Annotated in this window: 44 protein-coding genes and 1 pseudogene (2 of these 45 cut by a window edge); 32 read left to right on the plus strand and 13 right to left on the minus strand. The window is 72.1% G+C overall.

The window, feature by feature from the left end; genetic code table 11:
* Nucleotides 1-553: the 3' portion of a calcium:proton antiporter gene (locus tag OG276_RS34275; protein WP_266911430.1), read on the plus strand. It extends 587 nt beyond the left edge of the window; only the last 553 of its 1,140 coding nucleotides appear in the window; its start codon lies beyond the left edge, outside the window; its stop codon occupies nt 551-553.
* A gap of 48 nt (nt 554-601) precedes the next feature.
* Here OG276_RS34275 and OG276_RS34280 read toward each other — a convergent pair.
* Nucleotides 602-856, minus strand: a pseudogene (locus OG276_RS34280) (penicillin acylase family protein); the annotation flags it as partial.
* A gap of 119 nt (nt 857-975) precedes the next feature.
* On the opposite strand from OG276_RS34280, the gene OG276_RS34285 reads away from it, so the two are divergent.
* The 6 genes from OG276_RS34285 (at nt 976) to OG276_RS34310 (ending at nt 18,431) form a co-directional block, all read left to right on the plus strand.
* Nucleotides 976-1,488 (plus strand): hypothetical protein, encoded by a 513-nt coding sequence (locus tag OG276_RS34285; RefSeq protein ID WP_266911432.1) that lies wholly within the window; start codon nt 976-978, stop codon nt 1,486-1,488.
* Nucleotides 1,485-6,695 carry a tetratricopeptide repeat protein gene (locus OG276_RS34290; RefSeq protein ID WP_266911434.1) on the plus strand — a complete coding sequence of 1,737 codons (5,211 nt, stop codon included), beginning with the start codon at nt 1,485-1,487 and terminating at the stop codon, nt 6,693-6,695. The genes OG276_RS34285 and OG276_RS34290 overlap by 4 nt, the downstream gene beginning before the upstream one ends.
* Nucleotides 6,696-6,982: 287 nt before the next feature.
* Complete coding sequence (locus OG276_RS34295; RefSeq protein ID WP_266911436.1) at nt 6,983-15,811, plus strand: SpvB/TcaC N-terminal domain-containing protein; 8,829 nt, start codon at nt 6,983-6,985, stop codon at nt 15,809-15,811.
* Complete coding sequence (locus tag OG276_RS34300) at nt 15,808-16,215, plus strand: hypothetical protein (protein ID WP_266911438.1); 408 nt, start codon at nt 15,808-15,810, stop codon at nt 16,213-16,215. The genes OG276_RS34295 and OG276_RS34300 overlap by 4 nt, the downstream gene beginning before the upstream one ends.
* Before the next feature lie 161 nt (nt 16,216-16,376).
* Complete coding sequence (locus tag OG276_RS34305) at nt 16,377-17,906, plus strand: fatty acyl-CoA synthetase (RefSeq protein WP_266911440.1); 1,530 nt, start codon at nt 16,377-16,379, stop codon at nt 17,904-17,906.
* A gap of 108 nt (nt 17,907-18,014) precedes the next feature.
* Nucleotides 18,015-18,431 (plus strand): ankyrin repeat domain-containing protein, encoded by a 417-nt coding sequence (locus tag OG276_RS34310; RefSeq protein ID WP_266911442.1) that lies wholly within the window; start codon nt 18,015-18,017, stop codon nt 18,429-18,431.
* A gap of 7 nt (nt 18,432-18,438) precedes the next feature.
* On the opposite strand, the gene OG276_RS34315 is transcribed toward OG276_RS34310, so the two are convergent.
* On the minus strand, nt 18,439-19,269 hold the full coding sequence (locus tag OG276_RS34315; RefSeq protein ID WP_266911444.1) for a YhjD/YihY/BrkB family envelope integrity protein: 831 nt from the start codon (nt 19,267-19,269) through the stop codon (nt 18,439-18,441).
* Nucleotides 19,270-19,530: 261 nt separating this feature from the next.
* Entirely contained in the window at nt 19,531-20,847 is a 1,317-nt protein-coding gene (gene paaK / locus OG276_RS34320) for a phenylacetate--CoA ligase PaaK (protein WP_266911446.1), read from the minus strand.
* A gap of 108 nt (nt 20,848-20,955) precedes the next feature.
* Here paaK and OG276_RS34325 point away from each other — a divergent pair, with 108 nt between their 5' ends.
* Nucleotides 20,956-21,846 (plus strand): alpha/beta fold hydrolase, encoded by an 891-nt coding sequence (locus OG276_RS34325; RefSeq protein ID WP_266911448.1) that lies wholly within the window; start codon nt 20,956-20,958, stop codon nt 21,844-21,846.
* A 105-nt stretch (nt 21,847-21,951) separates the two neighbouring features.
* Here the strand turns inward: OG276_RS34325 and OG276_RS34330 are convergent, their stop codons facing one another.
* Complete coding sequence (locus OG276_RS34330; protein WP_266911450.1) at nt 21,952-23,637, minus strand: acyl-CoA synthetase; 1,686 nt, start codon at nt 23,635-23,637, stop codon at nt 21,952-21,954.
* Nucleotides 23,638-23,811: 174 nt separating this feature from the next.
* Between OG276_RS34330 and OG276_RS34335 the strand changes: the two genes are divergently transcribed.
* The 9 genes from OG276_RS34335 (at nt 23,812) to OG276_RS34375 (ending at nt 33,285) form a co-directional block, all read left to right on the plus strand.
* On the plus strand, nt 23,812-24,612 hold the full coding sequence (locus OG276_RS34335; RefSeq protein WP_266911452.1) for a crotonase/enoyl-CoA hydratase family protein: 801 nt from the start codon (nt 23,812-23,814) through the stop codon (nt 24,610-24,612).
* Nucleotides 24,613-24,897: 285 nt separating this feature from the next.
* A complete protein-coding gene (locus tag OG276_RS34340; RefSeq protein ID WP_266911454.1) occupies nt 24,898-25,860 on the plus strand; it encodes an OB-fold nucleic acid binding domain-containing protein in 963 nt (320 codons plus the stop codon).
* A complete protein-coding gene (locus OG276_RS34345) occupies nt 25,860-26,918 on the plus strand; it encodes a thiolase domain-containing protein (protein WP_266911456.1) in 1,059 nt (352 codons plus the stop codon). Before OG276_RS34340 ends, OG276_RS34345 begins: the two co-directional genes overlap by 1 nt.
* A complete protein-coding gene (locus OG276_RS34350) occupies nt 26,915-28,090 on the plus strand; it encodes a thiolase domain-containing protein (RefSeq protein ID WP_266911458.1) in 1,176 nt (391 codons plus the stop codon). The genes OG276_RS34345 and OG276_RS34350 overlap by 4 nt, the downstream gene beginning before the upstream one ends.
* A gap of 130 nt (nt 28,091-28,220) precedes the next feature.
* Nucleotides 28,221-28,460 (plus strand): DUF397 domain-containing protein, encoded by a 240-nt coding sequence (locus tag OG276_RS34355; RefSeq protein WP_266911460.1) that lies wholly within the window; start codon nt 28,221-28,223, stop codon nt 28,458-28,460.
* A 167-nt stretch (nt 28,461-28,627) separates the two neighbouring features.
* Nucleotides 28,628-29,098, plus strand: coding sequence for a hypothetical protein (locus OG276_RS34360; protein WP_266911462.1), 471 nt, complete (start codon nt 28,628-28,630; stop codon nt 29,096-29,098).
* 71 nt (nt 29,099-29,169) lie between these two features.
* A complete protein-coding gene (locus tag OG276_RS34365; RefSeq protein WP_266911464.1) occupies nt 29,170-29,586 on the plus strand; it encodes an ACT domain-containing protein in 417 nt (138 codons plus the stop codon).
* A 125-nt stretch (nt 29,587-29,711) separates the two neighbouring features.
* Nucleotides 29,712-32,426: an AAA family ATPase gene (locus OG276_RS34370; protein WP_266911466.1), complete on the plus strand. Its 2,715-nt coding sequence runs from the start codon at nt 29,712-29,714 to the stop codon at nt 32,424-32,426.
* Between the two features lie 358 nt (nt 32,427-32,784).
* Nucleotides 32,785-33,285, plus strand: coding sequence for a hypothetical protein (locus OG276_RS34375; RefSeq protein WP_266911468.1), 501 nt, complete (start codon nt 32,785-32,787; stop codon nt 33,283-33,285).
* Between the two features lie 40 nt (nt 33,286-33,325).
* On the opposite strand, the gene kstD is transcribed toward OG276_RS34375, so the two are convergent.
* The 3 genes from kstD to OG276_RS34390 all read right to left on the minus strand — a co-directional run bounded on the left by kstD (nt 33,326) and on the right by OG276_RS34390 (nt 36,829).
* Nucleotides 33,326-35,122 (minus strand): 3-oxosteroid 1-dehydrogenase, encoded by a 1,797-nt coding sequence (kstD, locus tag OG276_RS34380; protein ID WP_323182389.1) that lies wholly within the window; start codon nt 35,120-35,122, stop codon nt 33,326-33,328.
* Between the two features lie 202 nt (nt 35,123-35,324).
* Complete coding sequence (locus OG276_RS34385) at nt 35,325-35,519, minus strand: hypothetical protein (protein ID WP_266911470.1); 195 nt, start codon at nt 35,517-35,519, stop codon at nt 35,325-35,327.
* 185 nt (nt 35,520-35,704) lie between these two features.
* Entirely contained in the window at nt 35,705-36,829 is a 1,125-nt protein-coding gene (locus OG276_RS34390) for an aminoglycoside phosphotransferase family protein (RefSeq protein ID WP_266911472.1), read from the minus strand.
* A 230-nt stretch (nt 36,830-37,059) separates the two neighbouring features.
* Between OG276_RS34390 and OG276_RS34395 the strand changes: the two genes are divergently transcribed.
* Entirely contained in the window at nt 37,060-38,541 is a 1,482-nt protein-coding gene (locus OG276_RS34395) for a hypothetical protein (protein WP_266911474.1), read from the plus strand.
* Between the two features lie 127 nt (nt 38,542-38,668).
* On the opposite strand, the gene OG276_RS34400 is transcribed toward OG276_RS34395, so the two are convergent.
* Nucleotides 38,669-40,096, minus strand: coding sequence for a PP2C family protein-serine/threonine phosphatase (locus OG276_RS34400; protein ID WP_266911476.1), 1,428 nt, complete (start codon nt 40,094-40,096; stop codon nt 38,669-38,671).
* A 256-nt stretch (nt 40,097-40,352) separates the two neighbouring features.
* Entirely contained in the window at nt 40,353-40,601 is a 249-nt protein-coding gene (locus tag OG276_RS34405) for an SCO4226 family nickel-binding protein (protein ID WP_266911478.1), read from the minus strand.
* 385 nt (nt 40,602-40,986) lie between these two features.
* On the opposite strand from OG276_RS34405, the gene OG276_RS34410 reads away from it, so the two are divergent.
* The 3 genes from OG276_RS34410 to OG276_RS34420 all read left to right on the plus strand — a co-directional run bounded on the left by OG276_RS34410 (nt 40,987) and on the right by OG276_RS34420 (nt 45,757).
* A complete protein-coding gene (locus OG276_RS34410; protein ID WP_266911480.1) occupies nt 40,987-43,245 on the plus strand; it encodes a xanthine dehydrogenase family protein molybdopterin-binding subunit in 2,259 nt (752 codons plus the stop codon).
* Between the two features lie 21 nt (nt 43,246-43,266).
* Nucleotides 43,267-43,722, plus strand: a complete 456-nt coding sequence (locus tag OG276_RS34415) for a (2Fe-2S)-binding protein (protein WP_266875757.1) — start codon at nt 43,267-43,269, stop codon at nt 43,720-43,722.
* A gap of 67 nt (nt 43,723-43,789) precedes the next feature.
* Nucleotides 43,790-45,757, plus strand: a complete 1,968-nt coding sequence (locus OG276_RS34420) for an APC family permease (protein ID WP_266911483.1) — start codon at nt 43,790-43,792, stop codon at nt 45,755-45,757.
* Here OG276_RS34420 and OG276_RS34425 read toward each other — a convergent pair.
* Nucleotides 45,648-46,898, minus strand: coding sequence for a CdaR family transcriptional regulator (locus OG276_RS34425; protein ID WP_266911485.1), 1,251 nt, complete (start codon nt 46,896-46,898; stop codon nt 45,648-45,650). The genes OG276_RS34420 and OG276_RS34425 overlap by 110 nt on opposite strands.
* Nucleotides 46,899-47,041: 143 nt before the next feature.
* Between OG276_RS34425 and OG276_RS34430 the strand changes: the two genes are divergently transcribed.
* Entirely contained in the window at nt 47,042-47,614 is a 573-nt protein-coding gene (locus tag OG276_RS34430; protein WP_266911487.1) for a TetR/AcrR family transcriptional regulator, read from the plus strand.
* Nucleotides 47,615-47,762: 148 nt separating this feature from the next.
* Nucleotides 47,763-48,407, plus strand: a complete 645-nt coding sequence (locus OG276_RS34435) for a DUF6461 domain-containing protein (protein WP_266911489.1) — start codon at nt 47,763-47,765, stop codon at nt 48,405-48,407.
* Nucleotides 48,408-48,418: 11 nt separating this feature from the next.
* On the opposite strand, the gene OG276_RS34440 is transcribed toward OG276_RS34435, so the two are convergent.
* On the minus strand, nt 48,419-49,738 hold the full coding sequence (locus tag OG276_RS34440) for a M48 family metallopeptidase (RefSeq protein WP_266911490.1): 1,320 nt from the start codon (nt 49,736-49,738) through the stop codon (nt 48,419-48,421).
* 135 nt (nt 49,739-49,873) lie between these two features.
* On the opposite strand from OG276_RS34440, the gene OG276_RS34445 reads away from it, so the two are divergent.
* From OG276_RS34445 to OG276_RS34475, 7 genes are all read left to right on the plus strand, one after another.
* Nucleotides 49,874-50,827, plus strand: coding sequence for a DUF4304 domain-containing protein (locus tag OG276_RS34445; RefSeq protein WP_266911491.1), 954 nt, complete (start codon nt 49,874-49,876; stop codon nt 50,825-50,827).
* A gap of 146 nt (nt 50,828-50,973) precedes the next feature.
* A complete protein-coding gene (locus tag OG276_RS34450; protein WP_323182390.1) occupies nt 50,974-51,243 on the plus strand; it encodes a helix-turn-helix domain-containing protein in 270 nt (89 codons plus the stop codon).
* 207 nt (nt 51,244-51,450) lie between these two features.
* Complete coding sequence (locus OG276_RS34455) at nt 51,451-51,849, plus strand: hypothetical protein (protein WP_266911493.1); 399 nt, start codon at nt 51,451-51,453, stop codon at nt 51,847-51,849.
* Nucleotides 51,846-52,625: a transcriptional regulator gene (locus OG276_RS34460; protein WP_266911495.1), complete on the plus strand. Its 780-nt coding sequence runs from the start codon at nt 51,846-51,848 to the stop codon at nt 52,623-52,625. Before OG276_RS34455 ends, OG276_RS34460 begins: the two co-directional genes overlap by 4 nt.
* A gap of 71 nt (nt 52,626-52,696) precedes the next feature.
* Nucleotides 52,697-53,137, plus strand: a complete 441-nt coding sequence (locus tag OG276_RS34465; protein WP_266911497.1) for a roadblock/LC7 domain-containing protein — start codon at nt 52,697-52,699, stop codon at nt 53,135-53,137.
* A 109-nt stretch (nt 53,138-53,246) separates the two neighbouring features.
* Nucleotides 53,247-53,621, plus strand: a complete 375-nt coding sequence (locus tag OG276_RS34470; RefSeq protein ID WP_266911499.1) for a hypothetical protein — start codon at nt 53,247-53,249, stop codon at nt 53,619-53,621.
* A 291-nt stretch (nt 53,622-53,912) separates the two neighbouring features.
* Nucleotides 53,913-54,395: a VOC family protein gene (locus OG276_RS34475; RefSeq protein ID WP_266911501.1), complete on the plus strand. Its 483-nt coding sequence runs from the start codon at nt 53,913-53,915 to the stop codon at nt 54,393-54,395.
* A gap of 69 nt (nt 54,396-54,464) precedes the next feature.
* Here OG276_RS34475 and OG276_RS34480 read toward each other — a convergent pair whose 3' ends face one another.
* Nucleotides 54,465-55,205, minus strand: a complete 741-nt coding sequence (locus tag OG276_RS34480) for a Sir2 family NAD-dependent protein deacetylase (protein ID WP_266911503.1) — start codon at nt 55,203-55,205, stop codon at nt 54,465-54,467.
* A 29-nt stretch (nt 55,206-55,234) separates the two neighbouring features.
* The gene (locus tag OG276_RS34485; RefSeq protein WP_266913358.1) at nt 55,235-56,062 is read right to left on the minus strand and encodes an aminoglycoside N(3)-acetyltransferase; all 828 of its coding nucleotides are present in this window, start codon (nt 56,060-56,062) and stop codon (nt 55,235-55,237) included.
* Nucleotides 56,063-56,230: 168 nt separating this feature from the next.
* Here OG276_RS34485 and OG276_RS34490 point away from each other — a divergent pair, with 168 nt between their 5' ends.
* Together OG276_RS34490 and OG276_RS34495 are read left to right on the plus strand one after the other, a co-directional pair.
* Nucleotides 56,231-57,109, plus strand: a complete 879-nt coding sequence (locus tag OG276_RS34490; protein WP_266911505.1) for an ATP-grasp domain-containing protein — start codon at nt 56,231-56,233, stop codon at nt 57,107-57,109.
* Between the two features lie 97 nt (nt 57,110-57,206).
* Nucleotides 57,207-57,671: the 5' portion of a GNAT family N-acetyltransferase gene (locus OG276_RS34495; protein ID WP_266911507.1), read on the plus strand. Its footprint extends 405 nt past the window's final position; the window shows 465 of its 870 coding nt (coding positions 1-465); its start codon is at nt 57,207-57,209; the stop codon falls past the right edge of the window.

Here is a 57,671-nt window from a genome sequence, read left to right on the forward strand (position 1 = left end):
CCTGCCCGTCGACACCAAGCGGATCCGCAAGGAGGCAGCGCAGGCGGCCGCCGCCGCGGCCGCCGGCGAAGACGACGAGCACGCCGAACCGCCCACCGCCCGAGCCGCCCTGATCAGCCTCGGGCTGCTCCTCGTCGCGCTCGTCGCCGTCGTCGGAAACGCCAAGGCGGTCTCCCCGACCATCGAACGCGGAGTCGCGGACCTCGGCCTGCCCTACGCCGTGGTCGGTGTGATCATCGCCCTGCTCGTGCTGGCGCCCGAGACCCTGGCCGCCGTCCGCGCGGCCCGCCGCGACCGGGTGCAGACCAGCCTCAACCTCGCCTACGGCTCCGCCATCGCCAGCATCGGCCTGACCATCCCGGCCATCGCCCTCGCCTCCGTCTGGCTCTCCGGACCGCTGCTGCTCGGGCTCGAACCGCTCCACATGGTGCTGCTCGCGCTGACCATCGTCGTCAGCGCCCTCACCATCGTCCCCGGCCGCGCCACCCTGCTCCAGGGCGGCGTCCACCTCGTGCTGCTGGCCGCGTACCTCTTCCTCGCCGTCAGCCCCTGAGCGCGCCGTGACCCCGTACGGCCGGCCCCAGGGGCCTGTCGTACGGGGTCACGCGCACGTCAGCGCCGCTCGCGCGGCCAGACCACCTTGAGCCGGGGCGAGGATGTCCCGCTCGCAGAACCGTGCCTTCACCCAGCGCTCCTGGGAGAAGAGCCGCGTCTGGTCGGCGGAGTGCGGGGCCTTCGGGTTCGAGGACTGGCCGTACGTCAGCAGCGTGCGCGCCACGGGACAGCGGCCGCCGTCCCAGCCGACGGCCTGGATACGGCCGGAGCCGTGCAGGACCTCCGGGTAGCCCCCACCCGCCGCTCCTTGCCCTGCGACAAGAACGGCTTGAAGTGATCCAGGCCGACAGGGTGATCCGGTGCAGACTTGCCACTGAAGATGGAGAAGTGTTTCGACTGCCTTTCGAGAGGGACAGTGTCGTGGACCCTGCTGTCGCAGCTGTCGCGGCCACCGCCGCGACCACGCTCGTCACCGCGATGACGACAGACGCGTGGGACCACACCCGGCGTGGTTTCGGCCGGCTGCTCAGGCTCGGCGGGCGGGCCGGGGAAGGTGGCGGCGCCGGGGCGGAGGCGGAGCTGGAGCACGCGCGCGAGACCGTGCTCGCCGCGTACGAGCGGGGCGACGCGGCGGCCCTGGGCGAGGCCCATGAGAACTGGGCGGCGAGGCTCGGGGCGGCGCTGGAGGCGAATGCCCACCGCTCGGCCGAGTGCGAGCGGCTGCTGCGCGAACTGATCGCCGGGCAGCCCGGCGCCGACGGCGAGATCCGCGCCCTCGGGGCGGCCCTGCGCGGGGCAGGGGCCCGCGAGGTCTACAGCCAGGTGATCCAGAGCGGCGGCGCGGGCGCCCAGGGCCCGGGGGCCAGCGTGACCGTGAACCACCACCACGGGCCCGGCGCCGCCCAGGCCGGGATTCCCCGCGGAGAGTCTTGACCGAGCCGCGCTACGAGCAGTACCTCACCCCCGGCTCGGCCGCCGCGCAGGGCCCGGGCGCAAGCGTCACCGTCAACCACTACCAAGGGCCTCCCGGGCCCGGCATCGAGGCGCTGCCCGCGCCGTCGGCCCCGGCGACCGACTGGCTGATGGCGCAACCCAGCCGGCTTCTCGACGCGCGCAGCCGTGTAGTGCCCTTCATCGGCCGGGAGGCCGAACTGGAGCGGCTGCGGCGCTGGCGTGACACCCGCAATGCCCGCCTGTCGGTACTGCTGCTCCACGCTCCCGGTGGGGAGGGCAAGACCCGCCTCGCCATGGAGTTCGCCGAGCGGTCCCGAGACCCCGGCCGACCGGCGGCGGAACGCTGGCAGGTGCTGCACGCAGTGGTCCGCGAAGGCGGCCCCGCCCGGGGCACCGGCACCCAACCGGCCGAGGACGGCGCCGGCGTGCTGCTCGTCGTGGACTACGCGGACCGCTGGGCGTACAGCCAGCTGGAGCGGCTGCTGTCCGATCCGGTCCTGCACCGGCAGCGGCCCACCCGTGTCCTCCTGATCGGCCGTACGGTCCGCTGGTTCGCGGCCCTGCGCGGTGAACTCCACGACCGGCGCGCCGAGATCGACGACATGCTGCTGCCCTCCTTGGACGCGGACCGGCTGCGCATGTTCACCGCCGCCCGCGACCGCTACGGCGCGAGCGACCTCTACGACCTGCCGAACACCTCCGCGGTCGAACCGCCCGCCCTCATGGACCGGCCCGACTTCGGACTGACGCTGACCCTGCAGATGGCGGCGCTGGTCGCCGTCGATGCCCACGCGCGCGGGCGCCGGCCGTCCCTGACCGAACCGCACGAGCTGTCGGCCTACCTTCTGGACCGTGAATACCGGGCGTGGCAAAGGCTGTTCGAGGCCGGCGGGTCCGGACTGGACTACAAGACCCGGCCCGCCGTCATGGCCAGGACGGTGTTCACCGCCGCCCTGACCGGGGCGGTCAGCCACGGCACCGGCGCCCGGGCGCTGCGCGCCCTCGACATGCCGGGCCATCCGCAGGACCTCCTCCTCGACCACCGGTTCTGCTATCCGCCCGTCGACCGCGACCTGTTCTTGGAGCCCCTGTACCCCGACCGGCTCACCGAGGACTTCCTCGGGCTGTTCACCCCGGGACACGACATCACCGCGTACGACCCGGACCCCTGGGCGGGCGATGTCCCGGCGGCCCTGATGGGCGGGGACCTGGGGCCGGCGGTGGCCCCGCGGGCCGTGACGTTCCTGGCGTCCGCGGCCGCCCGCTGGGCGCACGTCGGCCGTCGGGTGCTGTACCCGCTGCTGCGGTCCTCGCCCCACCTCGCGATCACCGCGGGCAGCCCCGCCCTGACCACGCTCGCCGCCCTCGCCGGGCTGGGCGACGCCGGCGGCGAGGGCGATGCGGGCGGCGCGGGCACCGGCGACGAAGCCGCGCTGCCACTCGACGCCGATCTGGTGGCGGTGCTGGAGGCCGTGGAAGCCGTGCTGCCCTCGGGCCGCCATGTGGAACTGGACAACGGAATCCTCGCCGTCGCCGAGGCGCTGACCGCGCATCGGCTGGCCACCACCGAGGACCCCGCCCGGCGGGCGGTGCTGTACGGGACGCTGGCGTGGCGCCGGGCCAACGCGGGCCGCCGCGAGCAGGCCGTCTTCCCCGCAGAGGAGGCCGTACGGCTGCACCGGGAGCTCGCCGCCGAGGACCCCGCGCACCTCCCCTTCCTCGCGAACTCCCTCGGTGTGCTCGGCGAGCGGCTCTCCGCCGCCGGCCGCTGGGAGGAGGCGCTGTTCACCGCCGAGGAGTCCGTCGCGATCGGCCGGCGCCTGACCGCCGTTGACCCCGCCGCCCACCAGGACCGACTGGCGGGCGCGCTGACCGGCCTCGGCAGCAGTCTGTCGCGGCACGGCAGGCGGGCGGAGGCCCTGGCCGTCACCGAGGAGGCCGCCGAGCTGTATCGGCGGCTGTCCGAGAGCGACCCCGTGTACCGTCCCGACCGGGCCGCGCTCCTCACCCACCTGGGCCTGCGGCTCCTCGACGCCGGTCGCACCGAGGAGGGCCTGGCCGCCAGTGAAGAGGCTGCCGGGCTGTACCGGAGGCTGTCCGCCGCCGACCCCGGCAGCGAGCGGCACCACTTCGCGCGCTCCCTCATCAACCTGGGGGCCGCGCTGCGCGCCGTCGGCAGGCTGGAGGAGGGCCTGGAGGTCACGGAGGTGGCCGGCGATCTGTACCGTCGGCTCGCGGAGGCCAATCCCGCCGCCCACCAGCCCGATCTGACGGCGGCGCTGGTCAGCCTCGGGGCGTTCCTCGCGGAGATGGGCCGGGGCGCGGAGGGCCTGGCCCCGGTCGAGGAGGCCGTGGAGATCCAGCGCCGGCTCGCCGAGTCCGACCCCGCCGCCCACAGCCTCGATCTGGCCCGGGTGTTGAACGACCTCGGGACCCGGCTGCTCGCCCTGGGGCACGAGGAGCGGGCCCTGGCGGTGACGAGGGAGGCCGACGACCTGTACCGGCGGCTGGCTCGCGCGCATCCCACCGTCGACCTTCCCGAACACGCCGCCGTACAGGACCGGTTGGCCCGGGAGCCGGATCGGGTCCGGGAGGAGGCGCTGGCGGTCACGCGCGAGGCGACCGAGTTGTACCGGCTGCTGGCCAACCCGCCGACCGGCGCCGACCTCACTGACCTCAGCACGCTGGCGGGCGCGTTGGGCAGGGTCGGTGAGACGCTGATCGGGCTCGGGCGTTTCGAGGAGGCCCTCACGGCCGTGGAGCGGGCAGCGGCCGTCCACCTCGACATCGGCGACCGGCGCCGAGCGGCCGAGCTGCTCCTCCAGTCGGGCAGCGCCCTGGCAGGCATACGGCGGCAGAAGGAGGCGATCGGCCTGTTCGAACAGGCCGTTCAGCACTTCGACCGGCTGGGTGAACGGGCTCTGCTGGGGGCCACGCTCACCAACCTCGGCACCTCCCTGGCAGCCGACGGCCGCACCGACGAAGCCGTCACCGCCTGCGAACGGGCGGCGGCCATCTTCCGGAGCGGCGGTCCGGGCGGCGGTAGCGCCGGAGGTGACGCGGCCAGTGACCCGGGCCCTTTGGAGATCGCCGCGCTCACCAACCTGAGCAATGCCCTGACAGCCGCCAAACGGTACGCCGAAGCCGCCGAAGTCAGCCGGCGGGCCGCAGCCCTGAGCGCCGGCGGCGGCCGTGACCGCTTCGGCAGCGCGCCGCTCCACAACCTGGGCAACGCCCTGATCAACGACGGCCGGTTCGAGGAAGCCATCGCGCCCGTCCGGCAGGCCGCCGCCCTCTACCGCCAGGACGGCGATCGAGGCCGTGAGGCCGATTCCCTCGCCAACCTCGCCGTCGCCCTGCACCGTACGGGTCGACTCGACGAGGCGATCACCACCTACCAGCGCTCGGCCGCGCTCTTCGAAGAAACCGGCGAACGCGGCAAGGAGTGCTGGGTGCTCGGCGGTCTCATCCCGGCCCTGATCGAAGCGCAACGCTACGAAGCGGCCGTCGACGCCGCGCAGCGGTCCGCCACCCTCTACCGTGACCTGGGCGACCGTACGGGTGAGGCGTCCGCACTCATCAACCTCGGCAACGCCGCCGGTCAGGGGGGCCGTTACGCGGAGGCGGCCACCGCCTGCGGGAAGGCGGCCGCCCTGCTGCGGGAGACCGGCGACCACGAGCGCGAGGGCAATGCGCTGTCCAACCGCAGCGAGGCACTGGCCCGGGCGGAACGCCACGACGAGGCTGCCACCGCCTGCGAAGAGGCCGTGGCCGCGTACCGCCGGTCCGGCAATCGGGCGCGGGAGGCCGTGATGCTGCACAACCTCGCCATCCGCCTCTTCCAGGCCCACCGCTCCGACGAAGCCCTCGACGCCTACCGGCAGGAGCTCGCGGTCCACCGGGAGACCGGCGACCCCCGGGGCGAGCTGACCACCCTGCGCAGCCTCTCCCTCGTCCTGGTCTACGAGGAACGGTACGAGGAGGCGGTGCCCGCCTGTGAGCAGGCACTCGTCTGCTGCCGCGCGGCCGGCGACCGCGAGCACGAGGGGGAACTCCTGGACCGGCTCGGCGAAGCACTGGGAGCGCTGGGCCGCGTGGAGGAGTCGGCCGCCGCCCGGGAAGGGGCCGTCGCCGCGCACCGGGCCGTCGGTGACAGGGCGGGCGAGGCCGCGGCCTCCGCCGAACTCGGGTACGCCCTCGACCGATTGGGAAGGTTCGAGCAGGCCGCCGACGCGGGCCGGCACGCCGCCGAGCTGCACCGGCGGGCCGGCGACCGCGCCCGCGAGGCCCATGCCCTCATCGTCGTCGGCAATGGCCTGGAGCATCAGGGGAAACCGAAGAAGGCCATCCCTGCCTACACCCGGGCGGCGGACCTGTCCCGCGAGATCGGCGACGCCCCCGCCGAGGCCACGGCTCTGCGCCGGCTCGGCGGCGCCCTCGATGCGGCGGGCCGGCACGCGCAGGCCATGACCGTCCTGCAACAGGCCGCGACGGTCTCCCGGGGCGCCGGCGACCAGGAGGGCGAGGCCATGGCCCTTTACCACATGGGTGAGAAACTCACCAACGCCGGCCGGCTCGAAGAGGCCGTCGTCGTCCATCGGCGCGTCGCCACCGTGTTCCGTGAACTGGACCGCCCGGACACCGAAGGGTCCGCACTCCTCAACCTGGCCCGCGACCTGCGGGAGTTGGGCCGAGACGAGGAGGCCGTCGCCGTCTACCGGCGGGCCGTGGTCGTCTACCCCCGGACCGAGGACCGGGCGCGGGAGAACCAGCTCCACCTCCACCTCGGCATGACGCTGGAGAAGCTGGGCCGGCGCGCCGACGCGCTCCTCTCGTACGGACGTGCCGCGGACCTGTTCCGTGCCGCACAGGACCGCACCAACGAGAGCCGGACCCTGTACCGCTACAGCGTCCTGGCCGTGGAGCTCAGGCAGTACGGGGACGCCATCCCCGCCCTCGAGCGGTACCTGGCGCTCTGCCGGGCCACCGCCGACGGGCAGGGCGAGGGCACCGCCCTGCTCATCCTCGGCGGCCTCCTCGTGGACGTGGGACGGTACGAGCAAGCCGTGACCGTCAACGACCAGGCAGCCAGTCACTTCCGTGCCGAGGGCAGGACCCGGGCGATGGACCTGGCCCTGACCCACCGCAGCAAGGCCCTCCACGCACTGGGCCGCCGCGACGCCTGACCCGGGGCCGCGACCGACCGACACGGTGGGCCCGGGGTCAAGTCCGGGGTGACGGCGAAGTGCAAGGCTGACGCACCCACCACGGCTCAAGGGGCGAGAACGGCCTGGACGAGTGCCTCTCACACCGGCGGGAAACCCCGTTGCCGGATCGTTACCACGCGGGCGGACCTTGGCCGGAAAACCTATCCGAACGCCCCGGCTCGCGAACTACCGTCCGGTAGCACAGGGGGTGGAGGTCGTCGGATGACCCGTGCTCCGGGGACGTCCGGCGGCATGGGGGCTCTTTGATGACTGTCCAGCGCGTGGTCCGCGGCCGGACGGGCGTGACCGTCATCCTGGCCATGGTGCTCACCATGTCGGGGCTGACCTCGACCCAGCTGCTCAGCAGCGCTGCCTCGACGGGGCCGGACGCCGGGTCGGCGGTCACCGGGCCGGAGGGGCCGGAGGGCACGTCGTTCAACCCGAACCAGATCAAGGACATCAAGGCGGCCGACCCCGGCTCCGGGGTGAACCTAGTCGGGGCGCCCTCGGCGAACAACATCGGTGACGCGCGGTTGTCGTACCCCCTGGAGGTGCCGAAGGGCCGCGCGGGCCTGGAGCCGAGTCTGGCCGTCGCCTACAACTCGTCGGGGACGAACGGGTGGCTCGGCGTCGGGTGGGACCTCGCCACCCCGATGGTCACGGTCGACACGCGGTGGGGTGTGCCGCGCTACGACGCCGGGCTGGAGACCGAGACCTACCTGCTCGACGGTGAGCAGCTGACCCCGGTGGCGCACCGGAGCGAGTTGCAGGCGCGCTCTGCGGAGAAGGTGTTCCACTCCCGGGTGGAGGGCCGGTTCGACCGGATCGTGCGCCACGGCGACGGTCCCACGAACTACTGGTGGGAGGTCACCGACAAGCAGGGCGTCCGCACGCTCTTCGGCGGCACGGCCGACAGCACGCTGGCCGACGGCAAGGGGCGCGTCGCCACCTGGGCGGCGCGGGAGATCCGCGACGGCAACGACAACGTCATGCGCTACCGGTACGCCAAGGTGGCCGACGGCGGCACGGCGGGCTCCACGGTGCCGGGCAGCGACCTGTACCCGCAGAAGATCACCTACACCGGCCGCGGTGACACCGACGGCAGGTACTCGGTGACGTTCATCCGGGACCGTGAGCGCGGCGAGCCCCGCCGGGCGGACGTACGGGTCGACGCCAAGTACGGGTTCAAGAAGGTCACCGCCGACCTGCTACGGCGCGTCGAGGTCAAGCTGGACGGCCAGCTGATCCGCGCCTACGAGCTGAACTACCGGACCGGCGCGTTCGCCAAGACGCTGCTCACCTCGGTGTCGCAGTTCAGCGAGACCAATCAGCTGTTCAACACCCACACGTTCGACTACTTCGACGACGTGCGCGACCAGTCGGGGAACTACAACGCCTTCGCCGAGAAGGCGCGTTGGTCGGTGCCGGATGACGACCTCGGGGTGAACATCCGCGAAGGCGAGGCCAGCGCGATCTCGGCGAACACGTCGGCCGGCTTCGGCGCGCACCTGTTCGCGGGCTACAACGTGCAGGGGCTGCCGGCCAAGGAGGGTTCCGTCGGGTTGAAGGTCGGATTCAGCGCGGGCCAGTCCGACGGCCTGTCGACGCTGACCGATGTGAACGGCGACAACCTGCCGGACAAGGTGTTCCGCAAGAACAACGACGTGTTCTACCGGCCCAATCTGGCCACACCAGGTGGTGAGCCGAAGTTCGGCGACACACCGATCAAGCTCACCAACCTTCCGGGAATCTCGACCGAACGCACGCTGTCCGGCACCATCGGCGTCGAGTCCTACGTCCTCACCACCTCGGCCCAGCTGGACTTCGTGGGCACCACGACCACCTCGGACCGGTTCTTCAGCGACGTCAACGGCGACGGCATCACCGACCTGGTGAACAACGGCGGCGTACTGTTCGGCTACCTGGACGCCCAAGGGCAGCCCGCCTACAGCGCGGACTCCACCCGCACCCCGGTGCCGATCGGGGGCGGCGCGGTGACCGGCGAGATCGTCGGCGATCAGACCGCGCAGTTCAACCAGCAGGTGGACAACTCGCCGCTGCTGGACTCGGTACGCCGCTGGGTCGCGCCGTTCGACGGCAATGTCCGCGTGGACGGCCGCGTGCAGCTGACCCAGGATCCCTCCCCGACGCGGGCGGCTTACACCAAGGCCGACGGAGTGCGGGTCACCATCCAGCACAAGGACACCGAACTCTGGGCGCAGCGGATCGGCCCCGATGACCACACCGAGTTCGCCCCGGGCAACGTGGCGTCGATTCCGGTGAAGAAGGGTGACGCGCTCTACTTCCGCACACAGTCCGTGCTGGACGGCAAGTACGACACCGTGGCCTGGGATCCGGCCATCACCTACACCAACCTGCCGGCCGGCACGGACGCCAACGGCTTGGCGAACACCGTGTTCCGCGCGTCGGCCGACTTCACCTTCGGCGGCAGGCCGTCCCTGGTGACCGTACCGGTGAACGGCACGCTGCGGCTGACCGGTGACGTGGTCAAGAACAAGGCGACCTCGGACGACGTGACCGTAGTGATCGAGAAGGGCAACGGCGTCCACGCCGCCACGGAGGTGTTCCGCAAGGTCCTGCCCGCCGCGTCGACCGGCACCTCCGCGATCGACATCAGCATTCCGGTCAGCACGTTCGAGAAGATGTCGTGGAAGCTGAAGAGTGATTCCCCGATCGACGCCTCGGCGGTGAGCTGGGCACCGAAGGCGCACTACACGGCCGCGCAGGGGGTCGAGTCGGTCGTCGACGCCGCGGGCAACCCCACGCTGGTGATCACCCCGCCGTACGACATGACCATGTACCCGGCGGACACCCTCACCGCGCCGCAGCAGTCCTACAAGGCGACCAAGACCGGCCAGTTGAAGGTGCGGCCGAAGCTGTCCTTCAACTTCAACCTCCTCGGTGAGGCCAAGATCGCGTTCACGGTGAAGAAGCGCGGCGGGCAGCTGGTCGGCAAGCGGGTCTTCCAGGCCAAGGACACCTCTCCCTTCGGTGGCCCGAACCTGGACCTGACCGTGCCGGTCACCGCCGGCGACGAGCTCTACGTCGACTACTCCACGACGGAGACCGGGCTGCTCGGCCTGCTCGTCGAGCAGTCCGCGTCGGTCACCTACGACGTGACGTCCAGCTGGCCCACCTTCACCCCGGCGCCCAGCGCCCTGCACAGTTCCGTCGGGCAGGGCGCCTTCGCCCAGCCCTACCGCGGCTGGGGAGTGATCGGCTACCAGGGCAACCGCGACCGCGCCACCCAGCCGCTCAAGCAGGCCGAACTCACGCTGGACCAGAGCTTCAAGGACGCACTTCCCAAGGAGCCCAAGGAAGCGGACGTCCCGGGGTTCACCGCGAATCCGCGGCTCACCATGCCGCGGCTGGCGGTCTTCGCCCCCGTTCCCGCCAAGGGCGGCTGGGCGGCCCAGGACGAGTCCTCGTGGATCACCTCCGCGATGGCGACCAGTTCCCGTCTCGGCGCGGACACCATCGACATCGTCACCGACGCCGACGTGGCGGGCGACCGGGCAGTGATGCGCCGCGGTGTCACCGGCCAGGTGTCGGCCACCCTCGCGGCGGGCCCGTTCGGCGGCACCGTGGTCGGCGGGATCACTGCGGGCTCCGTCGACTACCTCGACCTCAACGGCGACGGCTACCCCGACGTCGTGGGCGCCAAGGAGATCCAGTTCTCCGACATGACCGGCGCGCTCGGCACCACACGCGGCACCCTCGGCGGCAACGTCCGCGAGGCGGACAACGTCTCCGGCAACGTGTCGCTCTCCGCCGGCAGCGAGACCGCCACCATCGCCAGCGCCCTGGGCATGGCCGCGCCCGACGCGGGCACCAGCGCCAACACCGCCACCACCGGCGCGGTACAGCCGTCGCTCGGCATCGGCGGAAGCCTCGGCGGCGGCGAGTCCGACGTCCGCGTCGACCTGATCGACATCAACGGGGACGGGTTGCCGGACAAGGTGTTCGGCAATGGTGACGCCCAGTTGAACCTCGGCTACTCCTTCGCCGCCCGCGAACCGTGGTCGGCCGGACCGATCAACGACGCGTCCACCCGCAACGTCGGCGTCAACCTCGGGTTCAACGTCGACCGCTACGGCTTCGCGGGCGGGGTCTCCGCCGAGCTGGGAACCTCGTTCACCAACGCGAGCATGATGGACGTCAACGGCGACGGTCTCACCGACCGGGTGTTCACCGACGGGGCCAACCCGATCAAGGTCGCGGTCAACACCGGCACCGGCTTCACCGCGCCCGCCCCCTTCCGCGGCAGCTTCCCCGACATCGCCGTCGACAAGAACGCCAGTCTCGGCGGGGGCGTCTACTTCACCGTCGGCCTGCCCACTCCCGTCGGCGTCTTCGTCTTCAACCCCGGCGCCAACGCGTCCACCGGCATCAGCCGGGCCGAAACCAGCCTGCGGGACGTCAACGGCGACGGCCTGGCCGACCACGTCAAGTCCACCCGGGACGACGAACTCCTTGTCGCGGTCAACAAGACCGGTCGCACCAACCTGCTGCGCTCCGTCAGCCGGCCGATGGGCGCCCGTATCGACCTGGACTACACCCGTTCGGGCAACACCGCCGCCATGCAGGAGAGCCGCTGGGTGCTGTCCCGCACCTCGGTGTTCGACGGGCTCACGGGTGATGGTGCCGACACGCATCTGACCACCTTCCGCTACGAGCAGGGCCGCCACGACCGGCTGGAGCGCGAGTTCCTCGGCTTCGGCCGCGTGGTGACCGAGAACCGCGACACCGGTGCGGACGACGCCGTCCGCCGCACGGTGACCGACGAGTACCGCACCGATGGATACGTGAGCCGCGGCCTGCTCACCCGCACGCTGACCGAGGACGGCGCCGGCCACCCGTACCGCGAGACACTCAACACCTACCGGTTGCTCGACACCTCCACGGACCAGGAAGCCGACCCGAAGAGCCGGACCGCCACCGTCTTCCCGCAGCTCACCCGCGTCGAGGAAAAGCACTACGAAGGCGCGGCCGCCGCAGGGACGTCCACCGTCACCGACCTCGCCTACGACCAGTACGGCAACGTCACCCGCACCTTCGCCACCGGTGACGAGGGCACCGCGGACGACCTGGAGACCGTCTACGCGTACAGCGGCTCCGACACGCAGTGCCGCGACCGGAACCTCGTCGGCACCGCCCATGAGATACGGCAGAAGGCCGCGGCCACCGGCACGCTCCTGCGACACCGCGAATCCACCGTCGACTGCGCGACCGGCGCCGTGCGCCAGATACGCGAGTACCTCGACGACGACACCGCGGCCGTCTCCGACCTGACGTACCACCCGGACGGGAACCTGAAATCGGTGACCGGTCCAGCCAACGCGAAGGGGCAGCGCTACAAGCTGGAGTACGGCTACGACACCACCGTCGGCGTACACGTGGAGTCCGTCGAGGACAGCTTCGGCTACCGCTCGTCCACGGTGTACAACCTCAAATACGGCCAGCCCGAGCGGAACACGGACCACAACGGCCAGCCGCTCCGGATGTCCTACGACAGTGTCGGCCGGCTCGACAAGGTGACCGGGCCCTACGAGAAGGACGGCGACCAGGCCACGATCACCTTCGGCTACCACCCCGAGGCGACCGTCCCGTACGCCACGACCAAGCACCTCGACCGTGCCGCCTCGGCCGTGCGCGACGACACCATCGACACCGTCACCTTCAGCGACGGCCTGGGGCGCGTCCTGCAGACCAAGAAGGACGCTTCGGTGTCCGCCTCGCCCGGGGCCGCGTCCACCCAGGTGATGACGGTATCCGGCCGGCTGAAGTTCGACTACCTGGGCCGCGCCGTGGAGAAGTACTACCCGGTGACCGAAGACAAGGGAGCAGCGAACACCGCGTTCAACGCCTCCTTCGACTCCGTGGCACCCACGAAGGACACCTTCGACGTCCTGGACCGCTCGGTCAGGACCGTGCAACCGGACGGCGTCACCACCAGCACCGGATACGGCTTCGGCGAGGATCGGGCGGGCACGACCCGCTTCGAGCGGACGGCGACAGACGGCAACGGCAAGGAGCGCCGCACCTACACCGACGTCCGGGGTGCCACCACCTCGGTGAAGGAGTTCAACGGTTCCTCGGAGATCTGGACCAGCTACGCGTACGACCCCACAGGCCAGGTCACGACGATCACCGACGACAAGAACAACGTCACGCGCGCCGGCTACGACGCACTGGGACGCCGCATTTCGTTCGACAGCCCGGACGCCGGGCGCTCCGAGACCCGCTACGACCTCGCCGGGAACGTCACGTCGAAGATCACCGCGAACCTGCGGGCGGTGGACAAGGCCGTCGAGTACGACTACGAGTACTCGCGGCTGAAGGCCATCCGCTACCCGACGTTCCCGCAGAACAACGTCTCCTACGAGTACGGAGCCCCCGGCGCGCCGGACAACGCGGCCTCGCGCGTCACCGAGGTCCACGACGCGGCGGGAACGGTGAAGCGCGCCTACGGGGCGCTGGGCGAGGTGATCGAGGAGACCCGCACGATCACCGCGGTCCGCGACGCCCCGCGCACCTACACCACCGCCTGGCGCTACGACGCCTTCAACCGTGTGCTGCAGATGACCTATCCCGACGGCGAGGTCCTGACCTACGACTACGACTCGGGCGGCCAGGTCGGCCGGGCCACCGGATCCAAGAACGGCACCGGCTACACGTACCTGGACCGGGTCGACTACGACAAATTCGGGCAGAAGATCCTCCAGCAGACCGGCAACGGGGTCCGCACCACCTACACCTACGACGCCGAAGACCGCAGACTCGGAGCACTGAAGTCCGTGGCGCCGGGCGGAACGGCGTTCCAGAACCTGGGCTACACGTACGACAAGATCGGCAACATCACCTCGCTGGCGAACAACGCGCCGCAGGGCGGGGACATCGGCGGTCCGAGCAGCCAGACCTACGGATACGACGACCAGTACCGGCTCACGTCCGCGTCGGGCCGGTACACGGACAAGAACAACGCGGTCAACACGTACACGCTGAGCCTGGGTTACGACTCGATCCACAACACCACGAGCAAGTCGCAGACCCACGAGGTCACCGGCGGCACCCCGGCCTTCCCAGTCGGAGGCGGCGGAGCCGGGCCGATCGAACCGGTCGAGGACCCGTCCAACCCGACCCACGTCCAGGACCGGACGACCTACGCCTACACGTACGCCTACGGCGGCGCCACACCGCATGCCCCGACGAAGGTCGGTCCGATCAGCCATGCCTACGACGCCAACGGCAATCTGACGAGCACGGTCAACACAGCTGCCGCGGACAAGCGCCGTCAGTACGTGTGGGACGAGGAGAACCGCCTCGTCTGCAACCAGGACACAGCGACCGGCACCCTCACACAGGACCCGAGCGGCTGCGCCGGCGCCACCGTCTCCTACGTCTACGACGACAAGGGCGACCGCCTCGTCAAGCGGAGCGAGGACGGGCTCTCGCTGTACCCGAACCGGTACTACAGCGAACGCGACACCACCGGCTACAAGCACGTCTTCGTCGGCGACAGCCGCGTGACGACCAAGGCCGTCGAGACCACCGGTGCCGAGGACGCCCAGCAGTTCTTCCACGCCGACCACATCGGCTCCTCCGGCTACGTCACCGACAAGCTGGGCAAGGTCACCGAGCACCTGGAGTACTTCCCGTACGGGGAAACCTGGGTGGAGGAACGGACCGGACAGGCGGACACGCCCTACCAGTTCACCGGCAAGGAACTCGACGTGGAGACCGGGCTCTACTACTACGGAGCCCGCTACTACAACCCTCGGACCCAGCTCTGGGCGAGCACCGACCCGGCGCTGCCCGACTACCTCGACGGGGGCATGGCGGGCGGCATCGCCGAGCCGCGCAACCTCGCCGCCTACACCTACACCCACAACAACCCGGTCAAGCTCACCGACCCGACCGGCAAGTGGCCGAAGATGCCGTCGTGGAAGACGATCGGCCACACCACCCTCGACGTCGTCGGCATGGTCCCGGTCGTCGGCGAGGTCGCCGACCTGGGCAATGCGGGCTGGTACGCCGCGGAAGGCGACTACGTCAACGCCGGCCTCTCCGCCGCCTCGGCCATCCCGGGCGCGGGCTACGCGGCGAACGCCGCCAAGTACGGCAACAAGGCACTCGACGCCGCACAGGCCGCCAAGACCGCCAACAACGCCGGCGATGCGGCAGCGACGGCGAAAGCGGCCGACACCGCACCCGTACCGAAGGCGGCAGACAGCCCTCCCGCACCAAAACCGGCCGACAGCGGATCCGCCCCCAAGGCCGCCGAGAACGGGGCAGGGAGCTGCAGCACCGGCAACAGCTTCACCCCGGACACCATGGTCGTGATGGCCGACGGCAACGACAAGGCCATAGGCCAGGTGCGCGTCGGCGACAAGGTCACCGCCACCGACCCGGTGACCGGCGAAGCCGGCCCGCGCACGGTCACCGCGCTCATCACCGGTGAGGGCGACAAGAACCTGGTCGAGATCACCGTCACCGAACCCGGCGGACATCCGGGCAAGGTCGTGGCGACGGACAATCACCCGTTCTGGGCGCCCGAACCGGGCAAGTGGGTCTACGCCAAGGAAATCGTCCCCGGAATGCTGCTGCAGACCGGCAACGGCTCCTACACCCAGGTGAGCGCCGTGCGCGCGTGGATCCAGCACAAGCGGGTCCACAACCTCACGGTCGATGACCTGCACACGTACTATGTGCTCGCGGGAACCACGCCGGTCCTGGTACACAATTGCGACTTCATTGTGGGCTCGAATGGAACCGTCGTACCTACCAGCGCATCGAGATTGGAATCCGGTTTGCAGTCCGCCGTAAATTCCGGAGAGCCTGGATTCAGCACGTTCCCGACTCGTTCGGCAGGTGTCGGGTATGAACTGCCGGATGGTAGCAAGGTGCGAATTATGCAGCCCTCCGCCAATGGAAATGCAGGATCTCGCGCGTCATTCACGAACAGTGCGGATGCGCCTGTGAGTCCATTCACTGGGAAGCCTGTCCAGCCGCCCCGCGGCGCCAATTCAAAGCAGTACGTCCGCGAGCGTACGCACGTCGAATTGGGGCCGTGATGGAGGCAGTATTGGAAGAGATCAGACGGTTTCTTCCGTTCAGTGTCACCGCAGTTGAAGCGGATGCCGACGGCATTTGCCTTCAAGGGGATCGTTGGCGACTGCGCATCAATTCCAGCTGGCGTGTATCCGAAGGCGGTCAGATCACTATTTCACCCAGTCTGACGAGAGAGGGCTCGCAGTCCTACGGCCTGGAAGATCTTGTGGGCGATGAAGTGGTCGACGTCGGTATCCAAGGCGTTCAATTCAGGCAGGACTTGTACGTGGTAACCCGCGAAGGGCGAATCCTGGAAATCTTCAGTGATTTTCCTTATGGTGAATGGCTGTTGTCGATTTCAGATGTGGGCGATGAGCGGAGAATCCCGATCTTCGATCTCGAAGGCCCGGCCTCCGACGTAACCTAACGGCGGCTCGAGTGCCGATCCCGGATCGGGGGAGGCGGTCTCTGCGCAACGTGGATGCCGGCGCGGCAATGCCGCAGGCGTATCCCCGGATGTTCCGGCCGGGTATCCGCGTACGGCCCGGGTCATTGACCCCGGCCTGACGCGCAGACGAGGATCCCGGCATGACCCCGGTGCGGAAGAACACGGTCGACGGACTGCTCCACGACAGCGCGCGACGCGTCCCGGACCGGGTCGCGGTCCGCTACCGCGCGCGGACCTGGACCTACGCGGAACTCGACGCGGCCGTCTCCACGGGCGCGGCCGTGCTGCGCGGGAGCTACGGGCTGGCCGAGGGGGACCGGGTCGCGACCTTCGGGCACAACTCCGACGCCTACCTCCTCGCCTTCCTCGCCTGCGCCCGCGCCGGGCTCACGCACGTGCCGGTCAACCAGAACCTGACCGGGGAGGACCTCTCGTACATCCTGGAGAACTCCGGGAGCTCCCTCGTCCTCGCGGACCCGGAACTGGCCGGGCGGGTCCCCGAGGGGTTCGCCGTACGCCCGCTGCGCGACGCGCGCGGCTCCTTCCTGTCCGACCTGGCCGAACCGGCCGGGCCCGCCGGGCCCGAGGCCTTCGCCCGCTCCGGGGACCCGTCCCGGCTGGCGCAGCTGCTGTACACCTCCGGGACCACCGCCCTGCCGAAGGGGGCGATGATGACGCACGAGGCGCTCTGCCACGAGTACGAGAGCGCGATCGCGGCCCTGGACCTGGCGGAGGGCGATCTGCCGGTGCACTCCCTGCCGCTGTACCACTCGGCGCAGATGCACGTGTTCCTGCTGCCGTACCTGGCGGTGGGCGCGCGGAACACGATCGTGGACGCGCCGGTCGCGGAGGAGATCTTCGACCTGGTAGAGACGGGGGAGGCGGACAGCCTGTTCGCACCGCCGACGGTGTGGATCGGGCTGGCCAACCACCCCGATTTCGCGGACTTCGCCGTCCGCGACCTGTCCGCCCTGCGCAAGGCGTACTACGGGGCCTCGATCATGCCGGTGCCGGTCCTGGAACGGCTGCGCGCACGGCTTCCCGGCCTCGGCTTCTACAACTGCTTTGGGCAGAGCGAGATCGGCCCGCTGGCCACGGTGCTGCGGCCGGAGGAGCACGAGGGGCGGATGGACTCGTGCGGGCGGCCGGTCCACCACGTTCAGGCGCGGGTGGTCGACGAGGACGGGGCCGAGGTCCCCGACGGCACGGCAGGCGAGGTGGTCTACCGCTCCCCGCAGCTCTGCCTGGGCTACTGGAACGACGCCGAGGCGACGAAGAAGGCCTTCCGGGACGGCTGGTTCCGCTCCGGCGACCTGGCGGTCCGGGACCCGGAGGGGTACTTCACGGTCGTGGACCGGGTAAAGGACGTCATCAACTCGGGCGGGGTACTGGTCGCCTCACGGCAGGTCGAGGACGTGCTGTACACCCACCCGGGCGTGGCCGAGGCGGCGGTGATCGGCCTGCCGGACGAACGGTGGATCGAGGCCGTCACGGCGGTGGTGGTCCCGCGCGACGGGGTGACGGAGGCGGAACTCCTGGACTACGCCCGCGAGAAGCTGGCCCACTTCAAGGCCCCGAAGCGGATCCTCTTCGTGGACGCCCTGCCCCGCAACGCGAGCGGCAAGATCCTCAAGCGCACCCTGCGCGACCGCTTCTCGACCCCGTCCTGACCCTCCGGCTCCGACTCGCCCGTGGCCTGACGCGCCCTGCCGACCAGGCCACAGCACGAGCGGACCTGACCGACAAGATCCGAAAGAGAGGGCCTAGTCTCGGCCGTCATGAACCGAAGACGACAGAAGAAGCTCGCGCGGCAGCTCGTCGACGCCGCGATGTTCGGACGCACCGCCCGGGTCCGCGCCCTCCTGCGCGCGGGCGCGCACCCGGAGACGGCCGACCCGGAGGGCACCACCCCGCTGTACGCGGCATCCGTCCAGGGAGCTCTCGACACGGTCCGCTCCCTCCTGGAGGCCGGCGCCTCCCCGAACACCGAGAGCGGACGCGGTACGGAGGGCACGCCGCTGTGCGCGGCCGCCTGCTGGGGTTACGCCGACACGGTGCGCGAACTCCTCGCCCACGGCGCGGACCCGAACCTACGGGAGGACCGGGGCGCGGGCCGTACGCCCCTCGACTGGGCGCTGGCGGGACCGCACCCGGAGACGGCCGACGCACTCCGAGCGGCGGGAGCCCGCCCCTAATCAGGCTCTAGAACTCCGGATCCTCCCGGAGGGCGACGGCTTGGAGGCGGCGCAGGACGAGGTGTTCGTGGAAGAGCCGGCCGACCAGAGCGCCGCCGTAGACCACGAACCCGACGCCGACCAGCCAGGACTGGACGACCAGGAGGGTGCCGAAGGGGCCGTACGTGACGGCGTTGGAGGCGATCAGCGGGGAGAACACCAGCTGCGAGAAGACCCGCAGGCCGAGGAGGCCCAGGCTGGTGCAGGCGGCTCCCGGCAGCAGGGCGCGCCAGCGGACCCGCCCGCCGAGGAGGATCCACTGGGAGGTCCAGAAGAACAGGCAGGTGCCGATGACATCGCCCGTGGTGCCGAGGATCGTGCCGGGCACGTCGTCCGACGGGGCGGGGATGAGGACGAGCAGCCCGAGGTAGCAGACCAGCAGGGCGAGCCAGACGACGTGTCGCCACATGGTGTGCCAGCGGGCTGTCGGAAGGTCCCAGACCTTCTCGTACCCGGTCTGCACGGCGGAGCCGAAGGTCAGGCCGAAGACGGCGAGCGCGGCCAGACCGAAGGCGGTCGTCCGCTCCAGAGCGAGGTCCGCGGCGCCGAACAGCATCTCCACCCGCTCCCGGGAGAACTCCGTCACCCCGAGGGCCTGACCGAGCCAGCGGCCGAAGCCCGAGCCGCTGCCCGGCGCGGCGGCCGCGACGACGACGAGCAGCGGCACCAGGGTGAGGAAGCCGAGGGCGGCGAAGCCCATGGCCCGGTGCATCAGCTCCATCTCCCGCCCACGGCTCCATGCCAGCCCGGCATGGGAGGCCTGGAGCCGGTCGTGGAGCCGCCGGAAGGTCGAGGTCACGCCTCTGTCCCTACCCGGCTGGGCCCGCAGCTTCCCGGGAGGCCCCCCGAGTGGGCCCGAAGGGGTGGATCCGACGGCGGTCCGGCCCTCCGGCGGGGGCGCCCGCCCGTCCCGTGTGCGGCGCGGACCAAGCCTCGGACTCCGGCTCAGCCCTCGGGCTCCGATTCAGCCGCGGACCCAGCCTCGGCCTCGGACCCCGGCTCCGGCTCGGCCTCTGACTCCGGCTCCGGCTCCGGCTCAGCCTCTGACTCCGGCTTGGGCTCAGGCTCCGCCCTCCCGGAGGTCCACCAGTCGCTTGATCTTGCCGACCGACCGCTCCAGGGTCTCCGGATCCACCACCTCCACCGCGACCGAGACTCCGACGCCCTCCTTGACGGCCCGCACCACCGAGGCCGCCGCGGCCTCCCGCTGGGCGGCGTCGCTCTCTCGGCGTGCCTCCACCCGTACTGTCAGGGCGTCCAGCCGGCCCTGCCTGGTCAGCCGGAGCTGGAAGTGCGGGGCCAGGGCCGGGGTCCGCAGGAGCACCTCCTCGATCTGGGTGGGGTAGAGGTTCACCCCGCGCAGGATGATCATGTCGTCGCTGCGGCCGGTGATCTTCTCCATACGGCGGAAGGCCGGCCGGACCGTGCCGGGGAGCAGCCGGGTCAGGTCCCGGGTGCGGTAGCGGACGATGGGCATCGCCTCCTTGGTCAGCGAGGTGAAGACCAGCTCCCCGGGCTCGCCCTCCGGCAGCACGGCGCCCGTCAGCGGGTCGACCACCTCCGGGTAGAAGTGGTCCTCCCATATGTGGAGACCGTCTTTTGTCTCGGCGAACTCCTGTGCGACACCAGGGCCCATCACCTCCGAGAGCCCGTATATGTCCACCGCGTCGATGTTCAGGCGTTCCTCGATCTCGCGGCGCATCTCCTCCGTCCAGGGCTCGGCACCGAAGATCCCCGTACGGAGGGAGGTGGCGCGGGGATCGATGCCCTGGCGCTCCATCTCGTCCAGCAGGGTCAGCATGTAGGAGGGGGTCACCATGATGACCTCCGGCCGGAAGTCCTCGATCAGCCGGACCTGGCGGTCCGTCATCCCGCCCGAGGCGGGCACGACCGTACAGCCCAGGCGCTCCGCGCCGTAGTGCGCGCCCAGGCCTCCGGTGAACAGGCCGTACCCGTAGGCGATGTGGACGATCTGGCCGGGCCTGCCGCCCGCCGCGCGGATCGAGCGGGCGACGACGTCCGCCCAGGTGGACAGGTCCCCGTCCGTGTATCCGACGACGGTCGGGCGGCCCGTCGTCCCGCTGGACGCGTGGATGCGGCGGACCTCGGAGCGCGGTACGGCGAACATGCCGAAGGGGTACTGGTCGCGCAGATCGGACTTGGTGGTGAAGGGGAACAAGGAGAGGTCGGAGAGGGAGCGGCAGTCGTCGGGATGCAGACCGGCCTTGTCGAAGGCCTGCCGGTAGAAGGGAACCCGGTCGTAGGCCCGGCGCAAGGTCGCCCGCAGGCGGGTCAGCTGGAGCGCCGCCAGCTCGTCCCGGCCCATCCGCTCGCCCTCGTCCGCGCCGCCGTCGTGGCCCTGTGCGTACGTACCCATGCAGCCCACCCCTTGTCCGAGTCAACCGACCGATCATTCGGTAGATTGCCGGACTGTCGCGGCCAAATCAATTACTCGAACGAGTGATCGTCTGCTGAGATTGCGTCCATGTCGACCTCCACTCCTCCCACCTGCAGCTTCACCTTCACCGCCCATGACGGAACCGAACTCGCGTACCACGTCCAGGGTGAAGGCGAGCCGCTCCTGTGCCTCCCCGGCGGCGCCATGCGGGCCTCCGCCTACCTGGGTGACCTCGGTGGACTGGCCGCGGGCCGCCGGCTGATCCTGCTCGACCTGCGAGGCACCGGGGACTCCGCGCTCCCGGCCGATCCGGCGACGTACCGGGTCGACCACCAGGTCGCCGACGTCGATGCGCTGCGCGGTCACCTCGGCCTGGAGAGCGCCGACCTGCTCGCCCACTCCGCAGCGGGCAACCTGGCCCTGCTCTACGCGGCCGCGCACCCGCGACGGGTACGCCGACTGGCCCTGATCACGCCGACCTCCTGGGCCGTGGACCTCGCGGACTCCCCGGAAACCCGCCTCGCGGACGTCCGCGGGCGGGCCGGGAGAGAGCCCTACGACAAGGCCATCGCGGCCTACGAGCGGACGCTGGCCGCCTTGGCCGCCGGAGGGGTTCCCGAAGAGGCCGACCGGGTGGCGGTGATGCCGCTCGCCTACGGGCGCTGGGACGAGACGGCGCGTGCCCACGCGGCACTGAGCCCGGTCCAGGTGAACGCCGAGGCCTCCGCCGCCTTCGCCGGCCCGGGCGCCTTCGACCCGCCCGCCACCCGGGCCGCGCTGGGCCGCTTCACCGGAGAGGCGCTGGTCCTCGCCGGGGAGCTGGACTTCAACCCCTCCCCGGCCCTCGCGGCCCGGCTCGCGCAGCTCTTCGAGCGGGGCGTCGTCGACGTGCAGCAGGGCGGTGGGCACTTCCCGTGGCTGGACGACGCGCCGTGGTTCGCGGCCCGGATCGAGCAGTTCTTGAGCACCGGGGCCTGAGCGGCGACGGGAGGGCCGCGTGCCTGCGGCCGAGGTGCGCGTGCGGACACGCCCGCGGGCCGGGACCCATCAGGGTCCCGGCCCGCGGGCGTGCGCAGCGCAGGGTCAGTTCGCGGTGCCCGTGCCCGTGCCCGCGTCGGTGCCCGTGCCCGCGTCGGCGTCCGTGCCCGCGTCGGCGTCCGTGGCCACCGACTTCGCCCACCGGTAGTCCGCCTTGCCGCTCGGGGAGCGCTGGATGGCGGGCGCGATGACGAGCTGGCGCGGGATCTTGTAGCCGGCCAGCTTGGTGCGGCAGTGGGCCTGGATCTCGTCCAGCGTCGGCTCGGCCGACCCCGCCCGGATCTCGACCACCGCGGCGACGTGGCTGCCCCATTTCGGGTCCGGGACCCCGGCGACCAGGGCGTCGTAGACGTCCGGGTGGGACTTCAGCGCCTGCTCGACCTCCTCCGGGTACACCTTCTCGCCGCCCGTGTTGATGCACTGGGAGCCGCGGCCGAGGACGGTGACGATGCCCTGCTCGTCCACGGTCGCCATGTCGCCGAGCAGCACCCACCGCTCGGATCCCTTCTGGAAGAAGGTTTCGGCGGTCTTGACGGGGTCGTTGTAGTAGCCCAGCGGTACGTACCCGCGCTGCGCGAGCCGTCCCGGTTCGCCGACCGGAACCGGTTCGTGGGTGACCGGGTCGACCACCTGCGTCCGCTCGTTGACCTCCAGCCGGAACCCCTTCTCCGGGCTGGAGTCGTTCGTCGCGCGGCCGTTCGAGCCGGACTCGGACGAGCCGAAGTTGTTCAGGAGCATCACGTTCGGCACGAGCGCCTGGAACTCGGCGCGCACCGTCTCCGACATGATCGCGCCGGAGGAGGAGACGCTGAAGAGGGAGGACAGGTCGGTGCCCTTCAGGGGCCCGTTGAGGGCGTCGATGAGCGGCCGCAGCATGGCGTCGCCCACCAGCGAGACGCTGGAGACCTTCTCCTTCTCGATCGTGCGCAGCACCTCCTCGGGCGCGTACTTGCGGTGGATGACCACCCGCTGCCCGTAGTTGAAGGCGATGAAGGACGTCAGCGTGGACGTGCCGTGCATCAGTGGCGGCGCGGGGAAGAAGGTCAGCCCGGCGCCCTTCGACGCGACCCGCTCGGCCAGTTCCTCGGGTCGCTTCACCGGCTCGCCGGTCGGCTCGCCCCCGAAGAGGCCCGCGAAGAAGAGGTCCTCCGCGCGCCACATGACGCCCTTGGGCATGCCGGTCGTGCCGCCGGTGTAGATGATGAACAGGTCGTCGGGGGAGCGGGGCGGGAAGCCGCGGTCCGGCGAGCCGGCCGCTTCCGCGTCGGCGTACGCGACCGGAGCGATCGCGGGCTCCGGAGCGCCCTCGGGGGTCGGTCCGACGCGGACCAGGTGACGGAGCTTGGTCGTCTGTGGGAGGGCCGCCGCGACCCGTTCGGTGAACTCGCCCTCGAAGACGAGCGCGGCGAGGTCGGCGTCGTTGTAGAGGTAGACGAGCTCTTCCTCCACGTACCGGTAGTTCACGTTCACCGGTACCAGGCGGGCCTTCAGGCAGGCGAGGACGGTCTGGAGGTACTCGATGCCGTTGTAGAGGTGCAGGCCCAGGTGCTCACCGGCCTTCAGGCCGCTGTCCAGCAGATGGTGCGCGATGCGGTTCGCCGCCGCGTCCAGCTCCGCGTACGTGAGGCGGCGCTCGGCGCCGGTCCCGGGGTGGTCCACGTACACGAGGGCCTCGCGGTCCGGGACCACGTCCACGACCGACTCGAACAGGTCGGCAATGTTGTACTCCACCGGTCCTCCTGACCCAGAAAATCCCATGGCTGGTCTGCTCGGCGGTCATTAGAGCGTCGCCAACCCCAACAAGGAAGGGGACCGTCCAAGAAATCTGACTGGGTGTCAGAAAACTATTGAACTGCACCCGCCCCTACTGCAACCTGTTCTAGGTCTTGAGACGGGAGGACGGCAATGGGTGGGACAGAACACCTGACCGTGGAACGCCACGGAGCCACGCTGGTGCTCACCATGAACAGGCCCGAGGCGAAGAACGCGCTCTCGCTGCCGCTGCTGGTGGGGCTGTACGACGGCTGGCTGGAGGCCGACGCGGACGACACGATCCGCTCGGTGGTGCTGACGGGGGCCGGCGGGGACTTCTGCGCCGGCATGGACCTGAAGGCGCTGGCCGGCAAGGGCATGGCGGGCGACCAGTACCGGGACCGGCTGAAGGCCGACCCGGACCTGCACTGGAAGGCGATGCTGCGCCACCACCGGCCGCGCAAGCCGATCATCGCGGCGGTCGAGGGCTACTGCGTGGCGGGCGGCACGGAGATCCTCCAGGGGACCGACATCCGGGTCGCGGGGGAGGGGGCCACCTTCGGACTGTTCGAGGTCAAGCGGGGGCTCTTCCCGATCGGCGGCTCGACGGTCCGGCTCCCGCGGCAGATCCCGCGGACCCACGCGCTGGAGATGCTGCTGACCGGGCGGCCGTACGCGGCCGAGGAGGCGGCGCGGATCGGGCTCGTGGGGCGGGTCGTCCCGGACGGGACGGCGCTGGACGCTGCGCTGGAGATCGCGGAGCGGATCAACGCGTGCGGGCCGCTGGCGGTGGAGGCCGTGAAGGCCTCCGTCTACGAGACGGCCGAGATGACGGAGTCGGAGGGGCTCGCGGCGGAGCTGCTGCGGGGGTGGCCGATCTTCGACACCGCTGACGCGAAGGAGGGGGCGCGGGCGTTCGCCGAGAAGCGGCCCGCGGTGTATCGGCGGGAGTAGTTCGGTTGCGGCCCGGCCCGGCCCGGCCCGGCCCGGGCCTGCCCTGCGCGGCGGTGCCCGTGCGGGTGCGGGTGCCCACGGCTGTGTCGGTGGTAACGGACCGGGGCACGGGTGCGGCGCCGTTGCCGGGGACCAGTCCCCGGACCCCTGCGCCTCAAACGCCGGCGGGGCTGAATGGGCCCCGGCGGTGCCTGATTGGTTCGGCGGAGCCCGAGTCGGCCCCGGCAGATCTTGTTCGCCCGGCGGGGCTGCCAGTGTCCCGCCCCCTACATCGGAGACCCACCCATGACAGCCGCGTCGCCACCCGAGATCCTCCGTGCGCCCCTCGTCGTCGAGTTCCCCTTCACCCGCTCCCTCGGCCCCGTGCAGAGCGCCTTCCTCACCGGCCTGCGCGAAGGGGTCGTCCTCGGGGTCACCACCGCCGACGGCAAGGTGATGGTGCCGCCCGTCGAGTACGACCCCGTCACCGCCGAGGAGATCCGTGACCTGGTCGAGGTGGGCACCACCGGGACCGTCACCACCTGGGCCTGGAACGGTTCGCCGCGCCCCAACCAGCCCCTCGCCACGCCCTTCGCCTGGGTGCTCGTCCGCCTCGACGGCGCGGACACGGCCCTCCTGCACGCCCTCGACGCCCCCGGGCCCGAGGCGGTCACCACCGGCATGCGGGTCCGCGTGCGGTGGGCCGCGGAGCGGACCGGGGCCATTACCGACATCGCCTGCTTCGAGCCCGCCGGGGACGGGGAGCCGGGCACCCAAGCGGCACCGCACAGCGGGGAGTTCGCCGACGCCGTCACCGGGATCGTCGCCGAGGCCCGCCTGGACTACTCGTACAGCCCCGGCCGCGCGCAGACCGCGTACATCGCCGGGCTCTCCGAGCAGAAGACCATCGGCGAGCGCTGCCCCTCCTGCCACAAGGTGTACGTGCCCCCGCGTGGCGCCTGCCCCACCTGCGGGGTGGCGACGACCGACCGGGTCGAGGTCGGGCCGGCGGGCACCGTCACCACCTACTGCATCGTCAACATCAAGGCCAAGAACCTCGACATCGAAGTCCCCTACGTCTACGCACACATCGCCCTCGACGGCGCCGGCCTGGCCCTCCACGGCCGGATCGGCGGCATCCCGTACGACCAGGTGCGGATGGGGCTGCGGGTCGAACCCGTCTGGACCGAGGGCGGGCGCTTCCCCGACCACTACCGCCCCACCGGAGAGCCGGACGCGGACTACGACGTGTACAAGGAGCTCATCTGATGGCCCGATACGCCCGTGAGGTCGCGGTGGTCGCCTTCGCACAGAGCGACCACCTGCGCCGTACAGACGAGCTCAGCGAAGTAGAGATGGTCATGCCGGTCCTGCACCAAGTGCTGGCCGCCACCGGACTGAAGGCGGGCGAGATCGGCTTCACCTGCTCCGGTTCCAGCGACTACCTCGCCGGCCGGGCCTTCTCCTTCACCATGACCCTCGACGGGGTCGGCGCCTGGCCGCCCATCTCCGAATCGCACGTGGAGATGGACGGCGCCTGGGCCCTCTACGAGGCCTGGGTCAAGATCCAGACCGGCGAGGCCGACACCGCCCTCGTCTACTCCTACGGGAAGTCCTCGCCGGGGTCGGTGCGCGACGTGCTGACCCGCCAGCTCGACCCGTACTACGTCGCTCCGCTCTGGCCCGACTCGGTGGCCCTGGCCGCCCTCCAGGCCCAGGCGCTCATTGACGCGGGAGAGACCGACGAAGCCGGGCTCGCCGCGATCGGCGCCCGCAGCCGGGCCTCCGCGGGAGCCAACCCGCACGCCCAGCTCAGCGGAGCCGTCGCGCAGGGCGAGTACCAGGTCGCCCCGCTGCGCACCGGAGACTGCCCGCCCATCGGCGACGGCGCGGCCGCCGTCATCCTGGCCGCCGGGGACGTGGCACGCCGGCTGTGCGAGCGGCCCGCCTGGATCACCGGCATCGACCACCGCATCGAGGCCCACAGCCTGGGGCTGCGCGACCTCACCGACTCCCCCTCGACGCGGATCGCGGCAGAGCACGCGGGCGTCTTCGAGGCCCCGGTGGACACCGCGGAACTGCACGCGCCGTTCTCCTCCCAGGAGGTCGTGCTCCGCAAGGCCCTCGGACTCGCCGGGGACGTCGCCGTCAACCCCTCCGGCGGAGCGCTCGCAGCCAACCCGATGATGGCCGCCGGCCTGATCCGGATCGGCGAGGCGGCCGCCCGCATCCACCGCGGCGAGTCCGACCGGGCCGTCGCGCACGCCACCTCCGGCCCCTGCCTCCAGCAGAACCTGGTCGCCGTCCTGGAAGGGGACCGAGCATGAGCACGACGGGCAAGGAGCCGGTGGCCATCGTCGGCATCGGCCAGACCAAGCACGTGGCCGCCCGCCACGACGTCTCCATCGCGGGACTGGTGCGCGAAGCCGCCGCGCGGGCCCTCGCGGACGCCGAACTGACCTGGGCGGACATCGACGCGGTCGTCATCGGCAAGGCCCCCGACTTCTTCGAGGGCGTCATGATGCCGGAGCTGTACCTCGCGGACGCCCTCGGCGCCGTCGGCAAGCCCATGCTCCGGGTGCACACGGCCGGTTCGGTGGGCGGCTCGACGGCGCTGGTCGCCTCCAACCTCGTCGCCGCCCGGGTCCACCGCACGGTGCTGACCCTCGCCTTCGAGAAGCAGTCCGAGTCCAACGCCATGTGGGGGCTCTCGCTGCCCGTTCCCTTCCAGCAGCCGCTGCTGGCGGGGGCCGGCGGGTTCTTCGCCCCGCACGTGCGCGCGTACATGCGGCGCACCGGCGCCCCCGACACGGTGGGCTCGCTCGTCGCGTACAAGGACCGCCGCAACGCGCTGAAGAACCCGTACGCGCACCTGCACGAGCACGACATCACCCTGGAGAAGGTCCAGGCGTCCCCGATGCTGTGGGACCCGATCCGGTACTCCGAGACCTGCCCGTCCTCCGACGGCGCCTGCGCGATGATCCTCACCGACCGGGCGGGCGCGGCCCGTTCGCCGAAGCCGCCGGCCTGGGTGCACGGCGGGGCGATGCGCAGCGAGCCGACCCTCTTCGCGGGGAAGGACTTCGTGTCCCCGCAGGCGGGCAAGGACTGCGCGGCCGACGTCTACCGGCAGGCGGGGATCACCGATCCGCGCCGGGAGATCGACGCCGTGGAGATGTACGTGCCGTTCTCCTGGTACGAGCCGATGTGGCTGGAGAACCTCGGCTTCGCCGACGAGGGCGAGGGCTGGAAGCTCACCGAGGCCGGAGTCACGGAGCTCGACGGCGACCTGCCCGTCAACCCGTCGGGCGGCGTGCTGTCCACCAACCCCATCGGCGCCTCCGGCATGATCCGCTTCGCGGAGGCGGCCCTCCAGGTGCGCGGTCAGGCGGGCGAGCACCAAGTCCCGGACGCCCGGCGGGCGATGGGCCACGCCTACGGCGGCGGGGCGCAGTTCTTCGCGATGTGGCTGGTGGGAGCGGAGCAGCCGGGTTCCTGAGCGGAAGCCGGATTCCGGGGTGAGTGCCGTACAGGCCACGAGTGACGCACCGTGGCCTGTGCGGCACGGCGTGCGATGGCTAACCTGGCCCCCGGGACGACGAACCGGGAGTACCGGGAGGAGCACGCACGTGGCAGAGAGCATGACTTCGAAGGCGCCGGCCGGCTGGGGAAAGCCGGACCTCGATCTGACCGAGGCGGACTGGCAGTCGAGCAGCCGGGGGGCGGGTGACGTCCAGATCGCCTTCGTGGAGGGGTTCATCGCGATGCGCAACGGCGACCGCCCCGAAAGTCCCTCGCTGATCTTCGCGCCGGACGAGTGGCGCAAGTTCGTCCTGAACGCGCGGGGCGGGGAGTTCGACCTCACGTAGCCGGCGACGGCACGGGGAGCGGCGCACCACCGGGCGCGGAGCCGCCGCCCCGGTGGCCGCCGGGCCCGCATCCGGAGCGACCGCCCGCGCCCCCTCCGTAAATCCCTTGCCGGACCCCGAAGGTTCCGGCACCGTGGCCGCCATGACGACCACCCGCCGAAAGGGCGATGCCGCGTAGACGGCCCGGCGCCCTGCGCGCCGAACGAGGAACGTACGAGGACCGGCGGCCGCCCGCCTGGGCGCGGGAACTCCCGCCCGTGGACCGGCTGTCGCCCGATGCCGCCGCCGCTGCGCACTGGTCCCGGCCCGGACGGGGCCACGAGGTCGCGGACCTGCTGAGCCGGTACCGGACCTTCCTGAGCCGCCCCGGCAGCCCCCTGCTCCTGGTCCCCTCCTCGTGCCCGGCCTGCCCCGGCTGCGCACGCGACGACGTAGCCGTCGTCCGGGACGACCTGGGCGATCTGTACCGGGCCCTGCCGCCGGCCGCCCGCACCGCACTGGGCCGCGTGCTCCGGAGCCTGGACGAGGAGTTCCGCCGCCGGACGCTCCCGCACCCGGTCCCGTCCGCCGGGGGGTGGGTGGACTGGAGCGGCAGTCCGCGCGCCTGGTGGCACCGCAGGCTCTACGAGGGCGACTGACGCAGGGGCGCCGTACAGGTGCCCCAGGGGTGTCGTACCGGCCATAACGGGATGACCGGTACGGTGGGGGCATGAGCGGAGAAAACGACCTGCGGAAGCTGCTGAGCGGAATGCGACCCGAGCTGAACGACGGGCTGTACGTGTTCTGCACCATCCCCGGCGACACCGACCCGGAGGCCCTGGCCGGGCTCACCCCCGTCGCCTCCGTCCTGGAACCCGAGGGGCTCACCCTCGTGCTGAGCCAGGAGGACGCGGACGGAGCCGGACTCCCGTACACGTACACCGCGGGCTGGATCACCCTGCGCGTCCACTCCTCGCTCGACGCCGTCGGCCTCACCGCCGCCTTCGCCACCGAACTCGGCGCACACGGCCTGAGCTGCAACGTCATCGCCGGCTACCACCACGACCACCTCTTCGTGGACGCCGCCCGGGCCGACGAGGCCGTGGCCGTCCTGGAAGCCCTCGCGGAACGCTCCGCACAGGACTGACCCGACGGGAATAGCACAGGGCGGCGCCCCCCGAAAGAAGATCAGCTTTATTTGCCGCACAGGGCTTCCCGGGCGCGTACGCGGGCGTACGCTGAACCCCCGAACAGGCCTGGGGGGTACCAGCCATGACGGAACGCCGGACCCGCAAACGGCGCACGATGTTCGAACGCGACACGGAACTCACCGCCGTCGACGAAGCCCTGGAGCAGCTCACCGACCCGGGCCCCGACGCCGGCGGAGCCCTGCTGGCCTTCTCCGGACCCGCAGGCCTCGGCAAGACCACGCTCCTCGGCGAAGTCCGCCGCCGCGCCCACACCAAGGCCTGCACCGTCCTCGCGGCCCGCGGCGGCGAACAGGAGCAGAGCCAGCCCTTCCACGTCGCCCGCCAGCTCATCCAGCCCCAGCTCGCCGGCACCTCCGACGCGGAACTGCGCGAGGCCCTCGGCAGCTGGTACTCCATCGTCGGCCCCGCCCTCGGCCTCTGCGCGGCCGAACAGGGCGCCCCGCCCGACCCCCAGGGCCTGCGCGACGGACTCGACTGGGTCCTCACCCACCTCGTGGTGCAGCGCGCCCCCGTCGCCCTGGTCCTGGACGACGCCCACTGGGCCGACCCCGAATCCCTCTCCTGGCTCGCCGCCTTCGCCCCGCGCGCCGAACACCTCCCGCTCCTCCTCGTCGTCGCCTACCGCCCCGACGAACTGCCCGCGCACGCCGAAGCCTTCCGTACGCTGCCCGGCCGCGCGGGACACCGGCCGCTGAGCCTCGCACCGCTCACCGCCGAGGCCGTCTCCGGCCTGGTCCGCGAAGCCGTCGGGGAACACGCCGACGAGGCGTTCTGCCGCGAGGCGTGGGCCGTCACCACCGGCAACCCCTTCGAAGCCGTCGAGCTCACCGCGAAGGTCCGGGACAAGGGGCTCGCCCCCGTCGAAGCCAGCGCTCCGCTCCTGCGCGACCTCGCCGCCGCCCAGCGCGGCAGCGGCCTCGTCGCCCGCCTGCACAGCCTCGGCCCCTCCACCGTCCGCTTCGCCTGGGCCTGCGCCGTCCTCGGCACCGACATCCCCCGGGAACTCGCCGCCCGCGTCGCCGGACTCGGCACCGAGGAAGCCGTCGACGCCACCGGGCGGCTGCGCGACGCCCGCATCCTGTCGGCCGCCGCCGAGGAAGCCGCGGCCGGGGAAGCCGACGAGGCCGGGCTGGAGTTCGTACACCCCCTCATCGCCACCGCCATATACCGCGCGATCCCCGACGCCCTGCGCGTCGCCCTGCACGGAAAGGCCGCAGCGGCCGTCGTCGACGCGGGACTCGGGCCCTCCGCCGCCGCCCGCCACCTGCTGGAGACCCACCCCGAGAACGACCCCTGGGTGGTGCGCACCCTGCGCGAGGCGGCCGGCGAGAACCTCCGGGCCGGCGCCCCCGAAGCCGCCCGCCGCCAGCTCGCACGGGCCCTGCGCGAACCCCCGGACTTCGACGAGCGGGCGGCCGTCCTGTACGAACTGGGCTGCGCCTCCCTGCTCACCGAGCCCGCCAACACCGTCAACCACCTGCGCGCCGCCCTCGCGGAGCCCTTCGAGGACCCGGCGCTGCGCCAGGGCATCGTCATCCGGCTGGCCCAGGTCCTGTCGCACAGCGACCGCCTCGCCGAGGCCTCGGAATGCCTCGCGCGGGAGATCCCCCACACCCAGGACCTGCGCGGCCGACTGCGCCTGCAGTCCGAGCAGTTCATGTGGGACGCCTTCAACGCCGCCGAGCCGGACTCCCCGGCGCGCTCCCGGCGGCTCGCGAAGCTCGCGGACCGGCTGGCCGGGCGCGACCTCACCGAGCGGTACGTCATCGGGCTGCGCGCCTGGGACGCCTGCCTGCGCGGGGAGCCCGTCGACGTGGTCCTCCACCATGCCGGGCGGGTCCTGGAAACCGAGTTCAGCTGGGCCTACGCGGACCGGGGCTTCGAGGTCCCGGTGCTCGTCGCGATGGTGCACATGTACGCGGACCGGCCGGAGCGGGCCGAGGAACTGTTCGAAGCCGGCACCGCCGAGTTCGAGCGGCAGGGCTGGCGCGGCGCGCACCTGTCCTTCGCCTACAGCCTGCGCGCCTACATCCGCTACCGCCGGGGGCGCCTCGCCGAGGCGGAGGAGCTGGCGCGGGCCGGGCTCCGTCTCGCCGAGCGCGTCGGGCGGCGTACGCCCGTGCACTGGTACGCCATCGCGATCCTCGTCACCACGCTGCTGGCGCGGGGCCGGGCGGACGAGGCCTGGGAACTGGTCCGCGAGCACGAGTACGGGGAGCCCTTCCCCGCGGCGGTCGTCTTCCCCGACTCCCAAACCGTCTACGCGGAACTGCTGCTGGCCCGAGGCCAGGCGAAGGCCGCCGCGGCGGAGCTGGAGGCGGTGGACCGGCGGCTGACCCCCCGGGGGATCCAGAACCCGTCCTGGTGCCCCTGGCGGCTCCACCTGGCCCGCGCGGTCTCCGCGGAGGACCCTGCGCGGGCGCGGGAGCTGGCGGAGGAGGCCGTACGCAGGGCCCGCGCCTTCGGGGCCGCGTCCGGCATCGGCCAGGCCCTGCGGGTGGCAGCGGAGGTGGCTGCGCCGCAGGACCGCCGGGCCCTCCTGGAGGAGGCGGTGTCGGTCCTGTCGGCTTCGCCGGCGGCCTATGAGCTGGCGCTCGCGCTGGCCGCGCTGGGGGAGGAGCGGGGGGATACGGAGCTCCTGCTCCGGGCGGTCCTGGCGGCCCGGGCCTGTGGGGCGGACGGGCTGGTGGCCACCGTCACGAACGCCCTCCTCGCCTGCGGCGGCACCTTCCCGTGCCTCCCCGTGGCCGACTCCGGCCCGGCCCCCGTGCACTGACCGGAGCCCCGGACCCCCGGTGCGCTGACGGGCCCGGCGGGGCTGGGGAGGGCCCTGCGGGGCGAGATCCCCTCCCCGCCCTTCGCCCGTTCCCCGGGGCTCCGCCCCGGACCCCGCTCCTCAAACGCCGGAGGGGCTGGAAGAACCCAGCCTCGCCGGCGTTTGAGGCGCGGGGGTCCGGGGGCTGGCCCCCGGAAACGGCGCCGCACGCGGCAGGGGTCCGGGCGGAGCCCGGGGAACGGTGGAAGGGCGGGTAGGGGACTTCGGCCCGCGCAGCGGTGCAGCCGGAGCCGGGGCACGGGGGGCCGGGTCGGGGGTGGAGGGCCGCGGGACGCGGCAGGGCACGTACCATGGCGGCATGTCCTTCCTCCGCCGCCACCGCGCCGCCACACCCGCCGGCCCGGACTTCGACGTCCTGGCCATGGACCCGGGGGACTGGCCGGGCAATCTCGGGGCCGGGCTGCTGCCCGCGCCCGACGGCAGCTGCCAGGGTGTCTTCCTCCGCTACGACCTGTTCGGCGGACGCGGCCCCGCGATGATCATCGGAAACCTCCCCGAGGGTTCCCCCGCGCGCGACCTCTCCGAGGGCCAGGTCCCCTTCGAGGTGGCCCAGCTCCTCGACGCCCTCGAGAACGACGAGGACGTCGAGGTCACCGGTGCCGAGGACTGCCCCGTCATGCAGGGCGACAACCTCCTCATCGTCCGCAAGGTCAAGCTCTCCGAGAGCCGGATCAGCTGCGTGCAGTTCGACCGCAGTGACAACGTGCTGGTCACCATCGCGAGCTGGGACCGGCCGATCACGGACGATCTCTACGCGCTGCTGAAGCCGCTCCCGGCAGAGCTCTTCCAGCAGGGCTAGCCGGCGGGGCCGGCCGTAGCCGCGGCGTCGGCCGCGGCCGTCACGCGTCCGCGATGTCGTTGGCGGCCACGTAGCCGAAGGTCATCGCGGGACCGATCGTCGACCCGGCCCCCGCGTAGCTGTGCCCCATCACGGCCGCACTCGCGTTGCCCGCCGCCCACAGGCCCCGGATCACCGATCCGTCCGCGCGCAGCGCGCGGGCCCGCGCGTCCGTGACGATGCCGCCCTTCGTGCCCAGGTCGCCCGGCACGATCTTGAAGGCGTAGAACGGCGGCGCCCAGATCGGGGCCAGACAGGAGTTCGGCGTCACGCCCGGGTCCGTGTAGTAGTGGTCGTACGCGGTGTCGCCCCGGTGGAAGTCGGGGTCGGTGCCGTTCCACGCCTGGCCGTTGAACCGGTTGAGCGTCGAGCGCAGGGCGGCCGCCGGCACCCCGATCTGGTTGGCCAGGGCGTCCCAGGTCCATGCCTTCTTCGCGGCGCCCACCTGGTACCAGGAGTCGGGGAAGACGAGCGTCGGCAGGATGTCCTTGAACAGGTACTTGTTGCGGTAGTTCTGATCGACGATCAGCCAGGCCGGGATGTGCGAGCCGGTGGCGTTCCGGTCCTTCTCGTACATCACGTGCACCACATCGCTGTACGGGGCGGCCTCGTTGACGAAGCGGGTGCCCTTTCCGTTGACCATCAGGCCCCCGGGCAGGGTCCGTTCGGCCAGGCAGAAGTACGGTTCGTTGGGGAGCGGGATGGACGGACCCCACCAGGCGTCGTCCATCAACGCGAGCGCCGCACCGGCCCGTTGGCCCGCGCGGATCCCGTCGCCCGTGTTCTCCTTCGCGCCGACCGACCACTGGGTGCCGACCGGCTGCTGCTGGTACTGGGCCCGCATCTCCGCGTTGTGCTCGAATCCGCCCGAGCCGATGACCACGCCCTTGCGGGCCCGCACCACGCCCCGTACGCCCGCCTTCTCCACCACGACGCCGGTGACCGCGCCGCCCTCCTGGACCAGGTCGACGAGCGGGCTGTTCAGCCATACGGGGACCCCGGCCTGCAGCAGTCCGGCCCGCAGGCCGGTCGCCAGGGCCTGGCCCATGGTCAGCGGCTTCTGCCCGCACAGCGCGGCCGCCGTACCGCGCGCCAGGCATTCGGTGGACACCGCGAGTCCCTTCGCGCTGACTGCGGCGAGGTTGAGCCACTTGTAGTCCTGGCTGAACACCACCATGCCGGCGGGCACGGGCATGTACGCCGGGTTCAGGTGGGCCAGCTCGGCACCGAGTATGTTCCCGTCGATCTGGTCCGGCTCGATGGAGCGGCCGTTGGGGAGCCCGCCGGGGAGGTTCGGGTAGTAGTCGCTGTAGCCGTCCATGAAGCGGAAGCGCAGCGGGCTGCTGGCCATCACGAAGTCCAGCATCCGGGGCCCGTTGGCGAGGAAGGCCGCCTGCCGGTCCGCGGAGGAGCCGTTGCCGACGACGGCCGCCAGGTACTGCGCCGCCTTCGCCGGAGTGTCCGGGACGCCCGCTCCCAAAATCACCGAGTTGTTGGGCAGCCAGATCCCGGCGCCGGACCGGGCGGCCGAACCGCCGAAGGTCGGGGCCTTCTCGACCACGAGCACGCTCAGGCCCCGCTTGGCCGCGGTGAGCGCGGCGGTCATTCCGGCCGCTCCGGAGCCGACCACGACGACGTCGTACTCGCCGAGCGCGGGCCCGTCCGCGGCGTGCGCGCCGGCAGCCGGCAGCACGGTGGCGGCGAGTACCCCGGCGCCGGTCCCGGCGAGGACCGTCCGGCGGGAGGGGAGGGCATCGCTTGGTTCGCGACTCGCTGAGGAGGCGGTTCTCGCGGTCATGGGCAGGCTCCAGCGGAGAGGGGGGAGGGGATGGATCCAGCATTCTGATGCTGAGTCAGAAAAGGTCTTCGGGGGATCATGTGAAGTCAAGGCATACGCGCCAGTCGCACATCCGGAGCGGACATGCGAAATCCCGTGGCGTACGCACCGGATGTGCGCACCACGGGATTTCGGGGGGTCGGGCCGCCGGGCCCGGGTCAGGTCACCGGTTGGGCGTGAAGTCCGCCGTGCGAGCGGCTCCGTTCCCGTCGGCCGCCGGGGCGTAGTTGGCGTAAGGGGTGGGGCCCGCGATCGCTCGCACGGATTCGTCCGCCGCCATCGCCGCCCCGGCCCCGGCACCGGTCGCCACGAGCCCTGCCGTCAGGGTGACGGCGGCCGCCAGATTGCGTATGCGCATGTTTTCCTCCCCTGTTCGTTCCGGCGTGCGCCGGAGCGAACACCAGTGTGCAACACGCCGTAGTCCGCGGCCGGACGAGCCGCGGGACTACGGAGCCGGGGGACCAGGGGCCCGGTGGACCAGTGGCCCGGTGGGCCAGGAGCCCACCGGGCCACTGGTCCACCGCGACCATCGGGCGCCGAAGGTCAGCGCGTGCCCACCGCCGCTCGGACCGCCCTGCGGGCCATGCCCGCGTCGTCGTGCAGGCGGCGCAGCAGCAGGCGCTGCTCCTCGCCCGAGGACAGGGATCCCGCCGGCGGTGCCTGGGTCGGGGTGGTCGCCAGCATCGAGCGCTGCACGGCCGTCTCCGACATCCGGATCTCCCGGGTCAGCACCAGCATCAGGTTGACCAGGAACGCGTCCCGCGCGGCCGGTCCGGCCGCCTGGGCCAGGCGGCTGATCTGGGCGCGTGCGGCGGGGGCGTCGCCCAGTACCGTCCACAGGGTGGCCAGGTCGTAGCCCGGCCGGTACCAGCCCGCGTGCTCCCAGTCGAGGAGCACGGGACCCGTCGGGGACAGCAGCAGGTTCGACAGCAGCGCGTCGCCGTGGTTGAACTGCCAGGGGTTGCCCGACATCTTCACGCCGTGCAGCAGCTTCTGCAGATCGCCGAAGTCACGGTCGGTCAGCAGGCCCAGCTGGTAGTCCCGGGCGATCCGCCGGTCGTAGTCCAGCGGCCGTCCGAACAGCTCGTCGGCGGGCCGCCAGCCGTTCACCTGGCGCACCGCTCCCAGCGCCGCCCGCAGGTCGGCCCGCGGAGGGGCCTCCACCGGATGCCGCTGGAGCGCGGCGACCCGGCCGGCCATCCGCTCGACGATCAGTACGCAGTTCTCCGGATCGGCGGCGATCAGCCGGGGCACCCGGACCTGCGGGCGGTGCCGGACGAACGTCCGGTACGTCGCTATTTCGTGCCGGTACCGCTCGCGCCACTCGGGCGAGTGATCCAGTAAAACCTTCGCGACGGCCGTCATCCGTCCGGTGGTTCCCACCAACAGGACCGACCGGCCGCTGCGGCGCAGTACCTGGACCGGCGCGAACTCGGGACAGATGCGCTGCACGGAGGCGAGTGCGGTGCGCAACTGCGCCCCTTGGGGCCCCGACAGGTCGATTCTTCCGCTGAGCGGCTGCGATCCGATACCCGGCATCCGCCGCGCCCGAACGGCGCCCGGCGCCGGGGCCGCGGAGCGGCCGGGTTCGAGGTAGGGGCCGCCGCCCGCGGGGAGCGTGCGGTGCGGCCGGACCGGGGCGGACACGGAGGACGTTGATACGTACATGGCGTTACGGATCCCTTCGTGCGCCGACGAGTTGCGTACGCCGCCCCGCCGGATCCCCTGCATCGCCCTGGGGAGTTCCGCCGGTGACCGGGTCGGGGAGGCGCATTCCTACCTGACACCCCGGCGTGGGTGGCGGACCACATTGCGTGCCCTGGCGAACCCTGGCGAATAGTCGCTCGGCATCTGACGGGGGGTTACTGTCAACTCAGCCGAGAACCTGGGGGCTTGACGTGAGCAAAGGTCCAAACACCCGTCTGAACGACCTGTTCGGCCTGGCCGGCTGGTCGAAGGGCGAACTGGCGAGGATGGTCAACCGGCAGGCGGCCTCGATGGGCCATCACCAGCTGGCCACCGACACCTCGCGGGTGCGGCGCTGGATCGACATGGGGGAGACCCCGCGCGAACCGGTGCCCACGGTACTGGCAGCACTGTTCACCGAGCGGCTCGGTCGTGTCGTGACCATCGAGGACCTCGGGTTCGTACGACAACGGCGCACCGCCAAAGGACAGCAGGACGGGGAGCAGGAGAACCCCGACGGAATGCCCTGGGCGCCCGAACGCACAGCCGCGGTCCTCACCGAATTCACGGGAATGGACCTCATGCTCAACCGTCGCGGTCTGATGAGCGCGGGTGCCGTGCTCACCGCCGGCTCCGCCATCGGCAACGCCATGCACGACTGGCTCCACACCGACCCCGCCCGCGCGAAGGACGCGCACCGCCACACCGATGCCTTCCAGGCCGACTCGGCGGGCTACGACCGCTACGAGGCCGCGCCCATCGGCTCCCAGGAGATCGAGGCCCTGGAACGCTCGGTGGACGTCTTCCGCGCCTGGGACGCCTCCAGAGGCGGCGGCCTCCAGCGCAAGGCCGTGGTCGGACAGCTCAACGAGGTGGGCGGCATGCTCGCGTACCACCACCCCGACCACCTCCAGCGCAGGCTCTGGGGGGTGGCGGCCAACCTGGCCGTCCTGGCGGGCTGGATGTCCCACGACGTGGGCCTGGAGCCCACCGCGCAGAAGTACTTCGTCATCGCCGCGCACGCGGCCCGCGAGGGCGGCGACCGGCCGCGCGCGGGGGAGGCGCTGTCCCGCGCGGCCCGCCAGATGGTCCACCTGGGCAAGCCGAACGAGGCCCTCGACCTGATGAAGCTGGCACAGTCCGGCTCCGGCGAGCAGACGCTGCCCCGCACCCGCGCCATGCTCCACACCATCGAGGCCTGGGCGCAGGCCGCGCTCGGCAAGGGGCAGGCCATGCGCCGCACCCTGGGCGAGGCCGAGGACCTGTTCGTGTCCACCTCGGGCGACGTGCCGCCGCCCTCCTGGATGCAGCACTTCGACGAGGCCGATCTGCACGGCATGCAGGCACTGGCCTTCCGCACCCTCGCCGACCACGATCCCTCGGCGGCGACCATCGCGCAGCAGCACGCGAGGGAGGCCCTGCGGCTGCGGGCCGACGGCCACCAGCGCTCGATGATCTTCGACTACATCTCGATGGCGTCCGCCTGCTTCATCGCCGACGACCCGGAGCAGGCCGACCGATACGCCCGGCTGGCGCTGGTCTCGATGAACGAGACCTCCTCGCACCGGACGTGGGACCGGCTGCGCGAGATGTACCGGCTGACGGGCCAGTACTCCGGTTTCGCCGGCATCGAGGAGCTCCGCGAGGAGATCAAGCTGGCCCTGCCGAACAGCCCAGTGGCGCGGTCGGTTTGAGACGGGTGACCGCCCGGGTCCGAGGACGAGAGGGGTCGGGGACGAGAAAGGCCGCGCCTTCCGGCGCGGCCCCGAGTCCCTCGAATCACCCGCGGCTCGCTACGAGCCGCCCGCCTCTCGTACCTCGCTACGAGCCGATCCGGGCCACCAGTACGCAGGCGTCGTCCTCGCGCTCGCCCTCGCCGAACTCCCCGATCACCAGGCGCACGCAGTCCTGCGCGGACCGGGCGGCGGAGAAGTGCGGTGCCAGCGCCAGCAGCCGCTCGGTCCCGTCGGCCTTGCTGAACTCGATGCTGCGCGGCGTCAGTCCGTCGGTGTGCAGGACGAGCACGTCGCCGATCTCCAGCCGCTCCTCGGCCTGGCCGTACGCGGCTCCGGAGGTGGCTCCCAGCAGGACGCCCTCGGGCGGCAGGAGGGAACGACCCTGGCCGCGCCGGAACAGCAGCGGGGCGGGGTGACCTGCCTGGGCCCAGGACAGCACCCGGCGGGCGGGATCGTAGCGGCAGCACACCGCGGATCCCAGCGCGGGCTGGACGGAGGTTTCCAGGAGCTGGTTGAGCCAGCCCATCAGGGGGCCCGGCTCGATGCCGGCCATGGCCATCCCGCGCAGGGCGCCGAGCATCATCGCCATGCCGGAGGTCGCGGTCACCCCGTGGCCGGTGAGGTCACCCACCGTCAGCATGGAATCCCCGCCGGGGAGTTCGAGGGCGTCGTACCAGTCGCCGCCGATGAGCGCGCTGGTCGCGGAGGGCAGGTAGTGCGCCGCGACGTCCAGCGCCCTGGTGTTGTCGTGCGGGAACCGCAGGGAGCCGCGCCACGGGGGGAGCACGGCTTCCTGCAGCTCGACCGCCAGCCGGCGCTCGGTCTGCGCGATCTCCTGCCGGCGCTGCAGCGAGTCCCTGGACTCACGCACCGCCCGCTGGCTCCGGCGCAGTTCACTCACGTCCCGCAGCACGGCCCACATGGTGGCCGTGCAACCGTCGGAGTCGAGTACCGGCTCGCCCCTCATGTGCAGCGTCCTGACCCGGCCGTCGGCCCGGACGATGCGGAACTCGCCGTCGATCGGCTTGCCGTCCACCAGACAGGCCGTCACCATCGCGGTCAGCAGCGGCTGGTCCTCGGAGAACAGGGTGGATCCCAGTTCGTCGAGGGGGAGCGCGCCGGCCTCGGGGGAGCGGCCGAAGATCTGGAAGAGCTCGTCGGACCAACTGACCTCATCGGTCAGCAGGTTCCACTCGGCACTGCCGACCCTCGTCTGCTGGGCCTCGGCCCCCGTCTCGGGGGCGGCCTGCGGCAGCGCGGCCGACTCGGGCGAGGCGGGCGGCAGCCCTTCCTTGAGCTGGCCCAGGTGTGCGCGGAGGTCGTCGAGGTGGTGGACGGCGAGATCGCACAGTGCGCGTTGCCAGCGGCCCTGTGCGTCGTCGTCGTCGACGACGGTGTCGCGGCGGACGGCGTCGACTTCGCCCCGGAGCTGCCGGGTCTGCGAGATCAGCGCGTCCACCGACCCTGGCTCTGGGGGTTGCGCGGGGCGGTCCGCGTACAGGTGGGACGGCATCTGAACTCCGATACAGGCGCGGCACGGCCAAGTCTGAGGAGGGACCGGTTCTGAAGGAAGGGGCCGGTAACGACTGTTGCACAGCCTGCGACGGCCTGTAAGGCGTTTGGCAACATCCGTGGAGGACTTGCATCGGGCATATGCCTGAGGCCTTTCGGCCCTCCTGGAGCGTGCGAACGAATCCGGTCAGCCCATGCCGACGGGCCGGCGGGCGATCCCCGCCGACCCTTGCCTTTCCCTTGCGTTTCCCGGGTCGTCACACGGTGAGCGGTACCGGGTGGATCTCGCTGGCGGGGTGCCCCGTGCGCTCGTGAATGCGCTGGACCGCCTCCGCCGAGGGCGCCTCGGAGAGGCAGTAGACGGTGCCGGACGCGGGGTCGGCCCAGGCGCGCTCGAAGTGCACGCGCTCTTCCTTCTCGATGGCCAGGTCGGCCTTGTGGGCGGCCTTCAGCTGCTCCGCGGTGATGCCGGTCATGCCGTGGTGGACATCCATGTACTTCGTCACTGCCGCACACCTCTTCCCATGTGTTCGGTGTGGCACTGCCGTCCTTCTTCCATCGTCCTCCCGCGGCCGGAAACCGGCCCTTCGGGCGAGGGCGATCGATCGTACGGCCGAGGTGTGCGAGACCCGCCCCTCCCGTACCGGCGAAGGACGGCGCGGGATCCGGATCAACACGACCGGGCCTGTCCCCCCCCCCGAACGAAGGACCCCGTGCTCCCGACGGCCGCCGTCCGTCCTGCTCCCGGCAGCTTCCGGCGGTATGCCCGATATTCCGCCCGGTAGTTGATCCAGACTTCCCACCGCACCCCCGGATGGCTACTCTACGTGGCGGTAATGAGCCGGGGAGGTCCGCTGGGGCGGGCCGCGCGCAGGGTGGGGACACAACGACATGACCGGGCAGAGCCATGCGCCGACCGACGGGCAGAGCCATCCGCCGACCGACGGGCAGAGCCGGCGGTCCTTCCTCACCTATCTGGTCGCCGCTCCCACCCTCGCCCTCGTCACGCGCGCCGGCGCCGACCTCCTGGCCCCTCAGCCCGCGCACGCCGTGGTGCCGACCCTGCCCGCCCCCGCCGACCTGGTCGACCTCGGCGACCTGTTCATCCTGGCCGGCGCCCCCACCTCCGCCCTGCTCGCGCTCGCCGTGGAGGCCGACGGAACGATCCGCTTCCGGCTGCCGCGCGAGGAGGTGGGCCAAGGCCTCACCACCGCCGTGGCGATGCTCGTCGCCGAGGAACTGGACGCGCCGCTGGCCGCCGTACGGGTCGAACTGGACGACGCCCGCCCCGAGCTGCTCTTCAACCAGCTCACCGGATCCTCCAACTCCATCCGCTCCCTCTACGGCCCGGTCCGCCAGTGCGCCGCCACCGCCCGGGCCCGCCTGGTCGCGGCCGCCGCCGTGCGCTGGAGGCTCCCGGCGTCCACCCTGACCACGGCGAACGGCGCCGTCCGCGCCCCCGACGGCCGCACCGCGTCCTACGGCTCCCTCGCCGCGGCCGCCGCCGACCCCGCCCTGATCGTCCTCGGGGCCACCCCCAAGCCGGCGGCGAAGCACGCCCTGGTCGGCAAGCCCACCAGCCGGATCGACGCCCGCGCCATGGTCACCGGGGCCCAGCGCTACACCCTCGACCTGGACGTGCCCGGCGCCAAGCCCTGCGTGGTCCGCCGCCCTCCCACCCTCGGCGGCAGCGTCCGCTCCGTGGCCAACCTGGACGCCGTCCGGGCCATGCCCGGCGTGCTGCACGTGGTCACCATCGCCACCGGGGTCGCCGTCGTCGCCGAGACCTTCGGCCAGGCCCTCGACGCCAAGGCCGCCCTCCAGGTCACCTGGGGCCCGGGCCCGGCCGACCAGCTCTCGGACGCGGCCGTGCGCACGAAGCTGCGCGCCGCCACCCCGCCGCTGCTCGTGCCGCCGCTGCTCACCGCGCACGTGGACGCCGAGTTCGACTTCGCCTTCGTCAGCCACGCGCCGATGGAGACCAACTCGGCCGTCGCCGACGTGCGGGGCGACCGCGCCGAGATCTGGTCCGGACTCAAATCGCCCATCGTGGCCCGCGAGACGATCGCCGCCGACCTCGGCCTGCCCCTCGACAAGGTCACCGTCCACGTGGTGCAGGCCGGCGGCTCCTTCGGCCGGCGGCTGTTCTTCGACGCCGCCCTGGAAGCGGCCCGGATCTCCAAGGCCTGCCGCCGCCCGGTCCGGCTGATGTGGACCCGGGTGGACGACACCCGGCACGGCCGGATGCGCCCGGCCACCCACCACAAGATCCGGGCGACGCACCTGCTGGGCGAGGTGCTCAGCTTCGAGCACCGGGTCGCCGCCGCGGAGACCGACTTCCGGCACGGACTCGGCGAGATCATCACCGCCACCGCCGCCAGCCTCCCGCTCGGCATCGGCAACGCCACCCTCGCCCAGACCCTGTTCCTCACCACGATCAAGTCCCCGTACAACTTCGGACTCACCACCCAGGCGCTCACCGAGGTCCCGACCGGGGTCCCCACCGGGTCCTGGCGCTCGGTGTACTCGGCGAACACCCGCGGGGCCGAGGAGATCGTGGTGGACGAGCTGGCCGCCGCGACGGGCCGGGACCCGTACCAGTTCCGCCGGACCTTCCTGAAGACGGCCGCCCAGCGCGCCGTACTCGACAAGGCGGCCACCGAAGGGGGCTGGGGCCGGGCCATGCCGGCCGGCTGCGCCCAGGGCATCGCCTTCCACGAGGAGTACAAGTCCCGCACGGCCTGCCTGGTCGAGATCGACACCAGGGACCCGGAGCACATCCGCGTCACGAAGGCGGTCATCGCCGTCGACGTGGGCCTGCCCGTCAACCCGCGCGGACTGGAGGCCCAGATGATCGGCGGCCTGACCGACGCGATCTCCACCACGCTCAAGGCAGGCCTGCACCTGGACAAGGGGCTCCCGCTGGAAGGCAGTTACAGCCAGTTCCACTGGGCGCAGCAGCGCGACACCCCGAAGGACGTACGCGTCTACGTGCTCCCGGCGACCGGGACCGAGCCGGGCGGGGCCGGCGAGCTGGGCCTGCCCGCCGCCGTGGGCGCGATCGCCAACGCCTATGCCCGGGCCACCGGCACCAAGCCGCGCAGCTTCCCCCTCGACTTCGACGTCGACTTCACCCCGTACCCGCGCTAGTCCGCCTCCAGGAGCCAAGCCGTGCCCTCGCACACCTTCACCGTCAACGGGCAGAGCGTCACCGTGGACGCGCCCGACGATCTGCCCCTGCTGTGGGTGCTCCGCGACATGCTGAACGTACGCGGCCCCAAATACGGCTGCGGCGTGGACGTCTGCAAGGCCTGCACCAGCCACCTCGACGGGGTGGACGTCCGCCCGTGCGTGGTGCCGGTCTCCGCGTGCGCGGGGAAGTCGGTGACCACGATCGAGGGACTGGCCGACGGCGAGGACCTGCACCCGGTGCAGGAGGCCTGGCTCGAACAGGACGTCGCCCAGTGCGGCTTCTGCCAGCCCGGCCAGATCATGGCGGCCGTCGCCCTGCTGAAGCGGACGAGCACGCCCACGGACGAGGACATCGACGCGATCGCCAACATCTGCCGCTGCGGCACGTACTTCCGCATCCGGGAGGCGATCCGCAGCGCGGCGGCCAAAATGTAGGCGGTTCACCCCATGACACAGGGTTTATATGGGACGATTCGCCGCCGTTTTGGCTGATCATGCCTGAATGAGGCGTATCAATGCGAAACGTGTGCTGGTCGGCGAACCGCTCGACACCGCGCGCCTGGGCGAGACCCTGCTGCCCAAGCGGCTCGCACTCCCGATCTTCTGCAGCGACCCGCTCTCCTCCGTGGCCTACGCCACCGAGGAGATCCTGCTGATCCTCGCCCTCGGCGGGGTCGCGCTGCTCCACCTCGCCTGGTACGCGGCCGCCGCCATCGTGTTCCTGCTCGTGGTCGTCGTCGCCTCCTACCGGCAGACCTGCTACGCCTACCCGGGCGGCGGCGGCGCCTACATCGTCAGCTCCAAGAACCTCGGCCAGACGGCCGCCCTCACCGCCGCGAGCGCCCTGCTCGTCGACTACGTCATGACGGTCGCCGTCTCCGTGGTCTCCGGTGTCGCCGCCATCACCTCCGCCATCCCCTCCCTCTCCGATCACGAAGTGCCCCTGTCGGTGGGCTTCGTGGTGCTGCTGACCCTCATGAACCTGCGCGGGGTGCGGGAGTCGGGCCGGGTCTTCGCCGTCCCCACCTACGGCTTCGTCCTCGTCATCTACCTGATGTTCGCGGTGGCCGCCTACCGGCTCGCGACCGGATCCACCATCCGCGCCGAATCCGCCGATCTGCCGATCAGCGCGGAGGGCACGTACGCCGGCCTCGCGGTGGTCCTGCTCGCACTGCGCGCCTTCGCCTCCGGCTGTACCGCGCTCACGGGCGTCGAGGCCATCAGCAACGGAGTCCCCGCCTTCCAGAAGCCGAAGAGCAAGAACGCGGCGACCACCCTCGCCGCGATGGGCGCCCTGGCCGTCACCATGTTCGCCGGGATCACCGTCCTCGCCATGAACTACAAAGTGCACGTGGCCGCGGACCCGACCGAGCTGGGCCTGGCCCCCGGAACCCCGATGTCCACCGCGCTCGCCCAGATCGGCCGGGCCACCTTCGGCAGCTGGCACTTCATGTTCTACCTGCTCCAGGCCGTCACGGCCGGCGTGCTGATCCTCGCCGCCAACACCGCCTTCAACGGGTTCCCGATGCTCGCCTCGATCCTCGCCAAGGACCGGTACGTGCCCCGCCAGCTCTTCAACCGCGGCGACCGGCTCGTCTACTCCAACGGCGTCGTCCTGCTGGCGCTCGCCGCCATCGGCCTCATCGTCGCCTTCGACGCCCAGCTGACCCGCCTCATCCAGCTCTACATCATCGGCGTCTTCGTCTCCTTCACCCTCTCCCAGGCGGGCATGGTCAAGCACTGGAAGCAGGAGCTCGCCTCCCCGGAGACCCGCAAGGAGGAGCGGATCCACATCCACCGCCGGCTCGCCATCAACGCGGTCGGCGCCACCATGACCTTCGTGGTCCTGGTCATCGTCCTGATCACCAAGTTCACCCACGGCGCCTGGCTCGTCGTCATCGCCATGCCGCTGCTCTTCATCGGCATGAAGGGCGTACGCCGCCACTACGACACCGTGTCCCGGGAACTCGCCGTCGCTCCCGGGGTCAAACCCCGCAAGCCCGCCCGCCACCACGTCGTCGTCCTCGTCGCTTCCGTGCACGCCCCCACGCTCAAGGCCCTCGGCTTCGCCATGGGGCTGCGCCCCGACACCCTCACGGCCGTCTCGGTCGCGGCCGACGAGGAGAGCGCGAACCGGCTGCGCGCGGACTGGGCGGACCACGACCCGGGCATCCCGCTCAAGGTGCTCCACTCCCCGTACCGCGAGGTGGTCGGGCCCGTGCTGGCCTACCTGCAGGAGCAGGCGGCCGCCGAGGGCACGGACATGCTCTCCGTGGTCATCCCGGAGTACGTGGTCGGACACTGGTGGGAACAGCCCCTGCACAACCAGAACGCGCTGCGGCTCAAGGCGCGCCTGCTGTTCACGCCCGGGGTCGCGGTGATCGACGTGCCGTACCTGCTGGAGTCCGCGAAGCCGGAGCGGAAGGGGGAGCGGCAGGAGGAGGCGGGGACCCGGCCGGGCGCTGGGTGACCGCCGTGTGCGCCAGCGCCAGCTCCACGACGTGCGCGGGATCGGCCAGCGAGCGGCCGGTGAGCTGCTCCAGGCGGCGCAGCCGGTTCGAGACGGTGTTGCGGTGGCAGTACAGCCGCTGCGCCGCGTACGTGGTCGAGCCCCGGCAGGTCAGCCAGGTGCCCAGGGTGGTCAGCAGGACCCTGCGGTCCTCCGGGGCCAGTGCCAGGACCGGCCCCAGCACCACGTGACGCAGCCGGCCCGCGAGTTCGGGCTCGGCCGCGACCAGCGCCGCCGGGAGCCGCTCGTCCAGCAGGGCGGTGTGCGGACCGTCGGCTCCCGGCGCCGCGCGCAGCGCGAGGACGGCCAGCCGGCGGGCCCCGGCCAGCTCGCCCGGCGTCTGGACCACCGGGCTCACCCCGGCGCGTAAGCCGAGGGGCGCGAGCAGATCCGTCACGGAGGCGAGCGGCAGCGGGCCCAGCTCCACCAGGCCCGTCTCCCCGTCCGCCCGGATCCGCCACAGCACGCGCGGGGCGCCACCCTCCGGGGCGGTCCGCGCGCCGTCTCCGGCGTCGAGGACCACCACGGCGAACCGTCCGCGCTCCGGCAGTCCGAGCCGCCGCGCCGACTCGGCGGACCGGTCCGCCGGACCGCCGCCGTCGAACAGGGCGTCGAGCAGGGCCCCCCGCAGCTCCCGCTCGCGGTCGGCGCGTACGGCCTCGGCCCGGCGGTAGGACTCGGCCGCCGCGTCCGCCATCCGGTCGACCACGTCCCACAGGGCGGGCGCCCCCGGCAGCAGCCGGGGCAGCGCCGCCCGGTCCCGGGCGGCGACGGCCTCGGTCAGGACCTGCCACAGCAGCCGGCCGCAGAGCCGGTACACCCGCAGCAGGGAGTCGAGCGGCAGGCCCTGCCGGGCGCGGAGCTCTCCGTCGGCGCGGGCGTCGCCGAGCTCGGGCGGCAGGCCGCGGGCCTCGCGCACCAGACCGTCGACGATCTGGCGGAGCAGATGGTGGACCCGCTCGCGCAGGGCGGCCCGGCCGAGCAGGGCGACGTAGACGGCGCAGGCCGGATCCCCGTCCGGCGACCGGTCGGCCAGCCGCTCGGCGGCCACGGCGATCCGGCGGTCCAGGTCCTCGCGTATCTCCCCGATGATCCGCTCCATGACGGGCAGGGTGGCACGTCGGAGGGGGCGCTGGGGAGGGCCGCGACGAGGCGGTGTCCGCTAGCGTGTCCGAAGCACTGCACGTGCAGTGCATATGCGCCGGTCATACCGGCAGCCACGTCCACACGGTCAGGGACCCACCCATGCGCCAGAACCCCGAGCGCCGCGCCGCGCTGCTCGACGCCGCCATCGAAGTCCTCGCCCGCGAGGGGTCACGGGGGCTGACCTTGCGCGCGGTGGACACGGAGGCCGGGGTTCCGACCGGCACCGCCTCCAACTACTTCGCCCACCGCGCCCAGCTCCTCGTGCAGATCCTGCACCGCACCCGCGAGCGGCTGACCCCCGACCCGGCCGACCTGACGGGCCCGCTCGACACCAAGGTGCTGCTGCGCCGGCTCCTGGAGCGCATGCGCCGCGAGCGCAGCGTCCACACCGCGATGCTGGAACTGCGCCTGGAGGCCACCCGGCGGCCCGAACTCCAGGAGGCACTGGCCGGGTTCCAGGGCGCCGAACTGGAGGCGAACATCGCCTGGCACCTGGAGGCGGGGCTGCCGGGGGACCGGCAGGGAGTGGTCCTGATCTACCTGGCCATGCTCGGGCTGATCGTGGACGACCTCACCGTGCCCGGACTGCTGGACCCCCGGTCGCCGCACGGGGTCGAGGGGCTCATCGACACGATGGTCGAGCGCCTCCTCCCGGAGCGCCCCGCGGACTGACTATCGTGCCGGTAGGGCTGGTTCCGGGTTCCCTGTTCCTGGGTCCCGGTTCCTGGGTCCCCGTTCCGGGGTTCCGGCAGGGCCGGCGCCGCCGGCAGGACCGGCTCGCATCGCGTGGATCGTGGAGATCGCGGGAGGAACCGTGGCAATGGCGGACATCACGGGGCAGGGCGCGGACGGAGGCTCCCGCGCCTGCGACGGCGGCATCCAGTGGCTGGCGGACTGGAGCGCCTGGTACGTCAGCCTCACCTTCGCCCGGGGCATCGGCCCCGAGGAACTGGCCGCCCGGCTCGGCGCCTTGCCGGACCTGCGCCCCGGGCCGCTCGGGGCCATCGACGCGTGGAGCATGGTCACCGAGACCGTGGACGGCGACGGGGTGGCCCGGGTCGGGATCTGGGGCGCCTGGTCCTTCGCCGTGGAACACGGGGTCCCCGCCGGGGCCCAGCGCCTCGCGGAGGTCTCCCGCTGCGGGATCGAGGCCGTACACCTCGACCCGCAGCCCGATCACCCGCCCAAGCAGTTCGCGTACGCCCGGGACGGCGAGCTGGTCTGCTGCTTCGGCATCGGCGAGGAACACTGGCGCGGCGGCCACCGGCCCGACTTCCTCCTGCCGGAGCTGGTCGAGGCCAAGATCCTCACCCCGGACGGCTGCTACGCCCGCCCCGAGGACGAACCGTACGAGGAACGCGACCGCCTCACCCTCGCCGTACTGGAACACCGCTTCGCGCTGTCCCTGCCCCGCCGCCTCGTCGAGGAGACCCCGCTCCCGGCCTACGTGACCTGCACGCAGTAGGGGACTTTCCTTCAGCCGGCGTAGTCCCGGATCACCCGGCGGGCCAGCACGGCGCGGGCCGGAGCCAGCTCGGCCGCGACCGCCTGTGCCCGGGGGCCCTCGCAGACGACCCGGGCGGGCTGCGGGTCGGCCGAGGCCAGGCACCGCCGGCGCAGGTGGGTCGGCGGGTGCGTGTCGTCGACGCTGTGCCCGCGCCGGGCGGAGACCCGGCGCAGCCGCTCGTACTCGCGCTCGGGGACGGAGTCGATCCGCGCGGCCAGCCGTTCCCACAGCTCCCGCTCGGCGGCCTCGCGCACCTCGCGGCCCCCGGCCCCACCGCCGGCCCGGGCCGCCACCATCGACTCGCGCCGCAGGTGTGCCTCGACGCCGTCGCTCACCAGCAGCCGGTCCAGCAGCGTGACGGCCGCCCCGCTGGAGCCGGCACGGGCCGCGCCGGTGTCGGCCCGGTACTCCGCACGCTGCGAAGCCCGCAGCGTCAGGCCGTCGAGCAGGTGGATCAGCCCGTAGACCGCCCAGCGCGGCAGGAACGTCAGGGCGTTCATGAACCAGTCCACGATGTTGTCGTGGTTCACCGGGCTCAGGACGGAGTGCCATTCGACCAGGGACCGCAGGGCCCCGTGCATCAGGAACGAGGAGCGGACGTCGCCGTTCGCGAAGTGCCCGAGCTCGTGTCCCAGCAGGGCCACGCGCTCCTGCGGCGTGAGGATCTCCCACAGCCCGAGGCCGAGGATCATCACGCGCCGGCCGCGGTACCCGTAGGTGCGGACCCCGGCGTTGACGGAGGCGTCCACCACCACCGCGTGCACCCCCGTCGTCCCGACGGCGGCCCCCACCTCGTCGATCAGCCCGAAGAGGCCGGGCGCGTCCGCCCGGTACAGCACCGCCGGCCCGCTCGGGGACCGGCCCGGCCGCGGCAGCAGCACCGCCACGGCCACCAGGAGCAGGACGCCGAGCACGGGCTGGATGCCGGTGTGCCACCCGCCGATGATCAGCACGGCCGCGGCCAGGAACAGGCCCGCCGTGACCCCGTGCACCAGCAGGGCGAGCCCGAAGGCCAGGACGGTCGACCCGTCCGCCCCGACCCGCTCGGTCGCGGTCCCGCCCCGCCCGATCTCCTCGGCCAACTGCTCCCCGTACCGCGCGGCCAGGCGCCGCCGGACCTTCGCCAGACGTCCGCGGTCCGGATCCGGGGCAGCCGGGTCCACGTTCCAGTCACAAGCCGCGCACCAGTTCACGTACGACGCGTGCACGGTGACCTCGGTCCCGCACTCCGGGCACGGCCGCACGCCCGGTGCGTCCACCTCCCCGACGCCCTGCCCCACGGTTTCCACGTTCGATCCCCTCCCCGCCGCGGACCTGCTGTGATCCGCGGTCCGCGCAGGATAGAGGGGCCGGCGCCGGCCTCCGCGGCCGCCCGGGCATGGACGGTTTTGGCCGGGGAGGGCGCGTCTTGTGACACTACGGGTGTGAACGCGACCGACTTGTTCCACCAGACGCTGCGCGAGCGGATCGCCCCGGCCCTGCGCGACGCGGGTTTCACCGGTTCGGGGCTGGAGTACCGGCTCCGCGCCGCCGAACCGGACCACGCGCTGCTCGGCTTCCAGCGGAGCGCTTCGTCCGGGGCCGCCGAGTGCAGGTTCACGGTGAACCTGCGCGCGGTCCCGTACGAGGAACACGAGGCGCTGCGACGGCTGCGGCCGGCCCTCGGGACCCGGCTCAGCGCCAACCGCGTCGGCCCCGTCGGCTGGCACGCCAGGATCGGCCGCCTCCTCGGCCATCCGCACGACCACTGGTGGACCATCACCGACGAGCGCTCCGCCGCCCGCGCCGCGGACGAGGTCACGGACGTGGTGCTGCGCCACGCCGTCCCCGCGCTGTGGGGCGAGGTGACCGACCGGCCCCCGCTGCCGGGCCCCGTGGTGGATCCGGTGCCCGACTGCCTGGACCCGGTGTGCCTGCGCGTGGACGGCGATCCGTTCCCCGTCGGGAGCGGGGAGTCCCCCCTGCCCGTGGACATCGAAGGCACCCTCGTCCTGGAGACGGGCGAGCGCCGCCGGGCCTCGCCCTTCCTCACCGTCCACGACGAGCTGACCGACGCCGAAGCCCGCATCGTCATCGACGCCCCCTGGAAGCTGGAGCAGCCGCTCTTCGGCTCGGTCCGGGTCGGCATCGCCGCCGACGGAGACGTCAGGGTCTCCGCCAGCCCGGGCAGCATGCTCCCCGGCCATCCGCTGGCACTCCTCGGCGAACTGGCCCTGTGCCGGATCAACACGGCCGAGGTCGCCGGCAACGGCTCCCTGCGGCTCACCTTCGAACAGGGCACCCCGCGCGAGGCCTGCCTCACCGTTTCCGGCGCCCCGCACGCGCTGACCGTCGGCGCGCCCTGGCACATCGAGGGCTGGACACCGGCCCGCATCTGACGGCCCGCGTCCGGCGGAGCTTCAGTTTCCGGGCGCCGAGCATTAGTTGATCTTATGCTCGGGTTTACGCGAGTCCGCTGGTTTTGCGGCCGGTGAGCGACTTTGATGGGTTTGCCAGGCCTCGTACCGGAGCAGGGGGACTACTCATGGGTACCGAACACAGCCCGAAGGACAGCGCGGACAGTGGGAGCGCCACCACCACCGCACCCACCCTCATCGGTTCCGTACAGCGGGCGTGCCGGCTCGTGGAGGCGATGTACACCGAGGGCGGGGCGACCGCCAAGCGCCTCGCCCGGCTCACCGGAATCCCGCTGCCCACCGTGTACCACCTGCTGCGCACCCTCAGCCACGAGGGCTACGTACAGCGCGAGGGCGGGGCCTTCCGCCTCTCGGACGACCTGCCGCTCGCTTCGTGACAGCGGGTCCACAGGGGCGTTCGGGGCTCGTGTCCCCAAGTAATGATCAAAATGAGTGGGGTTCCGGCCAAGCTGTCACGTGCCATCGTGCATGTTCCAGCGGAAAATGCCAGAACGCCCTTTCGCAGTGTGGAAGTTGAGTAAGTTCCCTTCTGTCGCGCCGTACGACCGTGCACCATGCACGGTCCGGCCGGGAGGGGAGCCCGCGTGCCCGGGATCGACGAATGCCTGCTCGAAGCCATGGCCCTGCCTGGTGCCAGGGGGGCCGCGCTGGTCGACTGGAGCAGCGGACTGGCCCTCGGCACCGCCGGGGAATCACCGGTGGGGGACCACGAGACCACCGCTGCCGAGACCGCCGAGCTGGCCCGGGCGGCCGCCGAGTACGAGTCCTTCGCCCCGGGCGACACCGGGCCGGAGGACGCCGCCGGGCCACCCGTGGAGGACCTGATCGTCACGACCCGGACCGGGTACCACGTGCTCCGCTTCGTCGAGACCAGCTTCGACAGCAGCGTGTTCCTGCACCTGTGGCTCGACCGGACCGACGGCAACCTCGCCCTCGCCCGGCACAGACTCAGGGCCCTGGCGGAGGAGCTGGTGCTGAAGTGACCGCCACCGCTGTCGCCGCAGTGTCCCCGCTGCTCACCCGGCTCGCCGCCGAACGGGCGACCGGCGCCCTGTTCCGCGAGCGCGGCACCCTCTTCCTGGAGGACGGCCGCGTGGTGCACGCGGAGAGCCCCGCCACCCCCGGACTCGACGTCCTGCTCACCACCGGCGGGGGCCTCACCCCCGAGCGCTGGACCGACGCCGTGAACCAGGCCGGCGCCCGCCGCCAAGTCGCCCGCTTCCTCGTCGACAGCGGCGGGCTCGCAGGCGGCGAACTGGAGATATGCCACCTCGCCGCGATCTTCGACGCCGCCTTCTTCGCGCTCTCCCCGGGCAGCGGGCCCTCCCGCTTCCGGCGCGGGGCCACCCACTGGATCGGCTCCGTCCGCTCCGTACCGGCCGCCGCCGTCGAGCGGGAGACCTGCCGCCGCCGGGAACTGCTCGACGCGGTCTGGCCCTACCCGCTGCTCGACACCTCCCCGGTGGTGCCCCGCCCCGCCGCCCCCGGTCAGACCGTCACCGCGCGCCAGCGGATCCTGCTCGACCGGGCCGACGGGGTACGGACACCCGCGGACCTCGCCTGGGTGCTGGGCCGGCCGGCCTTCCACACCCTGCTCGACGTACGACGCCTCGCGGCGGCCGGGCTGGTCGAGACCCCGCACGCGCCGGCACCCGCCGCCGCCGCGGAGACGCCGCTGCCCGACTGGATGACGCAGGCGCAGTCCCCGGACGTGGCGTTGCTGCGCCGGTTACGCGACGCACTGGAGGCAAGCCTGTGAGGCTCCCGCTGCGAGCCGCCCAGCGCGGCGACCGTTCCGAGCGGCGGCAGTCCGAAAGGAGAAGGTCCGACATGAGTACCGTGCCCGCCGAAGCCGAGGCCGAGATACTCGCGGAACTCCGTCGGCTGCGGGCCCGCGTCCCGCAGCTGGGCGGGGCACTCGCCGCGAGCGTCGACGGCCTGGTCCTGGCCCACGACAGCGCCGCCACCGAGGCGGAATCCGTGGCCGCCCTGACCGCCGCGGCCCTCGGAGTGGCCCAGCGGCTCAGCGACTGCACCGGGCAGGGCGGGTTCCGCGAGCTGCTCGTGCGCGGAGAGGACGGCTACGTCGCCACCTACGCGGCGGGCGACGCGGCCGTACTGACCCTGATCGCGGAGCCGCGCGTCAATGTCGGCCGGCTCCACCTGGAGGCCCGCCGGTCCAGCCTGCGCATAGCGGAGCTGATCGACACCAGCCTCGGACGGCGAGGCCCGGCACCGGGCCCGGACCCGGGTGCCGGCCAGGGCTCCTGATCCCCCCGACCACGTACATCCGTACCGATCGAAACGTACTGACCGAACGTACCGACCGAAACGCACCGACAGAACGCGCCCGGGAAACCCAAGAGAAAGAGGAAGCGTCATGGCCAACGTGGAGACATCGCTCAAGGAAGCCACCACCACCATCGAGGGCGTGCTCGGCGTCGCCCTGGTCGACTGCAGCAGCGGTATGGCCCTCGGCACCATCGGCGGCGGAAAGGACCTCGACCTCACGGTCGCCGCCGCGGGCAACACGGACGTGGTGCGGGCCAAGCTCCGCACGATGGAGATGCTCGGTCTGAAGGACGAGATCGAGGACATCCTCATCACCCTCGGAAGCCAGTACCACCTGATCCGGCTCCTGAAGGGCCGCGGCTCCGCGGGGCTCTTCCTCTACCTCGCGCTCGACAAGACGCGGGCCAACCTCGCGATGGCCCGCCACCAGCTGAAGAAGATCGAAGCCGAGCTGGAAGTCTGACCCGATGGCGGCGGGGCGGTGGGCGGCTGAACTCGTTGCCGCCCGCCCGGCGGCTCCTCGCACATGCCCCGGAAAGGGGACACCGCGCCGCCTTCGGCGCGACCCGGCTGAAGAACCACATCTCGGCGGATCGTCGATCAGATGTCCGACGCGTACGCCTCAGGAGTGCATTCCAGGCTGGATACGGCCCGGTCCCGGCCCCACCGATGAGTTTCGGGGCCGGGACCGGTCTGTATGTGCGGGACGGATTTCCTCATCCGTACCCCCACCCCACGCATTCCGGAGGCAGTCATGGCGAGCAACCCCTTCACCACGTGTCTGTGGTTCGACGGCGCGGCGGAGGCCGCCGCCGACTACTACCTGTCGGTCTTCAAGGACGGCAAGCGCGGCCGCGTCGGCCTCTACCCCGAGGGGAGCCCCGGTGTGGCCGGCGAGGTCATGGTCGTCGAGTTCGAGATCAACGGCCAGAGGTTCGTCGGCCTCAACGGCGGCCCGCAGTTCCCCTTCACCGAGGCCGTCTCCTTCCAGATCCACTGCGCCGACGACGCGGAGGCGGACTACTACTACGAGGCCCTGACCGGCGACGGTGGCGAGGAATCCGCCTGCGGCTGGGTCAAGGACAAGTTCGGTCTGTCCTGGCAGGTCATCCCGGCCGGGGCCATCGAGCTGATCTCCGACCCCGACCCGGGGCGGGCCGCGCGGGCGACGGCCGCGATGATGAAGATGAAGAAGCTCGACGTGGCGGAGATGCGGCGGGCCGCCGACGCGGGCTGACGCGGGTCGGCAAGGGCTGCCGCGGGCCGAGGCCGGCCGGCGAGGGCCGGCGCCGCCCGGACCGACCCGCTAGAGGAGCGCGCCGTCCGCGGTGATCCGCTGCAGCAGGGCGGGCAGCGCAGTCCCGATGGGCTCGCGGATCACCTCGTCGGCGAGGGAGTCGTACGGTGTCTCCTGCGCGTTCACGATGATCAGGCGGGCCCCGGCCTCCGCGGCCATCCCGGCCAGCGAGGCCGCGGGCTGCACCTGGAGCGTCGAGCCCACGGCAACGAAGACGTGGCAGCCCTTGGCTACCGCGACGGCCTGCGCGAGCACCTCGGGGTCCAGCCGCTCCCCGAACATCACGGTCGCCGCCTTGAGGATCCCGCCGCACGCGCGGCAGGCCGGATCCGGTTCCCCGGAGGCGACCCGGGCCAGCGCCTCGTCCATCCCGGTACGTGCATGACAGGCCGTGCACACCACGGCCCGCGCCGTGCCGTGCAGTTCGAACACCTTGCGCGCGGAAGTCCCCGCGAGCTGGTGCAGACCGTCCACGTTCTGGGTGATCACCCGCACCGGGATCCCGGCTCGCTCCAGCTCGGCGACGGCGAGGTGCGCGGCGTTCGGCTGCGCCCCCAGGGCCCCGATCTCGGCGCGCATCAGCCAGGACCGGCGCCGGATCTCCGGATCGGCCATGTAGGGCGCGTAGGTAACGAGGCTCTCGGCGTCGGGCTCCCGGCGCCACAATCCCTGCGGCCCCCGGTAGTCGGGAATCCCCGAATCGGTGGACATCCCGGCCCCACTGAACACTGCGACGAGCGGCTTTCCCATGCGCCGACTCTAGGCAGCCCGGGCGGCTTTCACCACGGGGTTTCGGCCAGGCCGTCGCTTTCGGATCGTGCCGGTCGGGCCCGGGACCGCGAGTCCGCGTCCAGCAGTTCCTGGAGACGGGGGACCGCGAAGTCGACCAGGGCCGGGACGGGGAGGAGGCGGCACTCCGCGCCGCCGACCCGTGACGGACGGATGCCCGCGTGGCGTTCGAAGTCGGGGCCCACGACCGGGAAGTGGGTGTCGTTGTCGTTGCCCACGTCCGGGGTTTCCACCCAGACGCGCTCACCGGCCACCTCCATCGGGAAGCGCCGCACCCGCAGCCGGGGGCGGGGCGCGAGGGACTCGACGTAGTGCAGGAACGAGTTCCGGTTGTGGCCGACGCCGATCAGCAGGATGTGCGCGCCCAGGTCGTGCAGGCGGCCGAACGGCGAGGTGCGGCCCAGTGCGAAGCCCAGCGACTGCGTCGCGGTGACCTCTGCCGCGCGGGCGCCCACCGCCGCCACCGACGCCTGCGGATGCCTGCTGCGCAGGCTGTCGGGCAGGGACCGCAAGGCCTCGGGTACGGCGCCGAGCGCACGCGTGACCGGCAGCCCCGGGTGGAACAGCGGCACCGCGGCCCGCCGTGCCGCCACTGCGGCGTCCGGCACGCCCACGTGTTCCGGGTCGGGATCGGCCACCTCCCAGGTGAACGCCGGGACGGCCACCGTCCCGGCCGGCCCCACCGCCTCGCGCAGGCTCGCCACCACCGTCGCGGCGCCACCGTCCACGCGCCCGAGCGCGGACAGCGAGGCGTGCACCATCAACGCCATGCCCTCGCCGACCCCGGCCGCCCGCCAGCCCGCGACCAGCTCACCCATCCCGAGCACGAACGCCCTCCCGCTGTCCGGCCGGTTCCGATTCCGGCACTTCGGTACTCCGGCACTCCGCCGTTACGGCATTCCGGTTCCCGTGCCGATCACATCATTCCGGGGGGTGGCCGGTGCATCCGGGGTCCGGCCGCACACGGACGTCCGTAGGGTGGCCGCATGCCGACCACCGTCCTGTACTGCTCCGATCCGCTGAACGAGCGCCGGGCCGATGCCCACTTCGCCGAGGAGGCACGTGCGGTGCGCGCCGCCGGAGGCGCCGTCGGGCTCATCGACCACGACGCGCTGCTCGCCGGGGACGCCGGCCGGGCCGTGGCGCGGGTACCCGCCGGGTCGGGGGCGCTCTGGTACCGGGGCTGGATGATCCCGGCGGCCCGGTACGCCGACCTCGACGCGGCCCTGCGCGAGCGCGGATGCGCACTGCGCGTCACTCCGAACGCGTACCGGCGCGCCCATGAACTCCCCGGCTGGTACGAAGCGTTCGCCGGTCTGACTCCGCCCAGCCGGTGGCTGGAGACGGCTCCGGGACAGACCCCGGAGCCCGCCCGGCTCGCGGACGCCGCCGCGGCCCTCCCGTCCCGCGCCGGCATCGTCAAGGACTACGTCAAATCCCGTAAGCACCAGTGGGCGGAGGCCTGTCACCTCCCCGACCTCGCGGACCGGACCGCCGTCCACCGCGTGGTCAGCCGCTTCGTGGAACTCCAGGGCGAGGATCTGGCCGGTGGGGTGGTGCTGCGCGCCTTCGAAGAGTTCACGGCGGCCGAGGGCGTGGCCACCGAGGTGCGCGTCTGGTGGCGGGGCGCCGAGCCCCGGCTGGTCACCGCCCACCCCGACAGCCCGTACGCCGCGGCCGCGGCGCCGGACCTCGGACCGGTGCGGGCCGCCGTCGCGGAACTCGGCTGCGCCTTCGTCACCACGGACCTCGCGCTGCGCGCGGACGGAGCCTGGCGGGTCGTGGAGGTGGGCGACGGGCAGGTGAGCGATCTGCACCGGGAGGCCGATCTCCAGGCGTTCGTCCGCCTCCTGACGGGCGGTTGAGCCCCGGCCGCGTGCCGGTCGGGCCGACCCGCGCGGCCTCTCGGCCCTCCCGTGGAAACGCCCGGGCCGCAAGGGCGGATCTGGTACAACAGCGGACATGACGGGACTGACTGGATTCGAGATCAACGGCGCGAGCGCAGCCGACATGGCGCTGCTCCGGGACTGGGCCGACGAGGAGGGATGGAACCCCGGGGACTCCGACCGGTTCGCGTTCTCCGTCGCCGATCCGGGCGGATTCCTCGTCGGGCGGCTCCACGGGGAGCCCGTCGCCTGCATCTCGGCCGTCCGGTACGGCGACGGCTTCGGCTTCATCGGCTTCTACATCGCCCGCCCCGACGTCCGTGGTCAGGGCTACGGGATCCGGCTGTGGCGGGCCGGCATGGAGCGGCTCCACGGGCGGCTCGTCGGGCTGGACGGGGTGGTCGAGCAGCAGGACAACTACCGCAAGTCCGGCTTCCGCTCGGCCTGGAACAACGTCCGCCACGAGGGGGCGCCGCTGGCGACCGGGCAACCCCCGCGGGAGACGGCGACCGGGGTGCGGATCGTGGACGCGGCCACCGTG

The sequence above is a fragment of the Streptomyces sp. NBC_00086 genome, assembly GCF_026343255.1.
GTDB lineage: Bacteria > Actinomycetota > Actinomycetes > Streptomycetales > Streptomycetaceae > Streptomyces.

What these genes read in the sequence shown, in the direction of transcription:
- OG276_RS34295 (WP_266911436.1), top strand. Translation starts at nt 6,983, where the DNA reads ATGACTGTCCAGCGCGTGGTCCGCGGCCGGACGGGCGTGACCGTCATC.
- OG276_RS34370 (WP_266911466.1), top strand. Translation starts at nt 29,712, where the DNA reads ATGACGGAACGCCGGACCCGCAAACGGCGCACGATGTTCGAACGCGAC.
- OG276_RS34425 (WP_266911485.1), bottom strand. Translation starts at nt 46,898, where the DNA reads ATGGAGCGGATCATCGGGGAGATACGCGAGGACCTGGACCGCCGGATC.
- OG276_RS34450 (WP_323182390.1), top strand. Translation starts at nt 50,974, where the DNA reads ATGGGTACCGAACACAGCCCGAAGGACAGCGCGGACAGTGGGAGCGCC.
- OG276_RS34490 (WP_266911505.1), top strand. Translation starts at nt 56,231, where the DNA reads ATGCCGACCACCGTCCTGTACTGCTCCGATCCGCTGAACGAGCGCCGG.
- OG276_RS34325 (WP_266911448.1), top strand. Translation starts at nt 20,956, where the DNA reads ATGTCGACCTCCACTCCTCCCACCTGCAGCTTCACCTTCACCGCCCAT.
- OG276_RS34470 (WP_266911499.1), top strand. Translation starts at nt 53,247, where the DNA reads ATGGCCAACGTGGAGACATCGCTCAAGGAAGCCACCACCACCATCGAG.
- OG276_RS34410 (WP_266911480.1), top strand. Translation starts at nt 40,987, where the DNA reads ATGACCGGGCAGAGCCATGCGCCGACCGACGGGCAGAGCCATCCGCCG.
- OG276_RS34360 (WP_266911462.1), top strand. Translation starts at nt 28,628, where the DNA reads ATGCCGCGTAGACGGCCCGGCGCCCTGCGCGCCGAACGAGGAACGTAC.
- OG276_RS34345 (WP_266911456.1), top strand. Translation starts at nt 25,860, where the DNA reads ATGGCCCGATACGCCCGTGAGGTCGCGGTGGTCGCCTTCGCACAGAGC.
- OG276_RS34480 (WP_266911503.1), bottom strand. Translation starts at nt 55,205, where the DNA reads ATGGGAAAGCCGCTCGTCGCAGTGTTCAGTGGGGCCGGGATGTCCACC.
- OG276_RS34390 (WP_266911472.1), bottom strand. Translation starts at nt 36,829, where the DNA reads ATGTACGTATCAACGTCCTCCGTGTCCGCCCCGGTCCGGCCGCACCGC.
- kstD (WP_323182389.1), bottom strand. Translation starts at nt 35,122, where the DNA reads ATGACCGCGAGAACCGCCTCCTCAGCGAGTCGCGAACCAAGCGATGCC.
- OG276_RS34375 (WP_266911468.1), top strand. Translation starts at nt 32,785, where the DNA reads ATGTCCTTCCTCCGCCGCCACCGCGCCGCCACACCCGCCGGCCCGGAC.
- OG276_RS34420 (WP_266911483.1), top strand. Translation starts at nt 43,790, where the DNA reads ATGAGGCGTATCAATGCGAAACGTGTGCTGGTCGGCGAACCGCTCGAC.
- OG276_RS34340 (WP_266911454.1), top strand. Translation starts at nt 24,898, where the DNA reads ATGACAGCCGCGTCGCCACCCGAGATCCTCCGTGCGCCCCTCGTCGTC.
- OG276_RS34435 (WP_266911489.1), top strand. Translation starts at nt 47,763, where the DNA reads ATGGCGGACATCACGGGGCAGGGCGCGGACGGAGGCTCCCGCGCCTGC.
- OG276_RS34365 (WP_266911464.1), top strand. Translation starts at nt 29,170, where the DNA reads ATGAGCGGAGAAAACGACCTGCGGAAGCTGCTGAGCGGAATGCGACCC.
- OG276_RS34335 (WP_266911452.1), top strand. Translation starts at nt 23,812, where the DNA reads ATGGGTGGGACAGAACACCTGACCGTGGAACGCCACGGAGCCACGCTG.
- OG276_RS34430 (WP_266911487.1), top strand. Translation starts at nt 47,042, where the DNA reads ATGCGCCAGAACCCCGAGCGCCGCGCCGCGCTGCTCGACGCCGCCATC.
- OG276_RS34400 (WP_266911476.1), bottom strand. Translation starts at nt 40,096, where the DNA reads ATGCCGTCCCACCTGTACGCGGACCGCCCCGCGCAACCCCCAGAGCCA.
- OG276_RS34350 (WP_266911458.1), top strand. Translation starts at nt 26,915, where the DNA reads ATGAGCACGACGGGCAAGGAGCCGGTGGCCATCGTCGGCATCGGCCAG.
- OG276_RS34465 (WP_266911497.1), top strand. Translation starts at nt 52,697, where the DNA reads ATGAGTACCGTGCCCGCCGAAGCCGAGGCCGAGATACTCGCGGAACTC.
- OG276_RS34305 (WP_266911440.1), top strand. Translation starts at nt 16,377, where the DNA reads ATGACCCCGGTGCGGAAGAACACGGTCGACGGACTGCTCCACGACAGC.
- OG276_RS34385 (WP_266911470.1), bottom strand. Translation starts at nt 35,519, where the DNA reads ATGCGCATACGCAATCTGGCGGCCGCCGTCACCCTGACGGCAGGGCTC.
- OG276_RS34475 (WP_266911501.1), top strand. Translation starts at nt 53,913, where the DNA reads ATGGCGAGCAACCCCTTCACCACGTGTCTGTGGTTCGACGGCGCGGCG.
- OG276_RS34485 (WP_266913358.1), bottom strand. Translation starts at nt 56,062, where the DNA reads ATGGGTGAGCTGGTCGCGGGCTGGCGGGCGGCCGGGGTCGGCGAGGGC.
- paaK (WP_266911446.1), bottom strand. Translation starts at nt 20,847, where the DNA reads ATGGGTACGTACGCACAGGGCCACGACGGCGGCGCGGACGAGGGCGAG.
- OG276_RS34310 (WP_266911442.1), top strand. Translation starts at nt 18,015, where the DNA reads ATGAACCGAAGACGACAGAAGAAGCTCGCGCGGCAGCTCGTCGACGCC.